The sequence below is a fragment of the Enterobacter sp. UPMP2061 genome (assembly GCF_053709615.1).
On record NZ_JBSKJP010000006.1, the window covers coordinates 57,672 to 114,355 of the forward strand.

Here is a 56,684-nt window from a genome sequence, read left to right on the forward strand (position 1 = left end):
ATATCGCAGGAGAGCTTCTCCTTGCCCACCGCCTTCTCCGGCATCTGCAACAGCTGGATGTCCTCGCCGTACTTATCGGCTAGTTGTTTCATAATCGGCCGCACATCCTCGACAGCCGCCTCGCGTTCGGCTTGCGTCACGGTGTGGCGGTTTTTGCCGTAGGCCGCACGCATCATGTCGGCGTCGGCCTGCATGCGCCGCGTCATCAGGTCTTTATCCAGCATGCGCATCGGGTTCACGCCGCCCTTCACCGTCGGGTAAAGGAAGCGGAAGCAGGCGTCGTCGCTCACCTTCTGGATGGCGGCGGTCTGCTCCATGTTGATGGTCATGTAGTTCACCACGTTGGCGTCCGGGGCGTTCTGCAGGCGCGACATCTGCAGATGCAGGATCTGCGGCTGGATGGTGTCGATAATCTGCTGCTCCGGCTCGCCCGCTTTTTGCAGGGCGGCCATCTGGTCGAGAATGCGCTGATGCAGCGCGGGCTCCTGCTCCTTAATCACCTGCCAGGCGGGCATCGCGTTAAGGGCGGAATCCATCTGCCGTTCCGGAGCGCGCTGCCTGTCGAAGAACACCCAGAACGCCACGGCGGCGGCCACCACAACAACCATCACGGTACGGGTCCACGTTTTTTTCATCTCGCATCCTTATCCTTGAGTTGTGCCGGTTTACACCGGCACGCCGCTATGGAAGCGAAACTCGTGGTCCGGTGTCGAGATAAGTGTGGCTTCAATTTCGCCAAAAAGCTTTATGCGCGGTGAGATATCGTCGTCGCTCACCTGCTGGGCCAGCATCAGGTAGTCCTGATAGTGGCGCGCTTCCGAGCGCAGCAGCGAGAGATAGAACTTCTGTAAGTCATCGTCGAGGAACGGGGCCAGCGCGGCGAAGCGTTCGCAGGAACGGGCTTCGATGTAGGCGCCGCAGATGAGCTTGTCGATCAGCGTCAGCGGTTCGTGGGTGCGCACTTCCTTCAGCATCCCTTTGGCGTAGCGGCTGGCGGTGATTTTGACATACGGAATATCACGGGCCAGCATCGCCTCGCGCACCTGCCAGAAATGGTGCAGCTCCTCTTTAATCAGCAGCACCATGCTGTCGATGAGCGCCTGGCCCCACGGGTCGTCGGTTTTGGGCATCACGCTTTTGCCAATCTGCTTGTGCAGGGCGATGAAGTCCGGCTCCGGGCCGTCGCGAAAGGTGAACTGTTCGTAAGGTTTGAGCCAGTCGAGCAGCGCGTCGGCACCACTTTCGTCGGCGACGTATTTACGCACCAGCAGCAGCGCGGTCTGGGCGGCCTTGAGCTCGCACACCATGTGGTCGGTGAGCAGCAGCGGCAGGTTCGCCGGGTCGCGGGCTTTATCAATCCATGCTTGCGGGGTCGGGCACTGGAGGAAGTTGAGTACGGGGGCGAGTATCTGCGGGTAATCCATGGTTCTGCCTTGAAAAAAGCGGTGGCGCGCGCCACCGCCTGAAACGCTTAGTGACGCACGCCATCGTCGTCTTCGTCGATGTAATCTTCGTCGTCGCCTTCTTCGCCGTCTTCTCCGTTCGGATCTTCGAAGTAGGTTCCCCAGCCGTCGTATTCCACTTCAAACTTCTCGGCCAGGTTCATCAGCTGTTCCACCTGCGCGTCGATCAGCTCCGCCTTCAGCGCGCCTTCGCTCAGGATGTCGCAGCAGATGACGGTGTCGCCCTCTTCCACTTCCAGCTCTTCCGGCTCGGTCACTTCGTAACCCAGCTTGAAGGCTTCCACGGCCATTTTTTCCAGCGCTTCAAAGTCGTCCGCAGAGAAATGGTGTTCGATGGTGTACAGCGCGTCCGGATCGCTACCGTCTTCCAGCAGTTCTTCAATAATCAGACGCGTCTCTTCGCGTTGCTCTTCCAGTAATTCCGGGTTTGCCATGGCTCAATCCTCTTTAAAGTGCGGCAGATACTTCTATTTTCACACACGGACGGGTTTGCCTCCACCTTTGTTGGAAAGATTTGTGAAACGGGGTTGCAAATGAATAATTACACATATAAAGTGAATTTTAATTCAATAAGTGGCGTTCGCCATGCGAGGATAAAATGTCTGATCTGCACAAGAAACACTTTCTGAAATTGCTCGACTTTACCCCTGCACAGTTCACTTCTCTGCTGACCCTTGCCGCACAGCTCAAAGCCGATAAAAAAAAGGGCAAGGAAGTACAAAAGCTTACTGGCAAAAACATCGCGCTCATCTTCGAAAAAGACTCGACCCGTACACGTTGCTCTTTCGAAGTTGCCGCATTTGACCAGGGCGCGCGCGTTACCTATTTAGGGCCGAGCGGCAGCCAGATTGGGCATAAAGAGTCAATTAAGGATACCGCACGGGTGCTCGGGCGGATGTACGACGGCATTCAGTATCGCGGCCACGGCCAGGAAGTGGTCGAGACGCTGGCGCAGTATGCTGGCGTGCCGGTGTGGAACGGGCTGACCAACGAGTTCCACCCGACGCAGCTGCTGGCGGATCTGCTGACCATGCAGGAGCACCTGCCGGGCAAGGCATTTAACGAGATGACGCTGGTCTACGCGGGCGACGCGCGCAACAACATGGGCAACTCGATGCTGGAAGCGGCGGCGCTGACGGGGCTGGATCTGCGCCTGGTGGCCCCGAAGGCCTGCTGGCCGGAAGAGAGCCTGGTGGCAGAGTGCAGCGCGCTGGCGGAAAAGCACGGCGGGAAAATCACCCTGACGGAAGACGTGGCGGCGGGCGTGAAGGGCGCGGACTTTATCTATACCGACGTGTGGGTGTCGATGGGCGAAGCCAAAGAGAAGTGGGCGGAGCGGATTGCGCTGCTGCGCGGGTATCAGGTGAACGCGCAGATGATGGCGCTCACCGGCAACCCGGACGTGAAGTTCCTGCACTGTCTGCCGGCGTTCCATGACGACCAGACCACGCTCGGCAAGCAGATGGCGAAAGAGTTCGATCTGCACGGCGGGATGGAAGTGACGGACGAGGTGTTTGAGTCGCCGGCGAGCATCGTGTTCGACCAGGCGGAAAACCGGATGCATACGATTAAGGCGGTGATGGTGGCGACACTTGGGGAGTGATTGGGTCCTCTGAGCGCTGGTGCCCTCACCCCGGCCCTCTCCCACAGGGAGAGGGAGAAAACCCAGCCCGTAGGCCCGTGCAAGCGCAGCGCCGCCGGGCAAATCAGGCGACGATGCGGCTGATGCCCTTTCTCCCACAACCCGCTCTACTCAATTGATTTTTCACCCCGAAAAAGGTACGTTTTCGCCTTAATTCCAGCGTGGACATACCAGCATTATGCCGATTATTCAGTCTGTTGAACGTGCGTTGCAGATCCTCGACCTGTTCAACGAGCAGGCCACCGAACTTAAGATCACCGACATCAGCAAACTGATGGGGCTGAGCAAGAGTACCCTCCACTCGCTGCTGAAAACCCTCCAGCTTCACGGCTATATCGATCAGAACCCGGAAAACGGTAAGTATCGCCTCGGCATGAAGCTGGTCGAGCGCGGTCATTTTGTCGTGGGCTCGATGGATATTCGGCAGAAGGCGAAAGGCTGGCTGACGGAGCTGTCCCGGCGAACCGGGCAGACTACCCATCTGGGGATCCTGGACGGGCGTGAAGGGGTCTATATCGAGAAGATTGAAGGCAAGCTCGCTGCCATCGCCTATTCGCGCATCGGCCGCCGCCTGCCGGTTCACGCCACCGCCATCGGCAAAGTGTTGATTGCCTGGCTGGGCGAGGCCGAGCTGAACGCCCTGCTGGAGGGCTATCAGTACACCACCTATACCCCTTCTACCCTTGCCTCTCGCGAAGCCTTAATGAGTGCCCTGGCGCAGACCCGCGAGCAGGGTTACGCCCTGGATAGCGAAGAGAACGAGCAGGGCGTGCGCTGCGTGGCGGTGCCGGTGTGGAACCACGAGTCCCGCGTCATTGCCGCCCTGAGCCTGTCGACGCTGACCTCCCGCGTGGACGACGCAGAGCTGGCTAATTTCCGCGAGCAGCTTCAGCAGGCCGGGCTCCAGCTCTCACGCGCGCTGGGCTACCCGGCCTGAGCCGTCAGACCGGCTCGTAGGTGAAGTAGTCGAAGTCAGCGTGGCAGCCGTCGCCGCTGATGTCCTCGCAGTGCAGTCCCACAAACGCGCCGGTGAAGAAGCCGCGCCCGCCGATATAGTCATCCGACAGCTTCCACGCCTCATACGTCACCGGCACGGCATGCCACGTCTCGCCGTCGAACGAGTAGCTGTAGCGGTAGACCAGCCTATCCACATCCACCCGGAGCCAGACGCTCTCAGCCTGTTCCGGCACCGGAATCGGCTGCTCGTGCAGCGGCCATGACGGCACGTTGTGGTCAAGCTGGATCACCTTAATCGTTCTGCCCTGCCCCCCCTCGTAGTCCACAAAGCAGTAGCTCCAGTTTTTGCTGTTGTAGTAGCAGGTCAGCCCCGCGCTCTGCTGGAAGTGCACCGGCGAGAACTGCATCCGCGTCTCGGCCCGGAAGGTGAAGTGCTGCCAGCGGCGCGCCACGGTCGACTGGGTAAAGGTCGAGTTGAGCGAGTCGTTGCCGTACAACCGTAAATAGCCGGGGCGCGCGGTGAGCGAGCCGAGGGTGTCGTCGAACGGAATGCGCAGAGTCTGCAATTCAGGGTCAAGCGTGCTGCCGTCGAAATCATCCCGCCAGCTACCCTGAGCGGCGCCAGGCTGCTCCGCCACCTGCGGGCCTTTCACGGTCAGCTGCGCGTGCTTGCCGCCTTCCACGTACGGCCAGCCATCGCGCCATTCAATGCGGGCAATGCCGGTCTCGCGCCCCAGCGGACAGTAGCCGCGTCCGCCGGAGGCCAGCAGCGGCACGCCGGGCAGGCGCAGCGGGCGGCTGGTAAGGTAGGCCATATACCACTCCCCGGTGTGGGTTTGCAGCAGCGAGCCGTGGCCGCTCTTTTGCAGCGGGTTCTCCGGCAGGTGCCAGCTGGTCATCATCGTCACGTCCGGGTGAAGCTCGTACGGCCCGTCGATGGTTTTTGCACGCAGCACCACGACGGCGTGCTCGTAGCTGGTGCCGCCTTCGGCAACCATCAGGTAGTACCATCCCGCGTGGCGATAAAGATGCGCCCCTTCGGTGTAGCAGAGCGGCGTGCCGGTAAACAGCGTTTTGCGCTCGGGCGAGAGGGTGCCGGTCTGCGGGTCAAACTCCTGCATCACGATGGTGTTGTGCGGGTTGCTGTGATGGCGCGGCCCCCACGGGCGGTAGAGGTAGTATTTGCGGCCATCGTCGTCGTGGAACAGGGACGGATCGAACCCGCCGTTGCCCATCGGGACCGGCTCGCTCCATGGCCCCTCAATGGACGGCGCGGTGACGAGGAAGTTGCGGCCATTTTTCCACGGCGAATCGACAATCTTCACGTCGGTGTAGAGCAGCCAGAATTTGCCGTCGGCGTAGCTCAGGCACGGTGCCCAGATACCGCCGGAGTCCGGGTTGCCCTTCATGTCCAGCATCGACACACGGTCCAGCGGGGTGCTGACCAGCGACCAGTTTTTCAGGTCGCGGGAGTGATAGATGCGCACGCCCGGGAACCACTCGAAGGTCGAGGTGGCGATGTAGTAGTCCTCGCCCTGGCGGCACAGGGACGGGTCCGGGTTGAAGCCGGTGAGTATCGGGTTAGTGATTTCCATGTTGCCTCCGGTTAATGGGATGCGGCTGTCGCGGCGTCGGGAATGGCCTCGCCCTGCGCCGCGCGGTGCTTGATCAGCTGCTGGCTGATGGCCTCCACGCGGGCGTCGGTGAGCTTATAAAACGACAGCATGATGAACATGCCCGCATAGAGCACCACGGGCACCACGCAGAACAGAATTTTGATGGTGGTCAGCACCTCGACCGGCTGCACGCTGCTGCTGGCGGAGTAGTTCACGTACGCCAGGATCCAGCCCACTACTGCCCCGCCAATTGCCAGGCCAATCTTCAGGCTGAACAGGTAGGTGGAGAACACCAGCCCGTCCAGGCGTCGCCCGCTGCGGCTTTCTTCGTAATCCACCACGTCAGAGGCCATCAGCCACTGTAGCGGCGTGGTGGTGTTAAAGACGAACAGGAACAGGATGTTGAGGGCGAAAATCAGGGCAATATGCTCCGCCGGCGTGAAGAAGATCAGCAGGCTAATCAGAGAGTAAGCGACGATGATCCACTTAAAGGCGGTGACGCGGTCGAAGCGGCCCAGCAGACGAGACGAGCAGAGCGAGCCGAACATGGTGGCGAGGCTGCCGTAGAGTAAAAACTGGGTCGCCATCTCCGGGTGATCCATCACGTATTTCACGAAGTAGAGCGTCGCCCCGCCGCGCACCACGTTGGAGCAGGTCGCCATCATCTTGAAGGCGCACATGATCCGCCACTGGCCGTTGCCCAGCAGCAGCTTAAGATCTTTCGCCACCGACGAGCCAGGCTGCACTTCAAAGGTGTAGCGCTCTTTGGTGGTGAAGAAGCAGACATAAAGCAGGACCACGCCGCTCAGACCCAGCACGCACATGGCGCCGAAATAGCCCACCTGCTCGTTCCCTTTGCCGATGATGCTGACCAGCGGCAGCGCGATGCCGCTGATGGCGAGCGACCCAGCGGCGGCGAGGAAGAAACGCCAGGACTGAAGGGCATGACGCTCTTTCGGGTCGGCGGTGATCACCCCCGGCATGGCACAGTACGGGACGTTAACGAAGGTGTAGACCAGAGTCAGCAGAATGTAGGTCACGCAGGCGTAGATGATTTTGCCCTGCGCGGAGAAGTCCGGCGTGTAGAAGGTCAGCATGCAGACGATGCCAAACGGGATGGCGCCCCACAGCAGGAACGGGCGGAACTGGCCGTAGCGGGTGCGGGTGCGGTCTACCAGCAGCCCCATCAGCGGATCGGTCACGGCGTCGAGCACGCGGGAAACTAAAAACAGCGTCCCCATTATGCCCGCGGAGAGACCGAACACGTCGGTGTAGAAATAGGCCAGCAGGAACATCGTGGCCTGCCAGACGAAGCCGCAGGCGGTATCACCCAGCCCGTAGCCAATTTTGTCTTTCATGGTTAATTGCGTCATCAGAATTACACCCTTATGTAGTGTGCTGAATTACAACATCGTGTTAATGGAGTGTAATGAGATGCTCAATTAACCAGCAATGGTCATATCTTATTTCTGAATTACGTTATTTCGCTTTTGTGACGCCAACGATATATCATAAGTCATTGTTTAAATTATAAAATTAAAGACAAGCAAAAACCGCCCGCGGAATATTTTCCGCAGACGACTTTCTCTCAGAAAATAATTAAATGCCGAGTGCTTTTTTACCGGCGTTAATTACCTCAATGATTTTATCGGTGTCATAAATACAGCCTTTCCAGGTGCCGCCACTCACGGACTGTAATGCCGCCCACAGCCGGGTATCGTCCGGCAAAAAGTCGTGAGCGTGCAGGTCCGGGTGCGTCTGCCGCCGCGCCAGCTCGCGCGCGCCCTCTTCCGGCGTCAGCGGGTTGTCCGCGGTACCGATGAAGTTCACGCTACCGGTCAGAGTCAGGCGGTCCACGGCAATCTCAATGATGTCGTTATCGCGCAGCTTACCAATCGGCCCTCCCGCCAGCGCCTCCGGCGATACGTGGCCGAAGCAGGCCCCCGTCGACACGCCCGAGAAGCGCGCATCGGTGATTAACGACACCGTCTTGCCCCACGAGATATGCTTCAGCGCGGAGGTAAGCTGGTAGGTCTCTTCCATGCCGGTGCCGGACGGGCCACCGCCGATCACCACCATGATATCGCCCTGCTTAATCTCTTCCCGCTTGATGGCCCTGATCGCCTGCGCCTCCGAGACAAACACCCGCACCCGGCCAGTGTGGCGGTAAACGCCATCTTCACCCACCACCGACGGGTCGATCGCCGTGGCCTTGATCACCGATCCTTCCGGCGCGATGTTGCCCGTCGGGAAGCAGACCGTCGAGGTCAGCCCTTTCGCTTTTGCCTTCTCCGGCGGCAGGATCACGTCATCCGGCTCCACGCCGTCCTGCTCGCGCAGGCACTGGCGGAAGCGCTTACGGCGCTCCGAGCTCTGCCACCAGTCGAGGTTCTCGCCCACTGTCTGGCCAGTGACGGTCATGGCGTCCAGATTCAACAGGCCGAGATCGCGCAGGTGGAGCATCACCTCCGGCACGCCGCCCGCGAGGAAGGCGCGCACGGTCGGGTGATAGTCCGGGCCGTTGGGCAGCACGCTTACCAGGCGAGGCACCCTGCGGTTGACGCGCGTCCAGTGCTCAACGTCCGGAATAGTGCAGCCCGCTGCGTGGGCGATGGCCGGAATATGCAGCAGTAAATTGGTGGAGCCGCCGAACGCCGCGTGGATCACCATCGCGTTTTCGATGGCTTTGTCGGTGAGGATATCGCGCGTGGTGATGCCACGGTTATCCAGTTCACTGACCGCGCGTGCCGACTGGCGGGCGATCTCCAGCCACACCGCCTGCCCGGACGGCGCCAGTGCAGAGTGCGGCAGCGCCAGACCCAGCGCCTCCGCCACTACCTGCGAGGTGCCCGCCGTACCGAGGAACTGACACCCGCCGCCCGGCGACGCGCAGGCGCGACAGCCCAGCTCGGCGGCCTCCTGCAAGGAGAGCTCATGGTTGGCGAAGCGCGCGCCGATGGTCTGCACTTTGCCCGCATCTTCCCCCACGGTGGGCGGCAGCGTCGCCCCGCCCGGCACCAGAATGGTCGGCAGATCGTGCATGGAAGCCAGCGCAATCATGGTGGCGGGCAGCCCTTTATCGCAGGTTGCCACGCCGATCACCGCCCGGCGCGTCGGCAGGGAGCGGATCAGGCGGCGAAACACGATCGCCGCGTCGTTGCGGTACGGCAGGGAGTCGAACATGCCGTGCGTGCCCTGCGAGCGACCGTCGCACGGATCGCTGACGAAGGCGGCGAACGGGATCCCGCCGTTGCGGGTGATCTCCTTCGCCGCCGCCTGCATCTGCATGCCGATCTCCCAGTGTCCGGTGTGGTAGCCCAGCGCGACCGGGCGTCCGTCTCCGGCGCGGATGCCGCCCTGGGTGCCGATGATCAGCACCTCTTTGCCGGTGAGCTTGTTGGCATCCCAGCCCATCCCGGCGTTCTGCGTCATACCGAACAGGTTGCCGCTGGGGGATTCCATCAGCATCTGCGGGGTCAGCGGCAGCGTGCCCTGCGGCCCCGCCGCGTGGGTGATCACCGCATAAAACGCATCGTCCTGTGGGGTGAAAATTTTCTCAATGGTCATCGTTATCGTCCGGCTCAGCAGAGTTTGAGCTGTTGTAACAGGGTTTTCAGCTGCGCCTTGCGCGGCTCGTCCAGCGGCGAGGCTGGCGGCAGGACGTGCGTAGAAATCGGACGACCGCAGAGCACGATCGCCTCTTTAATGACGTTCACAAACGGCGTATCCAGCTGATACATCTGCGGGATTTGCAGCAGGGTCTGATGATACTCAGCCGCTTTCGCCACGTCGTTATCCCGCCAGGCTTTCAGAAGATTTACCGACACCTGTGGGGCAAAGTTGCCGCTGGCCGAGATCGCCCCGTCGCCGCCTAGCAGCAGGGTATTAAACAGATGATCGTCGTAGCCGCACAGCACCGTGAAATGAGGATGGGCGCCTTTAACGGTGTGGATCATGCTGCGCAGGTGGGCGACGGAATCGATGGTGTCTTTGATGCCGACGATGTTACTGCGCGAGTCGGCCAGGGTTTTCACCAGCGCCGGGGTCAGATCCTGCCCGGTCAGCGCCGGGAAGTTATAGAGCATCACCGGCAGCGTGACGCTGTCGGCCACCTGCTCGAAATAGCGGATCAGGTTCGCTTCCGACACTTTCCAGTAGTAAGGGTTGATCACCACGATGCCGTCCGCGCCCGCCTGCTGCGCGTGCTGGCTCAGCTCAATGGTTTCCCGGGCGTTGGTGCCGCCGGTGCCGATCAGAACCGGCACGCGACGATCGACATGATCGATCGCAAACCGAGCAATGGTTTTACGCTCTTCGGCGCTGAGCTGGGAGAACTCGCCGCCGCTGCCCAGGAAGAACAGGCCGTCGACGCCCGCAGCAATCAGATCGTCGATCAGCGCGGCGGTACCCGGTTTATCGAGCTGGCCATCGGCGGTAAAAATGGTGGAGACAGGGGGAATGATACCCGTGAACAACGCGGACTGCGGCATGAGATCTCCTTGTTGAAACATTTTGTTCTACATTATAGAACGGCGTTCATTAATTTAACGATCATACTATGACGCAGAAAAAGCGCAGGTAAATGGGAAGGGATGAGGGAGTGCGGGAAGTTTAAGCTGGATCACATTATGCGTGGGTGCGGTCTGGTGCCCTCACCCTAACCCTCTCCCAAGGGGAGAGGGAACTTTTACACCCTCTCCCCTTGGGAGAGGGCCGGGGTGAGGGGTTACTCTACCAGCATCTTCACCACAACCTTACGCACCTGCGCCGGCGCTCCCGCCGCGCACAGCGGCTTATGCACTTCGCCCGGCCAGAACACTACAAAATCCCCTTCGCTCAGCACCACGGTTTTCTCCTGCTCGCCTTCCGGCAGGAACGCGATGTCTTTGTCCGCCAGCCAGTCGGTGTCCGGCGTACCGTGCGGCAGGGTACTGAAGGTCATCCCTTCCTGACCTCTTAGCACAATCTGAATATCCAGATAGCGTGCATGGTATTCAGCGCGACGCTCGGCGAACGGCTGGGTCATGTCCTCCGAAACCAGATAAAACAGGCTGTTGCCATTGATGTCGTGCTTACCGGTCGGCGTTGCGTCGGTGACGTGGGCCTTAACGTGCTCAATGGCCTGGCGCAGCTCTTCTGGCAACCAGGACTGGAGATGATGAATATTGCCAATAATCATGATACAACCCTCAGATTAAAACATTGTTTCATTTTTATGTTTTATACGAGAATTGCCTCTTCCATACCAGCCCTTTTTTGACAAGATTTGCGTCAGCGCATGTTTATCGGGAAATGTGTTAATCCACTGTTAATTGCACACAGGCATTTATGCAGTGGTTATGCATAACCTCATTTCATGCACTTTGCACATAGGATCTAACTCACTGAATTTAAAACATAACCCACAAAACCTGTTGGTGTATCACACTTTACCACTTTGGTTATTTCCTTTAAAAATCCATAATTATTTATTGATTTCTCTTAAGTGAAAAATAGTTAACTGTCATTATTGCATAGCTATTCCCGTGACAACATTTTATCCATTAAAATCAACAACATAACTAAATATTTCAAAGCGTGTGATTCTACAAAATAATAACAACTTCAAATATTGCCACCCGTTCCTGCTTAGCTATTCATCCCTTAATAATATGAAATTAATCATTATCTGATACGAATCATGCAATTGAAAATAAACTGCTCAATATCGGTTTTCGCGTGAGCAATGTCACAATAACCATTATTTAAGCGCCTACTATAAATCACGAAATCAATTGAGCTTAGCCGCCATGAAATTAAACACATCACATGGCGCATGCCCTTTTTATTCTGAAAAAAAGTTAAAGGAATAATTATGGAAAAGCATTACGTCGGTTCTGAAATTGGTCAATTGCGTAGCGTTATGCTGCACCGTCCTAATTTAAGTCTGAAACGGTTAACCCCCTCAAACTGTCAGGAGCTGCTATTTGATGACGTGCTCTCGGTTGAACGGGCGGGTGAAGAGCATGACATCTTCGCAAACACGCTGCGCAAGCAGGGTGTGGAAGTCCTGCTGTTGACCGACCTTCTTACGCAAACGCTTGATATTGCGGAAGCAAAAGACTGGCTTCTTGAAACACAAATCTCCGACTATCGCCTGGGGCCAACCTTTGCCGCCGACGTGCGCGGCTGGCTGGCGGATATGCCGCATCGCGAACTGGCGCGCAGATTGAGCGGTGGATTAACCTACGGTGAAATTCCTGCGGCTATTAAAAATATGGTGGTCGATACCCACACGGCGAATGATTTTATTATGAAGCCGCTGCCGAACCACTTATTTACCCGCGATACCTCCTGCTGGATATATAACGGCGTCTCCATTAATCCGATGGCGAAACCCGCCCGCCAGCGTGAAACCAATAACCTGCGGGCAATATATCGCTGGCACCCCGCATTTGCCGACGGCGAGTTTATTAAGTATTTCGGCGACGAGAATATTAATTACGACCACGCCACATTAGAAGGCGGCGACGTATTAGTGATTGGCCGCGGAGCGGTATTGATCGGCATGTCCGAGCGCACGACGCCGCAGGGCGTGGAGTTCCTCGCCAACAGCCTGTTTAAACACCGCCAGGCCGAGCGCGTGATTGCCGTTGAGCTGCCAAAACACCGCTCCTGCATGCACCTCGACACAGTCATGACCCACATCGACGTTGACACCTTCTCCGTTTACCCGGAAGTGGTGCGCAAGGACGCCCAGTGCTGGACGCTCACCCCGGACGGACGCGGCGGCCTGCTGCGCACCCAGGAAACCGACCTGCTGCACGCCATCGAGAAAGCCCTCGGCATTAACCACGTCCGCCTGATCACCACCGGCGGCGACGCCTTTGAAGCCGAACGCGAGCAGTGGAACGACGCTAACAACGTCCTGACCCTCCGCCCGGGCGTGGTGATCGGCTACGAGCGCAACGTCTGGACCAACGAGAAGTACGACAAAGCGGGCATCACCGTGCTGCCGATCCCGGGCGACGAGCTGGGACGCGGTCGCGGCGGCGCGCGCTGCATGAGCTGCCCACTGGAACGCGACGGAATTTAAAGGAGCCATCATGGAACGAAAACCCACTCTGGTTGTGGCCCTTGGCGGCAACGCGCTGCTCAAGCGCGGCGAGCCGCTTGAAGCGGACATCCAGCGCCAGAACATTGAGCAGGCCGCCCGCACCATCGCCGGCTTAACGGAACAGTGGCGCGTGGTGCTGGTGCACGGCAACGGCCCGCAGGTCGGACTGCTGGCGCTGCAAAACAGCGCCTACGACAAAGTCACTCCCTACCCGCTGGACGTTCTTGGCGCCGAAAGCCAGGGAATGATCGGCTACATGCTCCAGCAGGCGCTGAAAAACAATCTGCCCCAGCGCGAGGTCAGCGTCCTGCTCACGCAGGTGGAAGTGGACGCCGCCGACCCGGCGTTCAGCAACCCGACCAAGTACATCGGCCCGGTCTACAGCGAAGCCCAGGCTAAAGCGCTGGCCGCGGAAAAAGGCTGGGTGTTTAAGGCCGACGGCAGCTACTTCCGCCGCGTGGTGCCGTCGCCGCAGCCGAAGCGCATCGTCGAGAGCGACGCCATCACGGCGCTGATTCAGCGCGACCACCTGGTGATCTGCAACGGCGGCGGTGGCGTGCCGGTAGTGGAAAACGCCAACGGCTATCGCGGGATCGAGGCGGTGATCGACAAAGACCTCTCCGCCGCCCTGCTGGCGCGCCAGATCGAGGCCGATGCCCTGCTGATCCTCACCGATGCCGACGCGGTGTACCTCGACTGGGGCAAGCCAACCCAACGTCCGCTGGCGCAGGTGACGCCGGAGCTGCTCAGAGGCATGCAGTTCGACTCCGGATCGATGGGGCCGAAAGTGGCCGCCTGCCGCGAGTTTGTTGAGGCCTGCAACGGCATTGCCGGGATCGGCGCGCTGGCCGACGGCGCGGAGATCCTGGCGGGCGAGAAAGGCACATTGATTCGTAACTGAGTCGTTTTCCCCTCACCCTAACCCTCTCCCAAAGGGAGAGGGAATGCACGCCCCCTCTCCCTGCGGGAGAGGGCCGGGGTGAGGGCATCAGACAGCACAAATTTTAAAAAGGATTTCCCCATGACCATTAACCTGAAAAACCGCAACTTCCTGAAACTGCTGGACTACACCCCGGCGGAGATCCAGTACCTGATCGATCTCGCCATCGAGCTGAAGGCCGCCAAAAAAGCCGGACGCGAAAAACAAACCCTGGTCGGGAAAAACATCGCCCTGATCTTTGAAAAAACCTCCACCCGCACCCGCTGCGCCTTCGAAGTGGGTGCGTTCGACCAGGGCGCGCAGGTCACCTACCTCGGCCCAAGCGGTTCGCAGATTGGCCACAAAGAGTCGATGAAGGACACCGCGCGCGTGCTGGGCCGCATGTATGACGGCATCGAGTATCGCGGCTACGGCCAGGCCATCGTTGAAGAGCTGGGCGAGTACGCGGGCGTGCCGGTGTGGAACGGCCTGACCGACGAGTTCCACCCCACCCAAATTCTCGCCGACCTGATGACCATGCTGGAGCACTCTCCGGGCAAAACCCTGCCGGAGCTGAGCTTTGCTTACCTGGGCGATGCGCGGAACAACATGGGTAATTCGCTAATGGTCGGCGCGGCCAAAATGGGGATGGATATCCGCCTGGTTGCACCGAAATCCTTCTGGCCGGAGGCGGGCCTGGTTGAGCAGTGCCGCGCCATCGCCAAAGAGACCGGCGCGCGCATCACCCTCACCGACGACGTGGAGGAAGGCGTGCAGGGCACCGATTTCCTCTACACCGACGTGTGGGTTTCCATGGGTGAGCCGAAGGAGGCCTGGGCCGAGCGCGTCAGCCTGATGAAGCCATATCAGATTAACGCGGACGTGATGAAGGCCACCGGTAACCCGAACGTCAAGTTCATGCACTGCCTGCCGGCGTTCCACAACGAGCACACCAAAGTGGGCCGCGAAATCGAAATGGCGTACGGCCTGAAGGGGCTGGAAGTGACGGAAGAGGTCTTCGAATCACCGAACTCCATCGTCTTCGACGAAGCAGAGAACCGCATGCACACCATTAAAGCGGTCATGGTGGCGACACTCGGCGACTAATCACCGCCCGGCGCGCCGCGGGGTGCGCCGGGTTCAGGAGAACATCATGGGCAAGTTCAAGTTTCCCTCCGCTTACACCATTCTCTTTTTTCTGATTGCCGTGGTTGCCGTGCTGACGTGGATTGTTCCGGCCGGGCAGTACCATATGGCAATGAACGAGGCGCTCGGTAAAGAAGTGCCGGTTGCTGGCACCTACGCGCACGTGGCAGCGCACCCGCAGGGGCTGGTTTCGGTGCTGATGGCGCCGATTGCCGGGCTGTACGATCCGGAGTCCGGCCAGGCCGGGGCCATCGACGTGGCGCTGTTTATTCTGATCATCGGGGGATTCCTCGGGATCGTCACTAAAACCGGGGCGATAGACGCCGGGATCGAGCGCGTCACCACCCGGCTGCGCGGACGCGAAGAGTGGATGATCCCGATCCTGATGGCGCTGTTTGCCGCAGGCGGCACGATTTACGGCATGGCAGAAGAGTCGCTGCCCTTCTATACCTTACTGGTGCCGGTGATGCTGGCGGCGCGGTTCGATCCGGTGGTTGCTGCGTCCACCGTGCTGCTCGGCGCGGGGATCGGCACCCTCGGCTCCACCATCAACCCGTTCGCCACGGTGATCGCCGCCAACGCCGCCGGGATCCCCTTCACCAACGGCATCATGTTGCGCATCGCGCTGCTGGTGATCGGCTGGATCATCTGCGTGGCGTGGGTAATGCGCTATGCCCGCAAGGTGCGCAAGGATCCGTCGCTGTCGATCGTGGCGGATAAGCAGGAAGAGAACCGCGCCCACTTCCTCGGCAACAAGGGCGAGCAGTCGCTGGAGTTTACCCCGGTGCGCAAACTCATCCTGGTGATCTTCGCCCTCGCCTTCGCGGTGATGATCTACGGCGTGGCGGTGCTGGGCTGGTGGATGGCGGAGATCTCGGCGGTGTTCCTCGCCAGCGCGATTATCGTCGGGCTGATCGCCCGCATGAGCGAAGAGGAGCTGACCTCAACCTTTATCAACGGCGCGCGAGATTTGCTGGGCGTCGCGCTGATTATCGGCATCGCGCGCGGTATCGTAGTGATCATGGATAAGGGCATGATTACCCACACCATTTTGCACAGCGCCGAGGGAATGGTCACCGGATTGTCGACGGTGGCGTTCATCAACGTGATGTACTGGCTGGAAGTGGTGCTGTCGTTTCTTGTGCCTTCTTCGTCCGGCCTGGCCGTTCTGACGATGCCGATCATGGCGCCCCTTGCCGATTTCGCTAACGTCAACCGCGACCTGGTGGTTACGGCTTACCAGTCGGCGTCCGGCATCGTTAACCTGATCACTCCCACCTCTGCCGTCGTGATGGGCGGGCTGGCTATCGCCCGCGTGCCCTACGTGCGCTATCTGAAATGGGTCGCGCCGCTGCTGGGGATTTTAACGGTGGTGATTATGGTGGCGTTAAGCCTGGGCGCCCTGTTGTAATTTGCCGGATGGCGCTGCGCTTATCCGGCCTACGGATCGGTGCAGTGCCACCGGTTATTTCGGGAACTGATATGGGAACTATGATGGATTACGAAGAGTACTCTCCCAAAGAGCAACTACAGCTAACGGTCTGCCAGCGTCTGATCGCGGAAAAGAGCTATCTCTCCCAGGAGGAGATCCGCCGCGACTTACAGGAGCGGGGTTTTGAGACCATCAGCCAGTCCACCGTTTCACGTCTGCTCAAGTTGCTCGGTGTCATAAAAATTCGCAATGCCAAAGGGCTAAAGATTTATTCGCTGAATCCCCAGCTGCGCCCGGCCCCCGACGCGGCACGTACCGTCTCTGAAATGGTGGTGAGCGTGGAGCACAACAGCGAATTTATCCTTATCCATACCGTCGCCGGATATGGCCGCGCGGTGGCGCGTATTCTGGATTATCACCAGTTACCGGAAATTTTAGGCGTGGTGGCCGGAAGCAGTATCGTCTGGGTCGCCCCCCGCGTGGTGAAGCGCACCGCACTGGTGCATAAGCAAATTAATTATTTACTCAGAACGCATTAATATTCATAAAGAACCGTTTGCATTGAGTAAAGCGTGCATTAAATCGCTTGATCCCAAAAGCGAGCTGCGTATAATGCCCGACAATTTGCCGGGAGGAAGCATGGTCAAGCGTGTACGACATATCGTCTTACCGCGTCTGAAATCAGACGCTGGCCTGCCGTTTTTCTTCCCGTTGCTAAACCTATTCCCAGAGCCCCTCATTTGAGGGGCTTTTTTTTGCCCGGCGTCAGGAGATAAACATGAATCCGCTTTATCAAAAACACATCATTTCCATAAACGACCTCAGCCGCGAAGAGCTGGAACTGGTTCTGGAAACCGCGGCAAAACTGAAGGCCAATCCGCAACCGGAGCTGCTGAAGCACAAGGTGATTGCGAGCTGCTTCTTCGAAGCCTCGACCCGCACCCGCCTCTCCTTCGAAACCTCCATGCACCGCCTGGGGGCGAGCGTGGTGGGCTTCTCGGACAGCAGCAACACGTCGCTGGGTAAAAAAGGCGAGACCCTGGCGGATACCATTTCAGTCATCAGCACCTACGTGGACGCGATTGTGATGCGCCACCCGCAGGAGGGCGCGGCGCGTCTGGCGACCGAGTTTTCCGGCGGCATTCCGGTGCTGAACGCCGGTGACGGTGCCAACCAGCACCCGACGCAGACCCTGCTGGATCTGTTCACCATTCAGGAGACGCAGGGCACGCTTGAGAACCTGAACATCGCCATGGTCGGCGACCTGAAATATGGCCGCACCGTCCACTCCCTGACCCAGGCGCTGGCGAAATTTAACGGCAACCGCTTCTTCTTCATCGCGCCGGACGCGCTGGCGATGCCGCAGTACATTCTCGATATGCTGGACGAAAAAGGCATCGCGTGGAGCCTGCACGCCAGCATAGAAGAAGTGATGGGCAACGTGGATATTCTCTACATGACCCGCGTGCAGAAAGAGCGTCTTGACCCATCCGAGTACGCCAACGTGAAGGCGCAGTTCGTCCTGCGCGCCAGCGACCTCGAGGGCGCGCGCGACAACATGAAGGTGCTGCACCCGCTGCCGCGCATCGATGAGATCACCACAGACGTGGATAAAACGCCGCACGCCTGGTATTTCCAGCAGGCCGGAAACGGCATCTTCGCCCGCCAGGCATTACTGGCACTGGTTCTGAATCGCGAATTAGCTCTGTAAGGGGAGACGACCATGACACACGATAACAAACTCCAGGTTGAAGCCATCAAGCGTGGCACCGTGATTGACCACATCCCTGCGCAGGTGGGCTTTAAGCTGCTGACGCTGTTCAAACTGACTGAAACCGACCAGCGCATCACCATCGGCCTGAACCTGCCGTCGGGCGAAATGGGCCGTAAAGACCTGATCAAGATCGAGAATACCTTCCTGACCGACGAGCAGGTCAACCAGCTGTCTCTGTACGCGCCGGACGCCACGGTTAACCGCATCGACGATTACGACGTGGTGGGCAAATCCCGCCCAAGCCTGCCGGATCGCATCGAAAGCGTGCTGGTCTGCCCGAACAGCAACTGCATCAGTCATGCTGAGCCGGTTTCCTCCAGTTTCGCAGTGAAAAAGCGCGCCAATGACATCGCACTCAAATGCAAATACTGCGAAAAAGAGTTTTCTCATTATGTGGTGCTGGCCAACTAATTGAGGTTGGTAATGAAATCCCGGCTGTTATAATGGCCGGGAACATTCTTAATGCTGTAATTCTGGAGAAAAAATGAGCAAAGTACTCGCGACGGAAAATGCACCAGCGGCTATCGGCCCATACGTTCAGGGCGTTGATCTGGGCAGCATGATCATCACTTCTGGTCAGATCCCGGTGAACCCAAAAACCGGTGAAGTGCCAGCCGACGTAGCGGCGCAGACGCGTCAGTCGCTGGAAAACGTGCAGGCGATCGTCGAATCTGCCGGCCTGAAAGTGGGCGATCTCGTCAAAACCACCGTGTTCGTGAAAGATCTGAACGATTTCGCCACCGTTAACGCCACTTATGAAGCGTTCTTCACCGAACACAACGCCACCTTCCCGGCGCGCTCCTGTGTGGAAGTGGCGCGTCTGCCAAAAGACGTAAAAATTGAAATTGAAGCGATTGCCGTACGTCGCTAATTTATTTCAATAAAGAGAAGGCAGCTCAGGCTGCCTTTTTTATTGCGACCATTTTTACTCTCTCCAGGCAATGACGCATCCCCCACTCCATTAATAGACTGACGCTGCCTTGTTATATTCTAATTAATGGATGAAGAATGAAACTCTCTAAGATCGCGCTGGCCATTGCCACTTTAGCGGTTGCGTCTTCCGCACTTGCACACGGATATATAGAATCCCCCGCCAGCCGCGCTTATATGTGTAAGCTCGGCCAGAATATTGACTGTGGCTCTGTACAATATGAACCGCAGAGCGTAGAAAAGACCTCCGGCTTCCCGACGGGCGCAATGCCGCCTGACGGCCAGCTTGCCAGCGCCGGTATTGCCAGCTACTCCCAGCTTGATAAGCAGAGCCTGAACGCCTGGACCAAAAGCCCCATGACGGCAGGCCCGCATGAATTTGTCTGGCACCATACCGCGCCGCATAAAACCACCAACTGGCGTTATTACATTACCAAACAAAACTGGGACCCCAATAAACCGCTGACCCGTGACCAGTTCGAATTAACGCCGTTCTGTACTATTAACGGGAATGGTCAGGCACCGTCCATGACAAAATCCATGACCTGTAATGTCCCGGAACGTACGGGCTACCAGGTTATTTATGGCGTGTGGGAAATTGCGGATACCGCAAACAGTTTCTATCAGGCCATTGACGTTGATTTCGGTAACGGCGGCAACGTCACGCCGGACGATACCCCAGCGGTAATATCCCAGTGGAGTAAAACCCTGAGCGGACAGATTGCCGGGAATAACCTGAACGTGGGCGATAAAGTGATTGCACGCTTCTTCGACGCCAACGGGGAAGTTGCCGCCCTGCGTACTGAAATGACCATCGGCTCTTCAGAACAAGGCGACGCTAACCAGTGGTCCTACGATCTGGCGCAGAAGATCAACACCGCTCATAGCGATGTCCGCGTCGGTGTGAAAGATGAAGCCGGTGAAATCAGCCCGATTCACGGCGCCAACAGCGTATTCGTGAAAGACGGCAGCACGCTGAGATCCGTTGCCATCTCTTATGAAGAGCAAAAGGCGCAGGTGAGCGAGACCATCGCCGTTTCCGATCTGCAATACAGCAAAATCGAACATGGCAATGTGATTGTGACCTTCCATGTAAACACGCAGGGTGACGTTAATTTTGAAGCGCACGTGATGAACCACCACGGTGCCGAAAAAGGTTACCTGAAGCAGGATATGAATAACGTCAATCAAAACGTGACCATGACGCTGACTGACGTCACGGCGGGCCACCATATGCTGAAATACTACGCCACCAACAAAGACGGCACCCTGTTCGCACAGGACGTGCTAAACCTGATGCTGGAAAGCGACGCGGCGGACAGCAGCGGCCCGCATGACTTTATCTTCCCGGACAGCATTGCCTCCTACAAAGCGGGCACCGTGGTGTTACAGCCTAAAAACGGTAAGACCTACGAGTGTAAACCGTTCCCGTATAGCGGCTACTGCGTGCAGTGGAGCAAATACGCGACCCAGTTTGAGCCAGGCGTGGGCGCGCACTGGAAAGAGGCGTGGGTGCTGAAGAACTGAGTGGTCTGATTCCCTCACCCTAACCCTCTCCCACAGGGAGAGGGAACCGATCGAGCCCCTCGCCCCTATGGGGAGAGGGGTTGGGGTGAGGGGATATTTGTTACTGATTCCGCGTCGCCCTAAGCAGCGTCTCCAGCGGGTACACCGCCGCAATCACCACCTCGTCCTGGATCGTCGCCGCGTTATCCAGTTCGCTCTGGATCGACGCGATCTCGTTGTCGTCCAGCGTGCCCTGACGCGCCACCAGATCCGTCAGCCGCAGGCCAATCGAGGCCAGTTTATCCACCTCCTGGATCACCGGCTTAATGGCCTTCAGCTGATAGCTGTTTTCGCTCAAGGCCAGCGCATCGCTGGTGTTGTTCTGCCAGCGGTTAAAGACGTGGCGCAGCGCGTCGGCGCTTTCCGTGTCTTCCGCGTCGCTCACCAGGCGGTCCGCCCATTTATTCATCTGACGCACGGTCGCACTTTCCGCGTTTAGCGCATCTGCAAGGCGATTAAGCGGCTCAAACTGATGATAGTTTCCGGCCTGGAACTTAAGATGCTGGCGGGTGTAATACTGCGCCGGTTCAAGCGCCTGGGCGAGAATTTGCAGCGGCAGGGTATCCGCATTGTTGGCGAGGCGGGTGAACTGCACCTGCTGCTGGGTATGCTGCTGTAGTCCAGCCGACACCGTGGACCAGCTGTCCATCGCCTGGAGCCGGGTATACATGTTGTCGATGTCGTTGACGTCCTTCGCCGACCATAGCCGCTCCGCCACCGCAAAGGCGCGCGGCCACAGACGGATATCAAGCACCGGCGCGACCACGTTTTCCGCCCACAGCGCGGCTTCGCCGCCGAGCAGATTGGCCTCGTTCGCCGGGTCCGGCACCACCGGCGGTATGCCTTTTGGCACCGCGTCCAGACGCGTGCCGTCGATCGGGTAGCGGGCGTTACCCACCAGGAAATAGCCGCTGAGCTTATCGTTCTCAACGGAAACGACCGGACGCGTTTCACCCATCCAGGTATCAACGGTAAACGTTACCTGGTTGTCGTCCCGCCACTGAATGTTCTCCACCGCCCGACGCGATTTCCCGGCAAAATCAATAAATCCGCGCCACCCGGCATCGCCTTTCACCAGCGTAAAGCTGCCTTCCACCGGCTTGCCTTTCAGACGCGGCATGGAGAAAGCCCAGCTCTGGACGCTGTCGGTGTCCGCTATCACATCCACGCCGTTCAGCCCCTGCGGCACAATTTCATTGCGGTAGTGGTAGGCGGTGGATTGCGGCTGATCGAGGTAGAAACCGGTTGAGAGAATACCCTTATAGCCGTTCTGCGCCACCTGCCCCAGCGCGTCCTGTCCCTGCCAGGACTGGATCAGAATGCTTTTCGGCAGATCGGGATGGTAGATCTCATCCCAGCCAACCATCTGCCGGTGGTGCTTCTCAAGGATCGTCTCCAGCTTGCGGTTGAAATACGCCTGCAACGCGTGGCTGTCCGCCAGTTTGTTGTCGCGCATAAACGTCTGGATCGCAGCGTTCGCTTTCCACTGGCTATCGTCAACCTCATCGCCGCCAATATGCAGATACGGATCCGGGAAGATCGCCGCCAGTTCGCTGACCATCGCGTCGGCAAAGGTATAAGTTGCCTCTTTGGTTGGATCCAGCACCGGCTTCAGCACGCCCCAGTGGCGCTCCATGGCGTAAGGCCCCGGCGCGCTCATCAGCTCCGGGTAGGCGACGGCAATCGCCGAGGCGTGGCCCGGCATATCAATTTCCGGCACCACGCGTATGCCGCGCTCGGTAGCGTAACGCACAATCTCGCGCATCTGCTCCGGGGTGTAGAACAGCCCATCGCTGGCAAGCTGGGTTAATTTTGGATAACGCTTCGAGGTAAAGCGCCAGCCCTGGTCGTCCGTCAAATGCCAGTGCAGGACGTTGAGCTTTGCCGCGGCCATGCCGTCGATCTGGCGTTTAATATCCGGAATCGGGAGGAAGTGGCGCGCCGAATCGAGCAGCAGCCCGCGCCACGGGAAGCGCGGCGAATCTTCAATGGTCACCCACGGGATCGAGGTGTTTTCGGCGCCGTTCTGCATCAGCTGAAGCAAGGTTTCCATGGCGCGCAGCGCGCCAAAGCGGGTGTTGGCAGAGATGTTTACGCCGTTGGCGTCCACCGTGAGTTTATAGCTCTCATCGCTGTCAGGCAGCGGCTGCGGCTTAACCTTTTTGGCGATGGCGATGCGGATGGTCGGCTTGTCAGGTTTTTCGGCCTGCGGCTGTAGCGTCCAGCCGGTTTGCAGCGCAATGCGCTGGCGCAGGCGGTTGACCGCATCCCCCAGATCGTCGCCGCTGACGCTCACAGAGAGTTGATTGTTAAGCACCAGCGCGCCCTGAGTGGTCGGGCGTTCAACCTTCGCAGGCCAGGGCATTAAGGGAAGGTCACCTGCCGGGGCGGCAAAGGCGGAGGCGCCGAGCATGAGCCCGGCGGTTAAGAGGCTGTACCGTAACATGAATGTTCCTTATCTGACGGGCCAAATACAGGCAAAACATTCTGTTAACATGCGCTCAAATTGTCGTCAAGCGAATGCGCCGACGGAGATCACAGGTTGTTGAATTTGGGAGGAAAGCCAGCTGCCGGGTGGCGGCTTCGCCTTACCCGGCCTACGTTCGGATCGTAGGCCCGGTAAGCGCAGCGCCACCGGGCTTGCCGTTACTGCCATCCATACCGGCGCGCATAGAACCCTTTCACCATCTGCGTCAGCACCATGTAGCCCGCGAGGATCGCCACCAGCCACGGGAAGTAGCTCAGCGGCAGCGCCTGAAGTTGCAGGTAGCTTGCCAGCGGCGAGAACGGCAGCGCGATCCCGAGCGCCATCACAATCCCCGTCATCACAATCAGCGGCCACGCGGCACGGCTCTGGATGAACGGAATACGACGGGTGCGGATCATGTGCACAATCAGCGTCTGAGACAGCAGTCCCACCACGAACCAGCCGGACTGGAACAGCGTCTGGTGTTCTGGCGTATTCGCATGGAACACAAACCACATCAGGCAGAAGGTCAGAATGTCGAAGATAGAGCTGATCGGCCCAAAGAACAGCATAAAGCGCCCCAGATCGGTGGGGTTCCAGTGCTGCGGCTTCTGGATCTGCTCGTCGTCCACGTTATCAAACGGGATCGCCACCTGAGAGACATCGTACATCAGGTTCTGGATCAGCAGGTGCAGCGGCAGCATCGGCAGAAACGGCAGAAACGCGCTCGCCACCAGCACGCTGAAGACGTTGCCGAAGTTGGAGCTGGCGGTCATTTTGATGTATTTGAGCATATTGGCGAAGGTGCGACGCCCTTCGATGACGCCCTCCTCCAGCACCATCAGGCTCTTTTCCAGCAGAATGATATCCGCCGCTTCGCGGGCAATATCCACCGCGCCGTCCACGGAGATACCGATATCCGCCGCACGCAGGGCTGGCGCATCGTTGATGCCGTCGCCCATAAAGCCCACTACGTGCCCTTCGCGACGCAGCAGAGTGACGATGCGCTCTTTATGCATCGGCGTCAGGCGGGCAAACAGCGTGGTGTGTTGGGCAAGCTCGGCCAGCTCATCGTCGGACAGGTGCTCAATGTCGCTCCCCACGACGACGTCGCCCGCGTCCAGGCCGACTTCGTGGCACACTTTGGCCGCCACCAGCTCGCTGTCGCCGGTGAGGATTTTGACGGTGATACCGCTCGCTTTCAGCGCTTTTAGCGCCGGCGCGGTGGTCTCTTTCGGCGGATCGAGGAATGCGATGTAACCTTCGAGGATCAAATCGGATTCATCGATACGCTGGTAGTCACCTTCCCGCGCAGGCAGGAACTTGCTGGCTACTGCCACCACGCGCAGCCCCTGACGGTTCAGGTTATCGGTGACGCGTTTGATGCGGCGCAGCATGGTCTCATCCAACGGCACGATCTCGCCGTTATGGCGCACCTGCGTGGAAACATTCAGGATCTCCTGCAATGCCCCTTTGCAGATCAGCTGATGTACGTCCGCCTGCTCGCTGACCACCACCGACATGCGGCGGCGCTCGAAGTCGAACGGGATTTCATCCACCTTCTGCCAGCGACCGGAGAGCGTGCGGGCAGACTCCTCGTCCACCCCTTCCAGCACCGCCACATCGAGCAGATTTTTCAGCCCGGTCTGATAGTGGCTGTTCAGCCAGGCGCTGTGGAGCACGCGCTCGCTGGTTTTTCCGGCGATGTCGGTGTGGTTCTCCAGCACGATTTTGTCCTGCGTCAGGGTGCCGGTTTTATCGGTGCAAAGGATGTCCATCGCGCCAAAGTTCTGGATGGCGTCGAGGTGTTTAACGATCACCTTTTGTTTAGAGAGTTTGACCGCCCCGCGCGCCAGCGTGGACGTGACAATCATCGGCAGCATTTCCGGCGTTAAGCCAACGGCCACGGAGAGCGCGAACAGCGCCGCTTCCCACCAGTCGCCTTTGGTGTAGCCGTTGATCAGCAGGACAATCGGCGTCATGACCATCATAAAGCGGATCAGCAGCATGCTGACGCGGCCAATGCCTTTCTGGAACGCATTCGGCTCGCTCTCCTGCTCGCTGACGCGTCCGGCAAGCTGTCCAAACCAGGTATTGCCGCCGGTGGCGGTGACAATCGCCTGCGCGGTGCCGCTAACCACCGTGGTGCCCATAAAGCACAGGGTGTCGCACTCCAGCGGGTTCATCTGCTGCGGATCGCGGGTCCGCGCTACCTTCTCTACGGGCAGGGATTCACCGGTGAGTGACGCCTGCGCGACGAACAGATCCCGCGCCTGGATGACGCGTAAATCCGCCGGGATCATGTCCCCCGCCGCCAGCTTCACCAGATCGCCCGGCACCAGCTGGTCAATGGGAAGCTCAATCCAGGCGTTCTCGCCGAGGTCGTTAATCACGCGCGACACGGTGGCGGTGTTGCTGACCATCGCTTTCAGGGCGTCCGCCGCTTTGGTGGAGCGCGCTTCCTGAATAAAGTTCAGCAGCGTGGAGATCCCCACCATCAGGGCAATCACGCCTGCGGCAAACAGATCTTCAGTGGCGTAAGAGATAATCCCGAGCACCGTCAACAGCAGGTTGAACGGATTGCGGTAGCAGAGCCACAGGTGGACCCACCAGGGAGAGGGTTTCTGCGCCGGGATCTGGTTATCGCCATGTTCCGCGCGGATTTTTAACACTTCTTGCGCGTTCAGCCCTTCCGGGTGGCCGCCAAAGGCGCGCCAGACTTCGTTTTCATCCATCGCCGCCACGTTCAGGCAGCGCTCGGTCAGGGAAGCGGGGATTGCCGCTCCCGCCATGGTGTTGGCATTTGGCAGCGGATCGCGCGCAATCAGGCGATGTGGCAGGTGACGGCTCAGCAGCGCTTGCAGCTGCCGGGTGATATTCTTCAGCATAGTCATTCCCCCGCATCCGCAAAGGCGGACGCAGTTTTCCCGCAGGCGTGGCAAAGCCGTACCTGTCAGGCACTTAATTTATCAAGCAGGAACGTATGAACGTTGCTGCCTCACGCCGGTGAGACAGCAAAAGGCTGGCTTACCGGAAAGAAGGTTTTCTCCTGGTCAGGAGAGGTGTGGGATCGGGATCCATGTGGCCTCCGGTAAGTAAAAAGTTGGGTATCGGCACGCAGTATAGTGATTTATCCATACCGTTTGTGACTAATCGGGCGGTATTATAACGCCCTGCAAATAAACCAAACGTAAACCAGACTTTGCCCATAGCGAATTCGCAGGATAGCATTAGGCTCAATTGATTATTTTATCGATGTTACAGGGAATACAGCATGCAGAACCGCCTTACGATTAAAGATATCGCGCGTTTAAGCGGCGTGGGGAAATCGACTGTCTCACGCGTGCTGAACAACGAAAGCGGTGTCAGCGAGCGCACACGCGAGCGCGTCGAGGCGGTGATGAATCAGCATGGTTTTTCCCCTTCCCGCTCCGCGCGCGCCATGCGCGGGCAGAGCGATAAAGTGGTCGCCATTATTGTCTCGCGTCTGGATTCCCTCTCCGAAAACCTCGCCGTACAGACGATGCTGCCCGCGTTCTACGAGCAGGGCTACGATCCGATCATGATGGAGAGCAAGTTCTCCGCGCAAATGGTGGAGGAGCATCTCGGCATGCTTCAGCGCCGTAATATTGATGGGGTGGTGCTGTTCGGATTTACCGGCCTAAAAGAGGACGTGCTTAAACCCTGGCAGCCGTCACTGGTGCTGCTGGCGCGCGACGCCAGCGGGTTTGCCTCTGTCTGTTACGATGACGAAGGGGCGATCGTGATCCTGATGCAGCGCCTGTATGAACAGGGCCATCGGCATATTAGCTATCTCGGCGTGCCGCATGCCGACATCACCACCGGCAAGCGTCGCCACGAAGCGTACCTGGCGTTTTGTAAAAAACACAATCTCCCCGCCGTGGCCGCGCTGCCCGGTCTGGGTATGAAACAGGGATATGAACAGGTCGCCAGCGTGCTGACGTCACAAACCACCGCCCTGGTATGCGCCACCGATACCCTTGCATTGGGTGCGAGCAAATATTTGCAGGAGCAGCGCATCGGGGAACTGCAATTAGCGAGCGTGGGAAGCACGCCGCTGATGAAGTTCTTACACCCGGAGATTATCAGCGTTGATCCGGGTTACGCCGAGTCTGGCCGGCAGGCTGCCGCGCAGCTGATCGAGCAGATTACCGGGCGAACCGAGCCCCGTCAGATCGTTATCCCAGCCCATCTCTCATAATTCTTTTGAATAGATTATTGTGATCTTCGCCCGATTTCGGGAACGTTCCCATTTTCGCCGTCACGTTGAAGGAGTAGGCTTGCGCACAGGTCATAACCCCTATCACCATCTGTCATGAGGTTTCATGATGAGTAAAGTCAAACAAACAGATATCGATCAGTTGATCGTCCTGGTCGGCGGACGCGATAACATCGCCACCGTCAGCCATTGCATTACCCGCCTGCGCTTCGTGCTTAACGATCCGGCCAAAGCCAACCCGAAGGCCATTGAAGAGCTTTCTATGGTTAAAGGCTGCTTCACCAACGCCGGGCAGTTTCAGGTGGTGATTGGTACCGAAGTGGGCGATTACTATCAGGCTCTGCTGGCGACTACCGGGCACTCTTCCGCCGATAAAGAGCAGGCGAAGAAGGCCGCGCGCCAGAATATGAAATGGCATGAGCAGCTGATTTCCCATTTTGCGGAGATCTTCTTCCCGCTGCTGCCAGCGCTGATCAGCGGGGGCTTAATTCTGGGCTTCCGTAACGTCATCGGCGATGTGCCAATGAGCGACGGCAAAACCCTGGCGCAGATGTACCCGGCGCTGCAAAGCATCTATGACTTCCTGTGGCTGATTGGCGAAGCGATCTTCTTCTATCTGCCGGTCGGGATCTGCTGGTCCGCGGTGCGCAAAATGGGCGGAACGCCAATTCTCGGTATCGTGCTCGGCGTGACGCTGGTCTCTCCGCAGTTAATGAACGCTTACTTACTTGGTCAGCAAACGCCAGAGGTGTGGAACTTTGGCCTGTTTACCATCGCCAAAGTGGGCTATCAGGCGCAGGTGATCCCGGCATTGCTGGCGGGCCTGGCGCTGGGCTTTATTGAGACGCGCCTGAAGCGCATCGTGCCGGATTACCTCTATCTGGTTGTGGTCCCGGTCTGCTCGCTGATCCTGGCGGTGTTCCTGGCGCACGCCTTTATCGGTCCGTTTGGCCGCATGATTGGCGACGGCGTGGCCTTCGCGGTCCGTCACCTGATGACCGGCAGCTTCGCGCCAATCGGTGCCGCGCTGTTTGGCTTCCTCTACGCTCCGCTGGTGATCACCGGCGTGCACCAGACCACGCTGGCGATTGATATGCAGATGATCCAGAGCCTCGGCGGTACGCCTGTCTGGCCGATCATCGCCCTGTCTAACATTGCGCAGGCCTCGGCGGTAACCGGCATCATCATCGTCAGCCGTAAGCACAACGAGCGAGAGATCTCCGTTCCGGCTGCCATCTCCGCTTACCTCGGCGTCACTGAACCGGCGATGTACGGTATCAACCTGAAATACCGCTTCCCGATGCTCTGCGCGATGATCGGCTCCGGCCTGGCGGGCTTGCTGTGCGGCCTGAACAGCGTGATGGCGAACGGGATTGGCGTCGGCGGCCTGCCGGGTATCCTCTCCATTCAGCCCGCGTTCTGGCAGGTATTTGCGCTGGCGATGGCGGTGGCGATTATCATCCCAATGGCGCTGACTACTGTGGTTTACCAGCGTAAGTTCCGTCAGGGCACGTTGCAGATTGTTTAATTCTCTCTTTCGGGGCGCAGTTGCGCCCCTTCGCATTTGCAGGAACGTACTATGAATACCCTTCCTCACTGGTGGCAGAACGGCGTCATCTATCAGATTTACCCAAAGAGTTTCCAGGACACCACCGGCAGCGGCACGGGCGATCTGCGCGGCGTAACGCAGCGCCTGGACTACCTGAAAACCCTCGGCATTGACGCCATCTGGCTGACGCCGTTTTATATCTCCCCGCAGGTGGATAACGGTTACGACGTGGCGAACTACACTGCCATCGATCCGACCTACGGCACGCTGGACGACTTTGACGAGCTGGTTGCCCGGGCGCATGAACGCGGCATCCGCATCGTGCTGGATATGGTCTTTAACCACACGTCCACGCAGCACGCCTGGTTCCGTGAGTCGCTGGATAAAGCGAGTCCGTACCGCCAGTTCTATATCTGGCGCGACGGTACGCCGGATACGCTTCCCAACAACTGGCGCTCCAAATTTGGCGGCAACGCCTGGCGCTGGCACGCCGAAAGCGAGCAGTATTATCTGCACCTGTTCGCACCGGAGCAGGCGGATCTCAACTGGGAAAACCCGGCGGTGCGCGCCGAGCTGAAAAAAGTGTGCGAGTTCTGGGCCGATCGCGGCGTGGACGGCTTGCGTCTGGACGTGATTAACCTGATTTCAAAAGATCAGGATTTCCCGGACGATACCCTCGGCGACGGTCGCCGCTTCTACACTGACGGGCCGCGCATCCACGAATATCTCCAGGAGATGAGCCGCGACGTCTTTACGCCGCGTAATCTGATGACGGTGGGCGAGATGTCCTCCACCTCGCTGGAGAACTGCCAACAGTACGCGTCTCTTGACGGCCGCGAGCTGTCGATGACCTTTAACTTCCACCACCTCAAGGTAGACTACCCCGGCGGCGAAAAATGGACGAAGGCGAAGCCGGACTTCGTGGCGCTAAAAAACCTTTTCCGCCACTGGCAGCAGGGGATGCACAACAAAGCCTGGAACGCGCTGTTCTGGTGTAACCATGACCAGCCGCGCATCGTGTCGCGCTTTGGTGACGAAGGGGAACACCGCGTGGCGGCGGCGAAAATGCTCGGCATGGTGCTGCACGGGATGCAGGGCACGCCGTATATCTACCAGGGTGAAGAGCTGGGTATGACCAACCCGCATTTCAGCCGTATCACCGACTACCGCGACGTGGAAAGCCTGAACATGTTCGCCGAACAGCGGGCTAACGGTCGCGATACGGATGAACTACTGGCGATTATGGCGAGTAAGTCACGCGATAATGGCCGCACGCCGATGCAGTGGGACGCCTCGCATAATGCGGGCTTTACCGAGGCCGAGCCGTGGATTGGCGTCTGCGACAACTACGAAACCGTGAACGCCCGCGCGGCGCTGGACGACCCCGATTCGGTGTTTTACACCTATCAGTCGCTGATTCGCCTGCGCAAAACCCTGTCGGTACTGACGTGGGGGGATTATGAGGACCTCCTGCCTGACCACCCTTCCCTGTGGTGCTACCGCCGCCAGTGGCAGGGACAAACGCTGATGGTGGTGGCGAACCTGAGCCACGCGCGCCAGCAGTGGCAGCCCGTCCCCGTAGAGGGAGCATGGCGGGTGGCACTCAGCAACTATGAAGAGGTTCCCTTCCGACCCGATACGTTGCTATTGCGCCCGTTTGAAGCTATCTGGTGGGTGCAGGAATAAACCTCAGGAGATACAGCATGCTGTATCTCTTTTTTTATGTTTAGCGATACGCTAAATGTACGACGATAACTTTTACAATATGGCGCACTCAAAATAAAAATAGCCTGCCAATTAAATAACCTCGGCAGGATATTATGAAAAAGATAATTATTAAAGCAACGTGTATTAGCGCATTATTATTGAGCACACAGGGATGGTGCGGGAATACGTCCGTCGACCTTCGCTTTGGTCATAATACGCGCTCAGACGTAAATGATTCACGCATTAAGGTCATGCATCAGGCGAATAACGGTTTTTACTTCTCCGTTGAAGCCGCACAAAACCATAATGATACGTTTTTTGGTGATACCGACAGATATAATCCCGACGACAAGGGGTTAACGGAAGCGGCACAGGAAATCGAAACGCGCTGGCGTTTTGATCTGGGAAATGGTTTCGCCGTTGCGCCTGGCATGGTGACGGTTTTCACCGCCAGCAATACGCATTACCGCCCCTTCATTCAGGGCTGGAAAGCCTTCGATAACGGTCTGAATCTCTCCGCCCGTTACCGCTATAACACCGTCAATGACGCGCACAGCGATAAAGAACTCGACGGCAGCGGTTATACTCGCCGCCAGTCACACCAGTTCGACATTTGGTTCGCGTATAACATCGGCAAATTCGGTATGTCCTATAACCCGCGCTTCCGCTGGCAGGATAACGTCGATCAGGGAACCGGGGATGACACCTACTGGGAGCATACCGTCGCGTTCAACTACAAGCTCGACGATGGCTGGACGCCATACGTCGAACTGGTTTCACTGGATAAAACGTACATCAATAATGACGGCAACCATGAAAATGATTATGCCGTACGTCTGGGAATAGTGAAGCAGCTCTGACGGCCTGACTACACCGTATCGTGCTGTAGCAGCCTACAGCCGATACGGTCCACGGCGCTTAACAGTTCAAGCTGCCCTTCCCGCTGATACAGCGAAACCGCGTTAATGTCGATTGGTAACGGCCAGCATAGCGTTGAGATCGACGCCAGTGTCGACCCCTGACGGGTAATCGCAATAATCTTCAACCCTTTGCGCAGCGCGTTACGCGCCATTTCAATCAGCGACTGCGTCTCCCCGGATTTACTGATCAACACCAGCGTCCCCTTCGATACGCGTGTCAACTGGTGCATGTCATTCAAAATAAGGTGCGGCAGGCTCGCCAGCGACAAAAAGCGCGACAGGTAGTTGAGGCTGGTGAGCGAGGCTCCCCGTGCGTAAAGATAGATATGGCTGGAATGCGTAAGCAACCTGGACACGTCTGTCACAATATCATCCGGCTGCGGCCCCACGTCGGGTGTAGCAGGTGCAGGTGTAAAATGGTCGCGTAAAAAACGGTACCGAAGCTCGGTATAGCTTTTATAGCCCATTTTTTTACATACACGATTAACGGATGTTGTCGTGGTAAAGGTATCACGGGCAATCTCTTTTGCCGATATATTAGAAATATTACACGCATGATGCTGAATGTATTCAAATATCAAACGTTCACTTCCCTGGAATGAATTCATCTATTACGCCCCGTTTAATCCCGAGATGATATTAACACAACAGAGAAATAGTCTCTGGAAGGCGCTTCACACATTGCATTTACGCGTATCACGATACGTAATTAGTATTAGCAAACATTAAAAACTGTTTTAGGTTCTCTTTATACTTCCCCTGTTTTCACATCCAGGGAATTATGACAATGACGAAACAAAAAGTTGTCGCGGTAACGGCCTGCCCGACAGGCATCGCACACACCTTTATGGCGGCAAATAAAATTATTGCATGGGCTCACGAGCACAATATCGAGGTAAAGGTCGAAACGCAGGGCAGCGATGGCGTTAAAAACCGCTTAACAAAACAGGATATCGCCTCCGCCACGGCCATTATTCTGGCAACCGATGTTCCCATTCAGGATGCCGAGCGTTTTGACAACATTCCTCACCTTCAAACCCGCACACAAGAGCTGATCAAACATACCGATCGCTATCTGCGTCAGGCGCTGGCCATGGAAAAAAACGTCACCACTGTCGCACAAGAAGACGATCTCCAGCGTTCGACTTACCAGGTCTTTATTGGTCATATCATGGCGGCCATCAGCTATATGCTGCCGGTGGTCGTGATGGGCGGGCTGATGATGGCGACGGCCAAAATTACCGGGCAGTTTATTAACATCGAACATTCGCCGTTCAGCGTGCTGGATAAAGTGGGTTTTATGACCATTAAGTTCATGTATCCCGTTTTTGCGATGTATCTGGCGTTTTCCATTGCCGGTAAACCGGCGCTCATCCCCGGGCTCATTGGCGGCATCATGTCCGATGAAGTCTATAAACGCTTCTTTGATATCGAAGGCTTTATGCCATCCGGCTTTTTCGGCGCCATTGGTATCGGCTTTTTTGTGGGCTATCTGGTGCGCTGGCTCAATGATTCGATTCACGTCCGCCAGCAGCTCACCACCATTAAAACCATGCTGCTCGTCCCGCTGATCACCGGCATTACGCTGGTGATGGTCATGGAATACTTGATTAACCCGATTTTTGGCTCGCTTAACCAGCTGATGGTGGTCTTTTTTACCTCGGCAGGTGACACCGGGCGCGGGTTCTATTCCGCGATGATTGCCGCGGGCACCGCGTTCGACCTGGGCGGTCCGGTCAACAAGGCGGCAGGCTCGGTCGCGCTCGGCCTGAATGGCATGAGCGAGACGTTTGATTTAACCGCCCGCGAACTCTCCATCGTGATCCCCTCCATTGGCGTCGGCTTTGCCGCCTTCCTCAACGGCCGCTTTGGATTACCGGATGTCTTTAGCCAGGAAGAGAAAACCGTCGGTAGCACCTCGTTGTTGCTGGGCGTGATTGGGATCTCCGAAGGCGCGATCCCGTTCATCCTGAAAAACCCACGTCTGATCCCGGTGTTCATGACCGGTGCCGTCGCCGGCGCGCTGGTCGCCATTACCCTTGGCGTGAAGCAGACGCTGCCTCTGCCAGCCGTCTGGGGCTGGCCGCTGGCGACTAATGTAGCGGGCTACCTGGCGAGCGTCTTTATTGGCGCACTGATTTGCGCCCTGGGCGTGCTCTATGTCAGCCCAAAGAACGCCAGATAAGGGGAACGTTATGAATCAGATCCACGTCATTGCCCATACGCACTGGGATCAGGAGTGGTATTTCACCCGTCAGGACAGCATGGTGCTGGCGTCATATAATTTTGCGGACGTCATCAACACGCTGGAGCAGGACTCCGCTTACACCTGCTATCACCTTGACGGACAGATGGCGGTGGTGGAGGACTTTCTCGCCATCAATCCTGATTATCGCGCCAGGCTGGAAAAGCTGGTCAGAGAAAAAAGGATCTTCGTAGGGCCATGGTATACCCAGACGGACACCTACAACGTGCATGGCGAATCGATTATCCGCAATCTGAAGTACGGCATTTTTGCTGCCCGGGCGCTGGGGCATGCGATGCAGGTCGGGTATCTGCCGGATACCTTCGGCCACAATGCGCAAATGCCCACGATTTTGCAGGGCTGCAATATCGACAATATCGTCTTCTGGCGCGGTATCGATCACGACAGGCACGCCAAAAGCAGCCAGTTCCTCTGGCGCGCACCGTCAGGTGCGACCGTCATCGCCTGTGCGATGGCGCTCGGTTATGGCGCGGCTAAAAACATGCGTTCGGAAGCCTCCCATCTCCAGGGAAAAATCTACCCGATGACTACACTATTGCGTTCACGGGCCGGTCTAAACGACCTGCTCCTGCCCTGCGGCGGCGATCAGGTCAGCATCGACCCGGCGCTGCCGAAAATCCTGGAGGTCGCCAGCGCGCAGTCCCCGGATCAGGACCGTTACTTCATCAGTTCTCTGGAGCGTTATGTAGAAACCCTTCGCGCGCAGCGTGAACAGTTTGAGCTCCTGGAAGGGGAGCTGAAATCGCCGCGCTACACCCGCATCCATAAAACGATCGGCTCCGTGCGCTACGACATCAAAAAGAAAAACGATGAGGTTGAACAGTTCATCCTGCGACAGCTGGAGCCGACAATCGCAATGGCGCGTCACCAGGGGATTCCGGTCAACCTCGCGGTAGTCGACACCCTCTGGAAAAAGCTGTTGCGAAACCATGCCCACGATTCCATTGGCGGCTGTAATAGCGATGCCACCAACCGCGACATTCTGCATCGACTGGAACAAACCGAACAGCTGTGCCATAGCCTGTGGAATCTGGTGGTGAAAACCCTGGCCGCCGCCTGCGTTCAGGATGGCGACCTGCTGATCTTTAACCCGCTAGCTACCCCAACGCAGCGCGTGGTGATAACCACCCTATATAGCCGGGCGGATAATATCGCCCTGACGCATCAGGGGCAGCCCATCCCTTTCGACGTCCTGGAAAGAGACATTCTGCCCGGCGGAACGGCGATCTCCCTTACCGCCGAGGGCGAGTGCGAGACGCCCCTTCTCCCTTATTACCGCTGGCACGTTGCGGTAAAGACACCGGTTCTGCCGCCGATCGGCTATCTCACCGTTAACGTTGAAGAAGACCCTGCGCCTTTCCTGGCGTCTGAAAAGATAAAGGGCAGCGAGATTGAGAATGCGCATTATCGACTGTCGCTGGATGCCGGAACGCTTACCCTGCATGACAAACGCAGCGGCAGACGTATCCCCTCTTTCTTTACCTTTGAAGACTGCGCGGATGCGGGCGACAGCTACGATTTCTCACCGCTTGCGGGCGACGCGCCGACGCGCTGTTCGCATTTTACGCTCGTCGACGGCGTAAAAACGCCGCTTGTCGAAAAGCTGACCGTCGAGGCCACAATGCGTCTTCCGCAGGATCTCGCCAGCCGTCAGGATACGGCCCGAACGCCGTTATCCATTCGTCTGGTCTGCGAATTACGCCACGACGATCCGAATCTGTATGTCGAGGCTTCGCTGGAAAACAGCCACTGCGATCACCGGCTACGTTTACTGATCGGCAGCGATGTTCACACCCTTCACGCTATCGCCTCACAGCCCTTCGCAATCATCCAGCGCGAAACGGGATATGACGGTGAACACTGGCAAGAACGCTATCGCGAGAAGCCCGTGGATATCGAAACCAGCGAGGGCATTATCGCTGTCACGGAACCGGGTAAAGCGCTGGTTGTGACTAGCCGTGGCATGAAAGAATTTCAGATTATCGGCAGCGAACCCGCTGCTATTGCCCTGACGATGTTTAAATCGACGGGCGTGCTCGGACGCAGCGATCTCGAATGGCGACCGGGTCGGGCCTCCGGCATCAATAATACGGTGGTTGAGACTCCTGATGCCCAGTTGCTGAAACCGTTGCGCTTTTCATTCACCGTCGCACTGGCCGACAACGCCGACCACCTCACGCTGCGCCAGCTGGAAAATCAGGCGGTTGGACAGCCCTTCACCTACCAACGGCAAACGCTACACACGCTCGATCACCGTCTTGAGCGCTTTTCGTTGCGTCTGCCCGAACGCAGGCTTCCGGCACAATTCTCGTTAATGACCCTGCCGGAGCCGCTCATCCTTTCCGCTCTGCCCCATGCGCAGCAGTCGCAAGGTACGGTCGTCCGCGTGTTTAACGCTGGCACGGAGACCGTTCCCGTGCCGGAAAGCCTGGCGGGGCTTCGTCAGATTAACTATCTGGAAGAGTCCGTGCAGCCGGTAACGGCGATCCTCCCCTCCGCAACCTGCGATTTTTTGATTGAGGTTTAATATGAACTTGCTTGCATTGACGCATCCCGATCTGGTGTTTATCAACCCGCCCCAACGCACGCCGGAAGCAGTGATCCGCTGGCTCACCGAGCCGCTCGCCAGGCGGAATGTCATCAACGATCGAGAGGCATTTATCGAAAGCGTTTTACAACGTGAAAGTGAAGGCCCTACCGCGCTGGGTGAAGCGCTCGCTGTCCCGCACGGTAAAACCGAGGCGGTGCAACAGGCGGCATTTTGTCTGGCGCTCTTTGACGATCCGATATGCTGGCCGGGGCTGGAGGGTGATGAAGAGGTGAGGATGGTTTTCCTGCTCGCCATTCCGCCAGCGGAAGCAGGCAGTACGCATATGCACCTGCTGACGACGCTGACCAGCAGACTCACGGATGAGCGGGTGCGTGAGCAATTGCTGGCGGCGCGTACGCGGGAAGAGGCGATGTCTGCGCTGAGTAATGAAGGTTCTCAAAAACAGGACGATGCCCCCGAAAGCTCTCTTCTCATCCCGTTGGTACTGGGCTGCATCGTTACCGTAGCCTTTTTGCAGGCAGGGTTGAGCTGGGCCTGCGGGGTGAGTTAATCGAGCAGCGCTCAGCACAGGCTCTGCTGAGCGCTTGTTTTTGTTGAATAATTAATCAGATTTTTCCTTCGAGTCTTTACAATTGCCCCAGCGCCCGCCGTTTGTACTCTCGTCTTTTTACTTTGTTCTGCATCAAAAAAATCGCAAACTTGTTTGATGCAAATCACTATATGTAGCACTTAAAATGCACGCCGACCCAACATCTTGTATTTATCGTCTACTATTCCAACAACAAGACGGCGCGAACGCTGGCCGGAATTGTGGATAACACGAGCTGGGCACGCGGGAAGTCTTTGCCGCGGCGAGGAATACGTCCGGTGAATACTTCTCCACCTTTGTGGATAACCTGTTTTTAAAATGGAGTGATCATGACACCGCATGTGATGAAACGTGATGGCTGTAAAGTGCCGTTTAAATCAGAGCGCATCAAAGAAGCCATTCTGCGTGCAGCTAAAGCAGCGGGAGTCGATGACGCAGATTACTGCGCCACCGTCGCAGAAGTCGTTAGCAGCCAGATGCATGAACGCAGCCAGGTGGATATCAACGAGATCCAGACCGCGGTTGAAAACCAGCTGATGTCTGGTCCGTACAAGCAGCTGGCGCGCGCCTACATTGAGTATCGTCACGACCGTGACGTCCAGCGTGAGAAACGCGGTCGCCTGAACCAGGAGATCCGCGGCCTGGTAGAGCAAACCAACTCGTCGCTGCTCAATGAAAATGCCAACAAAGACAGCAAAGTGATCCCAACCCAGCGCGACCTGCTGGCCGGTATCGTCGCCAAGCACTATGCCCGCCAGCACCTGCTGCCGCGCGACGTGGTGTCTGCGCACGAGCGCGGTGAGATCCACTATCACGATCTCGACTACTCGCCGTTCTTCCCGATGTTTAACTGCATGCTGATCGACCTGAAAGGCATGCTGACCCACGGTTTTAAAATGGGTAACGCCGAGATTGAGCCGCCGAAATCCATCTCCACCGCGACGGCGGTCACGGCGCAGATCATCGCCCAGGTGGCGAGCCACATCTATGGCGGCACCACCATTAACCGCATCGATGAAGTACTGGCCCCGTTCGTGGCCGAGAGCTTCAACAAACACCGTAAAACGGCGGAAGAGTGGCAGATCCCGGATGCCGACGGTTACGCCCGTTCCCGCACCGAGAAAGAGTGCTACGACGCGTTCCAGTCGCTGGAATATGAGGTAAACACGCTGCACACCGCCAACGGCCAGACGCCGTTTGTGACCTTCGGGTTTGGCCTCGGCACCAGCTGGGAATCACGCCTGATCCAGCAGTCTATTCTGCGCAACCGCATCTCCGGCCTCGGTAAAAACCGTAAAACGGCGGTGTTCCCGAAACTGGTGTTCGCCATTCGTGACGGCCTGAACCACAAGTTTGGCGATCCGAACTATGACATCAAGCAGCTGGCGCTGGAGTGCGCGAGCAAGCGTATGTACCCGGACATCCTCAACTACGACCAGGTGGTGAAAGTCACCGGTTCGTTTAAAACGCCAATGGGCTGCCGCAGCTTCCTCGGCGTGTACGAAGATGAGAACGGCGAGCAGATCCACGACGGGCGCAACAACCTGGGCGTCATCAGCCTGAACCTGCCGCGCATCGCGCTGGAAGCTAAAGGGAATGAAGCGGCCTTCTGGACGCTGCTGGATGAACGTTTACAGCTGGCACGTAAGGCGCTTATGACCCGCATCGCCCGTCTTGAAGGGGTGAAAGCCCGCGTCGCGCCAATTCTCTATATGGAAGGAGCCTGCGGCGTGCGCCTGAAGGCGGACGATGATGTGTCGGAGATCTTCAAAAACGGTCGCGCATCGATCTCTCTTGGCTATATCGGCATTCACGAAACGATTAACGCGCTGTTTGGCGACAAGCACATCTATGACAACGACGCCCTGCGTGAGAAAGGTATCGCGATTGTGCAGCGCCTGCGCGATGCGGTAGACCAGTGGAAAGAGGAAACTGGCTACGGTTTCAGCCTGTACAGCACGCCGAGCGAAAACCTCTGCGATCGCTTCTGCCGTCTGGACACCGCCGAGTTCGGCATCGTGGAAGGCGTGACCGACAAAGGTTACTACACCAACAGCTTCCACCTCGACGTGGAGAAGAAGGTGAACCCGTACGACAAGATCGACTTTGAAGCGGCCTATCCGCCCATCGCGAACGGCGGTTTTATCTGCTACGGCGAGTACCCGAACATTCAGCATAACCTGAAGGCGCTGGAAGACGTGTGGGATTACAGCTATCAGCACGTGCCGTACTACGGAACCAACACGCCAATTGACGAGTGCTACGAGTGCGGCTTTACCGGTGAGTTCGAGTGCACCAGCAAAGGCTTCACCTGCCCGAAATGCGGTAACCACGACGCAGCCCGCGTCTCCGTGACCCGCCGCGTGTGCGGCTACCTTGGCAGCCCGGACGCCCGTCCGTTTAACGCCGGTAAGCAGGAAGAGGTGAAGCGCAGGGTGAAACATCTGGGGAATGGGCAGATCGGGTAATCCGCTGCCACGTTAATGCCCGGTGGCGCTGCGCTTACCGGGCCTACGGACCGCTCTCTTTTGTAGGCCGGGTAAGCGCAGCGCCACCCGGCGTGGTTATTCGCGATGAACTATCACCAGTACTACCCCGTCGACATCGTCAACGGCCCCGGCACCCGCTGTACCCTGTTTGTATCAGGCTGCGTTCACGAGTGCCCCGGCTGCTACAACAAAAGCACCTGGCGCCTGAACTCGGGTATGCCGTTTACCGCTGAGATGGAAGACCGCATCATCAACGACCTGAACGACACGCGCATCAAACGCCAGGGGATCTCGCTCTCCGGCGGCGACCCGCTCCATCCGCAAAACGTGCCGGCGATCCTGAAGCTGGTAAAACGCATCCGCCGCGAGTGCGCGGGAAAAGACGTCTGGGTCTGGACGGGCTATAAGCTGGATGAACTGAATGCGCAGCAGATGGAAGTGGTGGATCTGATTAACGTCCTGGTCGACGGCAAGTTCGTGCAGGATCTAAAAGATCCTATGCTTATCTGGCGCGGCAGCAGCAACCAGGTTGTGCATCATCTGCGTTGAATGAAGGCGGATATCCTCTGTCCGCCTGAACGTCAAAACCGACTCAAACTCTCCATCGCCTCAGCCTTAAACGCCGCAAAATTCTCGCACTGGCACAGGCGCGCCATCGCGCGTTCACGCAGGAAGGTGACAAAGATGTCGTAAATCGCCATTGCCTCTTCGTACTCGCTTTTGCTGATGGCGAGCAGGAAGATGACATGAGCGGTTTCATCTCCCCACTGAATGCCCTGCGGCGCCAGCACGGTGTAGACCACCGTTTTTTGCGCCAGCAGCCCGAGGGAGTGCGGCAGCGCGATGCCGTCGCCGAGCATGGTGCTGACAATGGCTTCACGCTCGATAACCGATTCCAGAAACTCCGCGCCGACAAAACCTTCCCCTTCAAGCTGCCCGCACAGTTCGCGGAACAGCGTTTGCTGGTCGACAGGCTTGTCGAGAATGCGGAAATGGGCCGCGTCGAAGTATTTTTCCAGCATCCACGGGCGGGTGCGATCCACCAGCACCAGCTTGCCGATCTGCTCTAACTGATAATCGGTCGGGAACGGGGCGATCATCACCACCGGTTTGGATTTTTCGCTCACGCGGGCGGTGGAGATCACGAAGTCTTCGCCAATGGCATCGGCAAGCTCGTACTCACGAAGGGTGAGCGTGCGCGTCACCTCAATCTGCGGATATTTACGCTGAAGTACCGCCTCGATCATGCGCACCATCGCGTTACCGGCGTCGCACACCAGCAGCACCCGCGGCTGGCGCTGGTAGCCGATATTGTAATGGCGCTCCAGCCCGACGCCGATATGCAGCACCAGAAAACCAATTTCGTTTTCGCTGATCACATACGGGGTGTATTTGCCCCAGCTCGACACCGCCGCGAGGGTCATATCCCACGCCATCGGGTAGTGCTGCTTGATGTTATCCAGCAGCGGATTGGGGATCATGATTTGATACCGCACGCGGGTAATCATGGTTTTGATGTGCGTGAGCAGATCTGCATGCAGTTGCTCATCGCTCAGCAGGTTGTAGTTATAGTGGGTGTTGATGTAGCGCAGAATGTAGTTGACCAGCGCTTCATCGTCGTCGGCATTAATCGCGCTCGGGGCGATCTCCTGGATCTGCCGCGCTGCAATGTGCACGCACAGCCAGCTCTCTTCTGACGGCGACAGCGCTTTGCCCGCCAGCTCCTGGATAGCCACCGCGATATCTTTCGCCGCCTCACGCACGTTCTCTTCCACGTCTTCCGCGTGGAATTCCGGCAGCGGATACCCCTCGCTGATGCGCCGCACCGACACCGCGCAGTACAGGCGCAGGAACAGCTCGCCTTCATCGGTCAGGCGAATGTGATGGCGCGTCAGCGCATCGTGCAGCACCGGCACCATCTTTTCCGCCACCCCCGCATTCAGCGCCACGTCGGTCACCAGCGGGTTCAGGCTGTCCTGCTGCGCCAGCTCCCACAGGAGGTCGGTCAGGCAGGCGCGGATCGCCATCTCGCTGCCAAACAGCTTCATCCCGTGGCGCGGGCGGGTTTCCAGCGTCAGGTTGTAACGGTGAAACCACTCACGCACTTCCACCATGTCGCTCTGCAACGTAGCCCGGCTGACGAACCACTCATCGGCCAGATCCTCCAGCTTGAGGGAAAAGGCTGACGTCAGAAAACGCACCACCAGATAGTGCACGCGCTCCGGTCCGGTTCGCGGAATACGCAGCGCGCGCGGGTGGGACGCCTGCAATTGTTGATAGCGCACCACATCATTAATTTTGAGCTGATAGCCGTTGCCCCGGCTCAAAATGAACTGCGCGCCGTGGCTGGCCAGCAGCGCGTTCAGGGCGGTGATATCCGCCCGGACGGTTCGCGTGGAGACCGACAGCCGCTGCGCCAGCTCGTCCTGCGGCAGCGTCTCGTTTTGCAACAGATCGAAAAGTTGCGCTAAACGTTGGTTCGGAAATCGCACGTCGTTGTCCTCTTACTGCTCAGGGTGAAATGACCATCTGGGATGGGCTGCCGACCGGGGTATAGTCTGGCTCGGCGCTCAGCTTGCCGTCCGGCGCCACGCGGAAACGGGTAATGTTGTCGCTGCGCTGGTTCATGACGTACAGCCAGCGACCCTGCTTATCGAGCGTCAGGGTGCGCGGATAGTCGCCGCGCGTCCAGACATCATCCTGATGCGTCAGCGTACCCTCTGCCGTTACGGTAAAGTGCCCGATGCTGTTATGCAAACGGTTAGCGACATACAGCTGTTTCCCGTCGGCGCTTAGCGCCAGCCCGGCAGCAAAACTGGTGCCTTTATAACCGTCCGGCAAGGCTGAAACCGTTTTACCCTCTTTCAGCCTGCCATTACTGTCCAGCGCATAATGGGTGAGCGTAGACGCCTCTTCGTTAATCAGCCACAGGGCATCGCCTTTCGGCGTAAAGACGAAGTGGCGCGGCCCGGCCCCTTTTGAGGAGGCGCTGATAAATGGCGGATCGTTCGGAGTCAGCTTCCCGGTTTGATCGTCAAAACGGTACTGATAGATGCGATCCAGCCCCAGATCGGTGGAAAAAACGTATTTCCCGTCCGGATCGGCGGCGATCATGTGCGCATGTGGGCCGTTATGATCGCTGATGGCGAAACTGCCTTCGACGGCAGCTTCCGGCTTCGCCGCGCCCGGTTCGCCTTTGTCCTGATGGGTGTCCGTAGCATCGCCCAGGCTGCCGTCTGCGTTAACGGGCAGCACCGCGACAGTTCCGCTGATGTAGTTTGCCACCAGCAGATGTTTGCCGTTCGGCGTCAGGGAAAGATACACCGGCCCCGCGCCGCCGGAGGACACCTGATTCAGCTCGTTCAGCGCGCCGTTATCACCGATGCGCAGCGCCTGCACCACGCCCTGCTCCACTTCGCTTGCCAGATACAGCGTTTTGCCGTCGTGTGAGACGGTTAACTGCGCGGCGTTCGGCAGTTTGCTCACCAGTGTTTTATCGTTCAGCGCACCGGTTTGCGGATCGACGGTAAAGCGGTACAGCCCTTCACCGTTCGGATTATAGGTGCCCACCCAGGCGTACTGGGTTTGAGCGATTGCAGAGGTAGCAAGTAAAGAGAGTGAAGCGACAAGCAGGGTACGGGTGTGCATGGTGGCTCCTTCGGGTGTGTGCGGTTTGTTTCCCCTCACCCTAACCCTCTCCCCAAAGGGGAGAGGGGACGATTACACCCTCTCCCCTTTGGGGAGAGGGCTGGGGTGAGGGGTAAGGTTTTATTTTACTTAACCAGCTTCTTCGTCATCGCCAGCAGCGTACGCACATCTTCCGGACGCGTATCACCGCTGGCTTTATCGATAATCGAGCTGTAGATATGCGGGATGATTTTGCTCACGCCCGCATCCAGGGCGATCTGCAAGATCGCCTCGAAGTTCTCCAGATCGATTCCCCCGGTCGGCTCCAGCCAGAAGTCGTGACGGGCGCAGGCTTCCGCCACCGCCTGGTATTCGTCACGGCATTTCAGGCCGCCCATCGGGAAGTACTTGATGGAGCTGCCGCCGAAATCTTTCAGCAGGGCGATAGCGGTTTCAACCGGCACTATGCCGTCCATAGCTGCGCTGCTCAGCGGGCCGGTGGAGATTTTCACCATGCCGACGGTGCCGGTCGGGGAGACCAGACCGTTGACCACGGACTCATTCTGCCCCAGCAGCGCGCGGCTGGTGGCCACGCCGGTAAAGACCTGGTTAACGTGCTGCGGCTGCACCTGGCGGGAGATTTCACTCACCATCGCCGACTGGTTCGGGTCGCCCGCGCCCAGCCCCACGGAGAGCGCATTATCAATCAGGGCTGCGTATTCGCGCATGTCCGCAACCGCGCTCGCCACGTCCGGGTAATTTTTGGAGAGCACGCCCACCAGCACGTGACCTTCCGCCGCCTCGTAAATGGCGCTGGCGTTGGCTTTCGATCCCGCCAGCACGTTCAGGCAGACGCGGTCACGGTAAAAGTTGGGGGTCAGTTTCATGCTTTTTTCTCCTGTCCTAATACTTCGCTAATGCGGCGGTACACGATGTTCAGCTGGTCAGCATTCACGCTGCGCACGTCCGCCTCGATAATCCCTTCGTTGGCCTTATAGCCACGGAAGTAAATGGCGTATTCGCCCTGTTTCAGCTTCGCCACCAGATCGCCCGTGCCGACGCCCGTAGCGGCTTCGTCGAACTTAATCTCGGTACGGGCGATATCGCGACCGGCGCTGTCCCAGACCACGCGCGCGGTCACGCCGTTCAGGGTGTTCAACGCGTCGATAAACGGCGTCATCTTCGCCACCATCTCGGCCCCGCTCTCTTTGGTCGCCGTCAGGTAGTGTTCGATGGCGCAGGTCAGGCCCAGGATACCCTCTTTGCCCACTTTCATCGCGCGACCAATGCCCGCCGTCTGGCGCTTCACCCACTCAACGTACTGGGTTTTGCCGATCACCAGCCCGCTGGTTGGCCCTTCGATCGCCTTCGCGCCGCTGTAGATCACCAGATCGGCACCGGAGCGGTAGTAGGCGTGCAGATCTTCTTCCGCCGCCGCATCGACGATCAGCGGGAGATCGTGCTTGCGCGCCACGACCGCCGCCTGCTCGACGCTGAGCATGCTTTTCTGCACGCAGTGGTGCGATTTGATGTAGAGGATCGCCGCCGTGCGCGGAGTGATCGCCGCCGCCAGCTGATCGGCAGAGCATTCGTTGGCGTAGCCCGCCTCCACCAGCTTGCCGCCGCCCAGCGCCACCATGGTGCCCACCGGCGCGCCAAAGTTCACGTTGTGGCCTTTCGGCAGGACGATTTCGTTGTTTTCAATCGGTGTGACGTGCAGGTTTTCCAGCAGCCAGTCGCTGTCTTTCACCAGCACCGCCGCCACGGACTGGGCAATGCCCGCCGACGCGCAGGAGACCACCGTCGCCCCTTCCACCTCCAGCAGCTTCGCGATGTATTCCCCGGTTTTATTGACCAGATCCTTCATCTCGAAATAGTGATTCATGCCGTCCATCGCCGCCTGCACCACTTCCGGGCGCGGCGTGGAGACACCCAGCGCCGTCATGCGGCCAGAGGTGTTGATAACCTGCTTTAAGTTGTACTTCTCATAAATCGAAGGCATGTTCCGTGCTCCCTTGTTCGGTCATGTAGCCCTTGCCCGCGCGGATCGCGGCAAGCGGCATCAGAATGTGTTCAGCCTGTAGGCTGTCGTTTTCGGCATCCGTCAGCACCGTCGGCTGGCGCTTGAGCGTAAACAGCGTCAGATCGGCGTCGAGGCCAGGCTGAATGCGGCCTTTGCGCGTCAGGCGCAGGCCGTCGGCGGCGTTGGCCGTGACACAGTCAATCACCTGCGGCAATGACATGCCGATGGCGAGGAATTTCGACATCACGCTCGCCAGCGAGCCGACCGGGCCGTTGATACGGTTGCGGCAGTAAATATCCGAGCTGATGGTATGCGGCAGAATGCCCATCGCAATGGCGCGCTTCGCCACTTCAAAGCTGAAGCTCGCCGTGCCGTGACCGACGTCCAGGCGCACGCCGCGCTTCAGCGCAGACGTAATGGAGGCGCGCAGCTCGCCGGAGGGCGTCAGAATGCGGTTAGGCTTGCCGTTGTAGCAGTGGGTGATGATGTCGCCGGAGCTCAGCAGTTCGGCAATCTCATCGAGGTTCGGCGGGTTGTTGCCGATGTGCACCATCAGCGGCAGGTCGCTGTTCTCTTTCTGAATCGCTTTCGCGCGCTCCAGCGGGGTGATGCCGTTTTCACCGACCACGCTGCTGCTCATGCGCGCCTTCAGGCCAACGATAAAATCCGGGTGGCGCGTCACCGCCTGCTTCACCGCATCGGCGTCAATGTTCGCCATGTTGGCCAGCTCGTTCTGGGCGATCAGCCCCACGCGGGAGATGTTCAGCAGGGCAAACACCTCGGTGGAAGCCTTGCGGGTGATAGCGTAAAAATCGTCCACGTCGTCGGCGCCGGTGCTGCCCGCGTCCACCACGGTGGTGACGCCGGTGGCAATGCCCACGCTGTCCGGCTCGTCATGGTAAATCGGGGAGTTCGGGTAGCAGTGGACGTGGGAGTCAATCCAGCCCGCGCTGACGAACACGTCGCCGTTCAGCTCAACCGTTTTGCGGGCGGGAGCGTCAATGTCGCCTGTCGCGGCAATCTTCCCGTCCTGGATGGCGATATCGGTCAGGGTATCGTCGGCGAGGCGCGCACGGCGCAGGAGTAAATCAAACATGAGGATCTCCTGATAAAGCGGGCGCCGGAGCGCCCGCGGGTATTAAAGGGCGACCGGGAACAGCCAGCCCAAAATCATTGCGCCGAGGATGGCGCCACCGGTAATCGGCTTCTGCCAGATGTAGAACAGCAGCGCGCCCACCAGCGAACCGACGCCGATTGGAATAGAGGCGGTCATAGCGCTGAGGATAATCAACGGCCCGAGGAAGCGGCCGGAGGCGTTACCCGCGCCCATCATCACGTCTGCGCCGTAGGTGGAGTTGCTCTGATTGATGGTGAACTTACGCGCCAGGATGATGACGTAGCCAATCGCCAGGCCAATCACCAGGCCGGTAATCAGCGCGGCAATGAAGTTGGTCACCGGGAACATGATCCCCGCGCCCAGCAGCAGCGCCGGAACGCCGAGGCCCACGCCGGTCTGGATCGCACCGCCGATATCGAGAATACCCACCAGCGAGCCTTCGATAATACGGGCGAACAGGAAGCTCGCACCGAACGCCGCCACCGCGCCGTAGACGCCGGTATCGATTCCCGCTTTCAGCATCGCCACGAAGGCCACTTCGTTAAACGCGCCGATGCCGTAGAGGTAGTACATGTGCGTCCCGGCGAAGACGCCGGAGGAGAGCAGGCCAACGAAGATCGGGAACGACCAGTCGGCATACCAAAAACCTTTATTCTGTTCCATTTAGAGGCTCCTGTTATTTACCGCTGAGCGAGTTGTGGATCATGTCGAGCCAGTTCGGCACGGTCAGATGGAAGGATTCGATCATCTTCATGTCGAAGCCGCGGAAGAAGCCGCTCAGCACGAAGAGCAGAACGATCGCCGCCATCATCACTTTGGTGACGTGGTTCCAGCCACTCTCTTCAACACCTTTACCAATCAGAATACCCAGTACCAGACCCGGTACGGCGTTACCCATGATCAGCTGTGCCGCGCCGCCAAAGATGGTGGCCCAGAAGCCCGATTTTTTACCCGCGTCGATGGCCGCCAGCCAGAAGATCACCGGCATCACGGTGTTGACCAGCAGGTTCGCCGCCGGTACCAGCACCTTCACGGCGGTGACCTGAAGCGCTGCCGGAACGGAGGAGGCGGTCAGGTTAAGGAAGGTCACGACAATCATGCCGATGATGCCGCAGGCAATCGCCATTTTGCGCGGGTCATGCAGCGTTTCACCGACGTTACGGTTTTTAATCATCAGTGCAGCAGCACCCCAGTTCGGGATGATGCGGTGGTCAACGTCCTGTGTGAAGGCACCTGCGGCCACGGAAGAGGCCCAGGCGTTAAAGAAGAAACCTAACCCAAAGGAGAAGTGGGACGCCGGATCCCCTTCGCAGGAGTTCAGTTCCCCCAACGTACGAAACGCGCCCATACCCTGAGTGGTAGGCGCATGAAACATGCGTGCAGCCCCGGCGCCAACACCGACGCCAACCAGGCCGCCAATGATGAGCGATTTTATTAATATAATTAAGAACATCAGTCTGCCCTTTTATGAATAATCAGCGTTGCGTGACGAAATCCACCTGGTCGAGATTGATGGCGGTCACGTTGACGGTCACATCCAGCTCCACGCTGTAGGTGCGTCTTTCCCGGCGCAAAAAGAAGAACAGAAACGCTTCTTTTCGCACCGCTTCTTGCGCCTGAACAACCTGCACATCCTGTGGCTCAATACGCAGTAAGATATGCGGTGAGGCTTTCATCACCGCAGCCTGAACGTGGTTGAGGGCGTCGGCAAAGGCGCGCGCTTTGGCGTCGCCCTTCCCCTTCACTCTCACCGTGGTTGTGAACTGTTCTTTCATGCTTACGCGCCGTATTTCTTCTGCCACGCCTGTACCAGACGCTCGCCCAGCTCTTCTTTATCCATAAAGCCAAAGCCCAGCACGTTGCAGCCTTCGTTGATGGCGGTCACCCCCTCATCCACGGAGCGCATGCCGTATTTGGCCTTGTAGCCATATTTGGTCTGAGCGGTGATGGCGCCCGCGCCGCCGCTGCCGCAGAAGGAGATCCCGAAGGTGGCGTTTTCTGCTTTCATCACGTCACCGAGCTTCATATCCGCTGCCATGCCCGGTACGACAACCGCGCGTCCGCCGGCTTTTTCCACACCCGCAGCCACTTTCTGACCTTTACCCAGGCGATCGCCAATCACGACTGTAATCTGTTCCATGTGTTGCTCCTTAAAGGTTGTCTTTCGCGACTTCGAAGTGAACGGAGAGCAGCCAGGCCTCTTCATCAGGAAGGTTGCCGAACTGCGCTACCACTTCACGGGCGAGTTGCATTGAATCTGGTGAAATTTCGTCAAACAGCTCTGCTTCAACCTCTGGCAGCGGCTCGCCGGTCACGGACCGGTGCGCCATTGCGCGAACGTGGGAGGTCAGCATCTGCTCCTGTACCGCGTTGGGAATGATGTTGTGCCGGGCCAGCAGGGCGTAGACCTGCTGAAGCATGGTGTTCGCGAGCTGTTCTGTTTGCACCGCCTGTTCCCCAACGTCGTTCATTACCGCTCCGTTAATCACTCGTCTTACCCCGTTAATGGCTCTGGAATAAAACTAACGTCGAGGGGGAATTGTTTGTAGCGAGTTGTTTTCCACTTCGAAGTGGAAAGGCGAGCAGCAGCAGTGATCTGTGCCACATAAATGCGGTGAATCTGTATAAATCGCTGGATTTACGTGATGAATATCACGCTATTACGCGGCATTAGACTGGTAAGCGGAGTGGAAAAGATTACGAGCAGGCTCGTAGAAATGTGACGTGGATAAGGTTTTCTTATGGGGATCCGCTAGAGTGGCGGCGGGTGCTTGAGACTGACCGTCTCAGGCATGGGACGGAAAGTGGAAAGCCCCGCCTGATAAAAAATCAGGGCGGGGGCTCGAAACGACACGTCACACCGTGGAGTTCGCTACCTCGCCCGCTTAAAAGCAAGGAGGCATCCATGAAACGCAGAAACCCAAGTATCGGGGTTTTGATGATTATTTCTTTGACAATAATCATCTTAACGCTGGTGACGAGGAAAACACTGTGCGAGATCCGTTTTCGTAACGGCTCGCTTGAAGTGACAGCGCGGATGGATTGTCGCTCCGGCAAGTAGGGAGCAACGATGCGGGGGCGCATCATGCGCCTCCGCATACGGGGAGAGGACGTACAGCTCAGGCACCCAATTAACGATACTTTTTGTGGTACGTGTTGCGGGTCGCGACAAACTGATCGGCTGCCGCCTGGGCTTCTTTCACTTTGCCTTCGTTCGCCAGCTTCAGCGCGCCGTCAATCTGGCCGACCAGCACGTCAAAACCGTGGCGGTAGTCTTTCATCTCGGCGCTGTCTGCCGCTTTGCTTTCCAGCTTCGGCGGCGTCGCTTTTTGCGCATCCAGCGCGGCTTCACGCATTTTAGTCAATGCGTCTTTCATGTCCGCCGCATTGTCCGTTTTCTGCACCACCTTCAGGTTTTCACTGAGGATGTCCATGTTGTCTTCGAGATCGGCAGCAAACGCAGACGAGCCAAGAACCAGCGTTGAAGCCGCGACGATCGCTAACAGGTGTTTACGCATTGCTCACTTCCTTTTTTTTATTATTAATCACGCTTTTACGGGGATTATTGCCCGGCGATTTTCATCTCCGGCAGTAATACAGAACCACACTGAATATTGCTGCGTGTTTCAATATCGTTACCGACCGTAACAATATTGCGCCACATGTCCTTCAGGTTGCCGGCGATGGTGATTTCGCTCACCGGATACTGAATTTCACCGTTTTCGACCCAGAAGCCCGCTGCACCGCGAGAGTAGTCGCCGGTGATACCGCTCACGCCCTGCCCCATCAGCTCGGTGACCACCAGGCCGGTGCCCATCTCTTTCAGCATCTGTTCAAAATTCAGGCCCTGTCCGGCAATGCGCCAGTTATGAATGCCGCCCGCGTGCCCGGTGCTTTTCAGCCCCAGCTTACGCGCGGAGTAGTTGGTCAGCAGCCACTGGGTCAGAATGCCGTCTTTCACGATATCCCGGCGTTCCGTGCGCACGCCTTCGCTGTCGAACGGCGTGGAGGCCAGCCCTTTCAGCAGGTGTGGGTGCTCTTCGATGGTCAGCCATTCCGGCAGGATCTGCTTGCCCAGCGAGTCGAGCAGGAAGGTCGATTTACGGTACACCGAACCGCCCGCAATCGCTCCCACCAGATGACCAAACAGGCCGGTTGCCACTTCGTTGGCAAAAATGACCGGCGCTTTCATGGTGGAGAGTTTACGCGGCGAAAGGCGTGACAGCGTGCGTTCGGCGCACGCTTTTCCCACCCACTCCGGAGACTGCAAATCTCCCAGCGCGCGGCCAATGGTATACGCGTAATCACGCTCCATATCGCCGTTTTCTTCGGCGATGACGCAGCTGGAAAGCGAGTGGCGGGTTGAGCAGTACCCCTGCAACATGCCATGGGAGTTACCAAACACTTTAATGCCGTAGTGGCTGTTAAAGCTGCCGCCTTCGGTATTGGTGATGCGTTTGTCAGCCTGCAAAGAGGCCTGCTCGGCTCGCGCGGCCAGCTCAATGGCTTCATCCGGCGTCACTTCCGCGGGATGGAACAGATCGAGATCCGGCGCGTCAAACGCCAGCAGCTCTTTATCGGCCACGCCAGCGTAAGGGTCCGGGGAGGTGTAACGCGCGATATCCAGCGCCGCCTGCACCGTACGGGCGATGGCATCCGGACTGAGATCGGTAGACGACGCGCTGCCTTTACGATTCTGGTGATACACCGTGATCCCCAGCGCGCCATCGCTGTTAAATTCTACATTCTCCACTTCGCCATAGCGGGTGCTCACGCTGATGCCGGTGGTTTTGCTGACCGCCACTTCGGCGCCATCTGATTTACCTGAAGCGAGCGTCAGCGCGGTGGAGACGGCTTCTTCCAGGATCTTACGCTGCGCTTCAACTTGTGAGGTTACTTTCATCGCAAATGCCATACTGTAAGAGAGAGTTAAGTGAAGTCTAACAGAGAACCGTTTTTCAGTGCGCGTCTTAACTGGTAACATTAGCCTCTTTTTTTAAGGAGCCTGACATGACTAAGCAGCCCGAAGACTGGCTCGACGACGTTCCCGGTGATGACATCGAAGACGAAGATGATGAGATCATCTGGGTCAGTAAAAGTGAAATTAAACGTGACGCCGAAGAGTTAAAACAGCTTGGCGCAGAAATGGTAGAACTGGGTAAAAACGCGCTGGATAAGATCCCGCTCGACCAGGATCTGCGTGATGCCATTGAACTGGCACAGAAAATCAAGAAAGAAGGGCGTCGCCGCCAGCTTCAGCTTATCGGTAAACTGCTGCGTCAGCGCGACGTGGAGCCGATCCGTCAGGCGCTGGACAAACTGAAAAACCGCCACAATCAGCAGGTTGCGCTGTTCCATAAGCTGGAGCAGATCCGCGATCGTTTGATCGACCAAGGTGATGACGCGGTACCTGAAGTGCTGAACCTGTGGCCGAATGCCGACCGCCAGCAGCTGCGATCGCTGATCCGCAACGCGAAGAAAGAGAAAGAAGGGAATAAGCCGCCGAAGTCTGCGCGCCTGATTTTCCAGTATCTGCGCGAGCTGTCTGAGAACGAAGAGTAATCTGTGCGGGTTTGCGCCGGATGGCGGCGTAAACGCCTTATCCGGCCTACAAGGTCGTGCGAAAAAATGTAGGCCCGGTAAGCGCTAGCGCCACCGGGCTTTTTTTACTCTGCGGCCGCGGCTTTCTTCGCCAGACCGTCCAGCAGCTTCTGATGGATCCCACCAAACCCGCCGTTGCTCATCACCAGAATGTGATCGCCAGGCTGTGCGGCTTTCACCACCATATCCGCTAAGACATCCACGTCCGCACTCCAGTGCGCCGGCTGAATGCAGGCGTCTGCCACTTCCGCCACCTGCCACGGAATATGCTGCGGTTGCAGCAGGAAGACCTCGTCGGCACGCCCTAAGGACGGTGCGAGATCGTCTTTGCAAATACCCATTTTCATGGTGTTCGAACGCGGTTCCAGCACGGCCAGAATGCGCGCGGTGCCGCCAACTTTGCCACGCAATGCGGCAAGCGTCGCCAGAATGGCCGTTGGGTGGTGCGCGAAATCGTCATACACGGTAACGCCGTGGGCTTCACCGCGCAGCTCCAGACGGCGACGGGCGTTGATAAACGAGCCCAGCGCATTGGCGGCATCCGCAGGCAGTACGCCCACGTGACGCGCCGCGGCGATCGCCATCAGGCCGTTGTGCATGTTGTGCTCGCCCACCAGGCCCCACTTCACCTCGCCCACTTTCTCACCGTCGAGCAGCACTTCCCATTCGGAGGCATCCGCGTTGAGCTTTTTCGCCTGCCAGTGCCCCTGCTCGCCAACCAGCTCCTGCTCGCTCCAGCACCCCATCGCCATAGTCTGCTTCAGGTTGATGTCGTTCTCCGGCAGGATAATGCGGCCCTGACCCGGAACAATGCGCACCAGATGGTGGAATTGTTTCTGAATCGCTTTCAGGTCGTCAAAGATATCCGCGTGATCGAACTCAAGGTTGTTGAGGATCAGCGTGCGTGGGCAGTAATGCACGAATTTAGAACGCTTGTCGAAGAACGCGCAGTCGTATTCATCCGCTTCAATCACAAAGAACGGGCTGTCGCCCAGACGCGCGGAGACGTCGAAATTCCCCGGTACGCCGCCGATCACAAAGCCCGGCTTGTAGCCGCAGGCTTCGAGGATCCAGGTCGCCATACCGGCGGTGGTGGTTTTGCCGTGCGTCCCGGCAACGGCGACAACCCAGCGGTCGCGCAGGACAAAATCATGCAGCCACTGCGGGCCAGACATGTACGGGATATTGCGTTCCAGCACCGCTTCAACGCATGGATTCCCACGGGTCATGGCGTTACCCACGATCACCAGATCCGGCTGCGGCTCCAGCTGGCTGGCGTCATATCCCTGAATCAGAGAAATTCCCTGCTTCTCGAGCAGCGTGCTCATCGGCGGATACACATTGGCGTCCGAACCTGTCACTTCATGGCCCAGCGAGCGCGCCAGCATTGCCAGTCCGCCCATGAAAGTGCCACAAATCCCCAATATATGAATGCGCATACGTCACTATCCTTCTTCAATGTGGCGCACATTTTACTCACATGTCAGCGGCTGTGAAACGCATTTCAGGTAAATCCGTATTTTGCTGGCGCGATTCACCTCTGCGCTAATATTTGAATGTTTGTTAAGATTGTTGGACATCAACCGCTTTACTCAACATAAGATGCAGGGAAAGTGTTATGAAAACGTTAGGTGAATTTATTGTCGAGAAGCAGCACGAGTTCTCTCATGCTACGGGTGAGCTCACTGCTTTGCTGTCGGCAATAAAGCTGGGCGCTAAGATCATCCACCGCGATATCAACAAGGCCGGTCTGGTCGATATCCTGGGTGCCAGCGGTGCCGAGAACGTTCAGGGTGAGGTTCAGCAGAAACTCGACCTGTTCGCCAATGAAAAACTGAAAGCTGCACTGCGCGCGCGCGACATCGTTGCGGGTATCGCCTCTGAAGAAGAAGATGAGATCGTCGTATTCGAAGGGTGTGAACACGCGAAATACGTTGTTCTGATGGATCCGCTGGACGGCTCTTCCAACATCGACGTTAACGTTTCTGTCGGTACCATTTTCTCCATCTACCGTCGCGTCACGCCGGTTGGCACACCGGTGACGGAAGAAGACTTCCTGCAACCGGGCAGTAAACAGGTTGCTGCCGGTTATGTGGTGTATGGCTCGTCCACCATGCTGGTGTACACCACCGGCTGCGGCGTACACGCCTTTACCTACGATCCGTCCCTGGGCGTGTTCTGCCTGTGCCAGGAGCGTATGCGCTTCCCGGAGAAGGGCAACACCTACTCCATCAACGAAGGCAACTACATCAAATTCCCGAACGGCGTGAAGAAGTACATCAAATTCTGCCAGGAAGAGGATAAAGCCACCCAGCGCCCATACACCTCGCGCTACATCGGCTCGCTGGTGGCGGATTTCCACCGTAACCTGCTGAAGGGCGGTATTTACCTCTACCCAAGCACCGCCAGCCACCCGGACGGAAAACTGCGTCTGCTGTACGAGTGCAACCCGATGGCGTTCCTGGCCGAACAGGCAGGCGGCAAGGCGAGCGACGGTAAAGAGCGTATTCTGGATATCGTGCCGGAAAGCCTGCACCAGCGCCGTTCATTCTTCGTCGGCAACCGCCATATGGTGGATGACGTTGAACGCATGATCCGCGAATTCCCGGACGCGTAACGCACGAAAAGGGGAGCCAGGCAGGCTCCCTTTTTTTCAGGCCGTTTGCATCGTCAGCTTGAAGGAAGCCATCGCTTCCATCAGCTCGCGCGACTGTTCCTCCAGGGAACGAGTTGCCGCAGATGATTGCTGGACCAGCGCCGCATTTTGCTGCGCCGTTTCATCCATCTGATTGACGGCGATATTCACCTGCTCAATACCGCGGCTCTGCTCCTGGGACGCCGTCGCAATTTCACGCATCAGTTTGGTCATACGCAGTACTTCGGTGGCGATCTCGTCCATCGTCTCACCGGCCTGCTGCGCCAGCTCGCTGCCCTCGTTCACGTGGGTTTGCGAATCGCTGATAAGCGAGCGGATCTCTTTCGCCGCATCAGCACTGCGGCTGGCGAGATTACGCACCTCACCCGCCACGACCGCAAAACCTCGCCCCTGCTCACCCGCACGCGCCGCTTCAACGGAGGCGTTCAGCGCCAGAATATTGGTCTGGAAGGCAATGCCGTCGATGACGCTCAGGATATCGGCGATGCGCGCCGAACTGCCGGAGATGTCGCGCATCTTCTCAATGACATAGCAGACCATTTCACTGCCGTGATCGGCGGTATCGGAGACCGACTTCGCCAGCTGGTGCGCCTGCTCGGCGTTATCGGCGTTAAGTTTCACCGTGGCGGTGATCTCTTCCATGCTGGCGGCCGTCTGCTCCAGCGAGGTGGCGGTGGATTCCGTGCGCTGGGCCAGGTTCATATTCCCGGCCGTCAGCTCGCGGCTGCCGGTATCAATCTGCGAGCTGGCGTCACGCACCCGCAGAACCGAGTCCATCAGCGACTGGCGCATCCCTTCGATCGCCGCGTTAAGGCGATTAAATTCCTGGCTCGCCGGCGCGTTCAGGGTATGGGTTAAATCCCCGGCCGCCACATGTTCCAGCTGGGCAATCGAGGCTGAAAGCGGCTTGAGCAGCATATGGCGCAGCACCAGCCAGGCCAGCACGATAATGCCAGCCGTCAGCAGCGCCGCGACGATAATCAGGATCAGCACGCGGGTTTTACTCGCCTGCACGGCGCTCACCTCCGCTTTACCGCGCGCCTCGCTCCATGCCTGGAACGCCTGCATATCGTTATCAAACTGCTTCGCCACCGGTACCAGCTTGTTTTCCAGCAGATCGTAATAGCTGTCCGCGCTTTGCTCGTTCAGGGCTTTCAGCATCGGGCTGATACCCTGCTGGTTGTACACCGCCAGACTCGCGGCAACGTTATCCAGCAGCTTTTGCCCCTGCTCATCCGCCACGCCGCTGCCGATCACGTCCTTCAGCGTTTTCTGTGCCAGCGCCACTTCCTGGTTAATGGTTTTGACCGCCCTGGCCGCATCGTCCAGCAGGCCGACCTCCATCATGCGGACGGCCTGCCCCGCTTCGTTACGCGCGCGCAGGATCAGCGTATAGCCGGCATTCAGCTGCACCATCTGTTCACCCTGAAGATGATTGATGCGCTGGAGAGAAGCGGAACTTTGTGTAAGGGCATAAATGCCGATGCCGCTGACAATCAGCAGCAGAAGGGTCATAACGGCCAGTAAAGAGAGCAAGCCGGTACGAATCGATAGCGTTTTAAGCATGATGTTATTTCCGGTAGCGAGATATTTCTGGGCATAAAAAAAGAATATCGGCCGCTACCGGAAAATGTTTAGAGTTTAAGCAATTTCAGCATGTTATCGCTCTGTTAAAGATGTATTCACCCGGGTAACAGGCGAGCTCTGGCGGTTCTCCCACAGCACCGTCAGGCCGCGCTGGAGCGCGATAAAAATAAACAGCAGAATGCCGATGGCGATTTTGGTCCACCAGGAGCTGAGCGTGCCGTCGAAGTTGATATAGGTCTGAATCAGCCCCTGGATCGCCACGCCAAACAGCGTGCCGAGGACTGTCCCCACCCCGCCGCTGAGCAGCGTACCGCCAATCACTACCGAGGCAATGGCGTCCAGCTCAACGCCCACCCCCGCCAGGGCATAGCCTGCCTGGGTATAAACCGAGAATACAATCCCCGCGAGGGTGGCCAGCCCGGTCGAAAGCATGTAGATGCGGATAGTCGTGCTGCGCGTGGAAATTCCCATCAGGTTCGCGGACGTGGCGCTGCCGCCAATGGCATAAACCTGGTTACCAAATCGGGTACGGTGGGCGAGGAAGATCCCGATCACCACCACGCCCAGCATCAGCAGCCCCATTGCGCTCAGGCGCCCACCGCCGGGGATTTTCCACGCCAGGCTGGAGAGCGTGTCGTAGATCGGATGGTTTATCGGAATTGACTCCTCCGACACCAGATAGCTCACGCCGCGCAGGAAGAACATCCCGGCGAGGGTGATGATAAAGGCCGGGATTTTCAGCGCATCGATCAAA

Annotated in this window: 51 protein-coding genes and 1 pseudogene (2 of these 52 cut by a window edge); 25 read left to right on the forward strand and 27 right to left on the reverse strand. The window is 58.0% G+C overall.

What is annotated here, in order from left to right; all coding sequences use genetic code 11:
- The 3 genes in view from ACWKXX_RS13745 to rraB are tightly spaced (at most 47 nt apart) and all read right to left on the reverse strand, a layout consistent with a single transcriptional unit that may run on beyond the window.
- Positions 1-635 carry the 5' portion of a topoisomerase II gene (locus ACWKXX_RS13745; protein WP_261665765.1) on the reverse strand. It extends 88 nt beyond the left edge of the window, so only the first 635 of its 723 coding nucleotides appear in the window; it begins with the start codon at positions 633-635; its stop codon lies beyond the left edge, outside the window.
- Between the two features lie 30 nt (positions 636-665).
- Positions 666-1,424 (reverse strand): tRNA isopentenyl-2-thiomethyl-A-37 hydroxylase MiaE, encoded by a 759-nt coding sequence (miaE, locus tag ACWKXX_RS13750; protein WP_261665766.1) that lies wholly within the window; start codon positions 1,422-1,424, stop codon positions 666-668.
- A 47-nt stretch (positions 1,425-1,471) separates the two neighbouring features.
- On the reverse strand, positions 1,472-1,897 hold the full coding sequence (gene rraB / locus ACWKXX_RS13755; RefSeq protein WP_023299202.1) for a ribonuclease E inhibitor RraB: 426 nt from the start codon (positions 1,895-1,897) through the stop codon (positions 1,472-1,474).
- A 99-nt stretch (positions 1,898-1,996) separates the two neighbouring features.
- On the opposite strand from rraB, the gene argL reads away from it, so the two are divergent.
- From argL to xynR, 3 genes are all read left to right on the forward strand, one after another.
- Positions 1,997-2,092 (forward strand): putative translational regulatory protein ArgL, encoded by a 96-nt coding sequence (gene argL, locus ACWKXX_RS13760; RefSeq protein ID WP_213083700.1) that lies wholly within the window; start codon positions 1,997-1,999, stop codon positions 2,090-2,092.
- The gene (argF, locus tag ACWKXX_RS13765) at positions 2,062-3,066 is read left to right on the forward strand and encodes an ornithine carbamoyltransferase (RefSeq protein ID WP_261665767.1); all 1,005 of its coding nucleotides are present in this window, start codon (positions 2,062-2,064) and stop codon (positions 3,064-3,066) included. Before argL ends, argF (ACWKXX_RS13765) begins: the two co-directional genes overlap by 31 nt.
- A gap of 217 nt (positions 3,067-3,283) precedes the next feature.
- On the forward strand, positions 3,284-4,042 hold the full coding sequence (xynR, locus tag ACWKXX_RS13770; RefSeq protein ID WP_032652348.1) for a DNA-binding transcriptional repressor XynR: 759 nt from the start codon (positions 3,284-3,286) through the stop codon (positions 4,040-4,042).
- Between the two features lie 4 nt (positions 4,043-4,046).
- Here the strand turns inward: xynR and ACWKXX_RS13775 are convergent, their stop codons facing one another.
- From ACWKXX_RS13775 to ACWKXX_RS13795, 5 genes are all read right to left on the reverse strand, one after another.
- Positions 4,047-5,657: a glycoside hydrolase family 43 protein gene (locus ACWKXX_RS13775; protein WP_023302993.1), complete on the reverse strand. Its 1,611-nt coding sequence runs from the start codon at positions 5,655-5,657 to the stop codon at positions 4,047-4,049.
- A gap of 11 nt (positions 5,658-5,668) precedes the next feature.
- Positions 5,669-7,051 (reverse strand): MFS transporter, encoded by a 1,383-nt coding sequence (locus ACWKXX_RS13780; RefSeq protein ID WP_017694629.1) that lies wholly within the window; start codon positions 7,049-7,051, stop codon positions 5,669-5,671.
- A 226-nt stretch (positions 7,052-7,277) separates the two neighbouring features.
- The gene (gene yagF, locus ACWKXX_RS13785) at positions 7,278-9,245 is read right to left on the reverse strand and encodes a xylonate dehydratase YagF (RefSeq protein ID WP_023302992.1); all 1,968 of its coding nucleotides are present in this window, start codon (positions 9,243-9,245) and stop codon (positions 7,278-7,280) included.
- A 14-nt stretch (positions 9,246-9,259) separates the two neighbouring features.
- Positions 9,260-10,168, reverse strand: a complete 909-nt coding sequence (yagE, locus tag ACWKXX_RS13790; RefSeq protein ID WP_023302991.1) for a 2-keto-3-deoxygluconate aldolase — start codon at positions 10,166-10,168, stop codon at positions 9,260-9,262.
- 236 nt (positions 10,169-10,404) lie between these two features.
- Positions 10,405-10,857 (reverse strand): YhcH/YjgK/YiaL family protein, encoded by a 453-nt coding sequence (locus tag ACWKXX_RS13795; RefSeq protein ID WP_023302990.1) that lies wholly within the window; start codon positions 10,855-10,857, stop codon positions 10,405-10,407.
- Between the two features lie 675 nt (positions 10,858-11,532).
- Between ACWKXX_RS13795 and arcA the strand changes: the two genes are divergently transcribed.
- The 5 genes from arcA (at position 11,533) to ACWKXX_RS13820 (ending at position 16,810) form a co-directional block, all read left to right on the forward strand.
- Positions 11,533-12,753: an arginine deiminase gene (arcA, locus tag ACWKXX_RS13800; protein ID WP_023302989.1), complete on the forward strand. Its 1,221-nt coding sequence runs from the start codon at positions 11,533-11,535 to the stop codon at positions 12,751-12,753.
- 10 nt (positions 12,754-12,763) lie between these two features.
- Entirely contained in the window at positions 12,764-13,675 is a 912-nt protein-coding gene (gene arcC / locus ACWKXX_RS13805; protein WP_023302988.1) for a carbamate kinase, read from the forward strand.
- A 120-nt stretch (positions 13,676-13,795) separates the two neighbouring features.
- The gene (gene argF / locus ACWKXX_RS13810) at positions 13,796-14,800 is read left to right on the forward strand and encodes an ornithine carbamoyltransferase (protein WP_003863360.1); all 1,005 of its coding nucleotides are present in this window, start codon (positions 13,796-13,798) and stop codon (positions 14,798-14,800) included.
- Between the two features lie 46 nt (positions 14,801-14,846).
- On the forward strand, positions 14,847-16,250 hold the full coding sequence (locus tag ACWKXX_RS13815; RefSeq protein WP_003863365.1) for a YfcC family protein: 1,404 nt from the start codon (positions 14,847-14,849) through the stop codon (positions 16,248-16,250).
- Between the two features lie 80 nt (positions 16,251-16,330).
- Complete coding sequence (locus ACWKXX_RS13820) at positions 16,331-16,810, forward strand: arginine repressor (RefSeq protein ID WP_003863366.1); 480 nt, start codon at positions 16,331-16,333, stop codon at positions 16,808-16,810.
- A 3-nt stretch (positions 16,811-16,813) separates the two neighbouring features.
- Here ACWKXX_RS13820 and ACWKXX_RS13825 read toward each other — a convergent pair.
- Positions 16,814-16,931, reverse strand: a pseudogene (locus tag ACWKXX_RS13825) (hypothetical protein).
- Between ACWKXX_RS13825 and ACWKXX_RS13830 the strand changes: the two are divergent.
- The 5 genes from ACWKXX_RS13830 (at position 16,911) to gbpA (ending at position 20,502) form a co-directional block, all read left to right on the forward strand.
- Entirely contained in the window at positions 16,911-17,015 is a 105-nt protein-coding gene (locus ACWKXX_RS13830; RefSeq protein ID WP_071524139.1) for a pyrBI operon leader peptide, read from the forward strand. The pseudogene ACWKXX_RS13825 and the gene ACWKXX_RS13830 overlap by 21 nt on opposite strands.
- Before the next feature lie 34 nt (positions 17,016-17,049).
- Positions 17,050-17,982, forward strand: a complete 933-nt coding sequence (pyrB, locus tag ACWKXX_RS13835; protein WP_003863368.1) for an aspartate carbamoyltransferase — start codon at positions 17,050-17,052, stop codon at positions 17,980-17,982.
- 12 nt (positions 17,983-17,994) lie between these two features.
- Complete coding sequence (gene pyrI / locus ACWKXX_RS13840) at positions 17,995-18,456, forward strand: aspartate carbamoyltransferase regulatory subunit (RefSeq protein ID WP_003863370.1); 462 nt, start codon at positions 17,995-17,997, stop codon at positions 18,454-18,456.
- A 73-nt stretch (positions 18,457-18,529) separates the two neighbouring features.
- The gene (gene ridA, locus ACWKXX_RS13845) at positions 18,530-18,916 is read left to right on the forward strand and encodes a 2-iminobutanoate/2-iminopropanoate deaminase (protein WP_261665768.1); all 387 of its coding nucleotides are present in this window, start codon (positions 18,530-18,532) and stop codon (positions 18,914-18,916) included.
- Positions 18,917-19,053: 137 nt separating this feature from the next.
- Positions 19,054-20,502, forward strand: a complete 1,449-nt coding sequence (gene gbpA / locus ACWKXX_RS13850; RefSeq protein ID WP_261665769.1) for an N-acetylglucosamine-binding protein GbpA — start codon at positions 19,054-19,056, stop codon at positions 20,500-20,502.
- Positions 20,503-20,602: 100 nt separating this feature from the next.
- Here the strand turns inward: gbpA and ACWKXX_RS13855 are convergent, their stop codons facing one another.
- Both ACWKXX_RS13855 and mgtA read right to left on the reverse strand, forming a co-directional pair.
- Positions 20,603-22,987 (reverse strand): beta-N-acetylhexosaminidase, encoded by a 2,385-nt coding sequence (locus ACWKXX_RS13855; protein ID WP_261665770.1) that lies wholly within the window; start codon positions 22,985-22,987, stop codon positions 20,603-20,605.
- 200 nt (positions 22,988-23,187) lie between these two features.
- Entirely contained in the window at positions 23,188-25,896 is a 2,709-nt protein-coding gene (gene mgtA, locus ACWKXX_RS13860) for a magnesium-translocating P-type ATPase (protein WP_261665771.1), read from the reverse strand.
- Positions 25,897-26,282: 386 nt separating this feature from the next.
- Between mgtA and treR the strand changes: the two genes are divergently transcribed.
- From treR to ACWKXX_RS13880, 4 genes are all read left to right on the forward strand, one after another.
- Positions 26,283-27,230: a trehalose operon repressor TreR gene (gene treR, locus ACWKXX_RS13865; RefSeq protein WP_017383908.1), complete on the forward strand. Its 948-nt coding sequence runs from the start codon at positions 26,283-26,285 to the stop codon at positions 27,228-27,230.
- Positions 27,231-27,357: 127 nt separating this feature from the next.
- Positions 27,358-28,776 (forward strand): PTS trehalose transporter subunit IIBC, encoded by a 1,419-nt coding sequence (gene treB / locus ACWKXX_RS13870; RefSeq protein WP_020480548.1) that lies wholly within the window; start codon positions 27,358-27,360, stop codon positions 28,774-28,776.
- A 51-nt stretch (positions 28,777-28,827) separates the two neighbouring features.
- A complete protein-coding gene (gene treC, locus ACWKXX_RS13875; RefSeq protein ID WP_284329770.1) occupies positions 28,828-30,483 on the forward strand; it encodes an alpha,alpha-phosphotrehalase in 1,656 nt (551 codons plus the stop codon).
- Between the two features lie 134 nt (positions 30,484-30,617).
- Entirely contained in the window at positions 30,618-31,364 is a 747-nt protein-coding gene (locus ACWKXX_RS13880; protein WP_017694639.1) for an oligogalacturonate-specific porin KdgM family protein, read from the forward strand.
- Between the two features lie 8 nt (positions 31,365-31,372).
- On the opposite strand, the gene ACWKXX_RS13885 is transcribed toward ACWKXX_RS13880, so the two are convergent.
- On the reverse strand, positions 31,373-32,032 hold the full coding sequence (locus ACWKXX_RS13885) for a MurR/RpiR family transcriptional regulator (RefSeq protein WP_015572516.1): 660 nt from the start codon (positions 32,030-32,032) through the stop codon (positions 31,373-31,375).
- 179 nt (positions 32,033-32,211) lie between these two features.
- Here ACWKXX_RS13885 and ACWKXX_RS13890 point away from each other — a divergent pair, with 179 nt between their 5' ends.
- From ACWKXX_RS13890 to nrdG, 5 genes are all read left to right on the forward strand, one after another.
- Complete coding sequence (locus ACWKXX_RS13890) at positions 32,212-33,609, forward strand: PTS fructose transporter subunit IIC (RefSeq protein WP_261665772.1); 1,398 nt, start codon at positions 32,212-32,214, stop codon at positions 33,607-33,609.
- Between the two features lie 10 nt (positions 33,610-33,619).
- A complete protein-coding gene (locus tag ACWKXX_RS13895) occupies positions 33,620-36,217 on the forward strand; it encodes a glycoside hydrolase family 38 N-terminal domain-containing protein (RefSeq protein ID WP_261665773.1) in 2,598 nt (865 codons plus the stop codon).
- A 1-nt stretch (position 36,218) separates the two neighbouring features.
- Entirely contained in the window at positions 36,219-36,791 is a 573-nt protein-coding gene (locus ACWKXX_RS13900; protein WP_045338909.1) for a PTS sugar transporter subunit IIA, read from the forward strand.
- A 368-nt stretch (positions 36,792-37,159) separates the two neighbouring features.
- Positions 37,160-39,298, forward strand: a complete 2,139-nt coding sequence (nrdD, locus tag ACWKXX_RS13905; RefSeq protein WP_015572514.1) for an anaerobic ribonucleoside-triphosphate reductase — start codon at positions 37,160-37,162, stop codon at positions 39,296-39,298.
- 105 nt (positions 39,299-39,403) lie between these two features.
- Positions 39,404-39,868, forward strand: a complete 465-nt coding sequence (gene nrdG / locus ACWKXX_RS13910) for an anaerobic ribonucleoside-triphosphate reductase-activating protein (RefSeq protein WP_015572513.1) — start codon at positions 39,404-39,406, stop codon at positions 39,866-39,868.
- Between the two features lie 32 nt (positions 39,869-39,900).
- Here the strand turns inward: nrdG and ACWKXX_RS13915 are convergent, their stop codons facing one another.
- The 10 genes from ACWKXX_RS13915 to ACWKXX_RS13960 all read right to left on the reverse strand — a co-directional run bounded on the left by ACWKXX_RS13915 (position 39,901) and on the right by ACWKXX_RS13960 (position 48,575).
- A complete protein-coding gene (locus ACWKXX_RS13915) occupies positions 39,901-41,811 on the reverse strand; it encodes a BglG family transcription antiterminator (protein ID WP_017383912.1) in 1,911 nt (636 codons plus the stop codon).
- Between the two features lie 19 nt (positions 41,812-41,830).
- Complete coding sequence (locus tag ACWKXX_RS13920; RefSeq protein WP_261665774.1) at positions 41,831-42,967, reverse strand: lactonase family protein; 1,137 nt, start codon at positions 42,965-42,967, stop codon at positions 41,831-41,833.
- A 125-nt stretch (positions 42,968-43,092) separates the two neighbouring features.
- The gene (dagF, locus tag ACWKXX_RS13925) at positions 43,093-43,833 is read right to left on the reverse strand and encodes a 2-dehydro-3-deoxy-phosphogluconate aldolase (protein WP_015572511.1); all 741 of its coding nucleotides are present in this window, start codon (positions 43,831-43,833) and stop codon (positions 43,093-43,095) included.
- Positions 43,830-44,948, reverse strand: coding sequence for a DgaE family pyridoxal phosphate-dependent ammonia lyase (locus ACWKXX_RS13930; protein WP_017383914.1), 1,119 nt, complete (start codon positions 44,946-44,948; stop codon positions 43,830-43,832). The genes dagF and ACWKXX_RS13930 overlap by 4 nt, the downstream gene beginning before the upstream one ends.
- Positions 44,932-46,065 carry an amidohydrolase/deacetylase family metallohydrolase gene (locus ACWKXX_RS13935; protein ID WP_039271920.1) on the reverse strand — a complete coding sequence of 378 codons (1,134 nt, stop codon included), beginning with the start codon at positions 46,063-46,065 and terminating at the stop codon, positions 44,932-44,934. Before ACWKXX_RS13935 ends, ACWKXX_RS13930 begins: the two co-directional genes overlap by 17 nt.
- Before the next feature lie 42 nt (positions 46,066-46,107).
- Complete coding sequence (locus tag ACWKXX_RS13940; RefSeq protein WP_015572508.1) at positions 46,108-46,749, reverse strand: DUF4310 family protein; 642 nt, start codon at positions 46,747-46,749, stop codon at positions 46,108-46,110.
- Between the two features lie 13 nt (positions 46,750-46,762).
- The gene (locus ACWKXX_RS13945) at positions 46,763-47,539 is read right to left on the reverse strand and encodes a DUF4311 domain-containing protein (RefSeq protein ID WP_006810337.1); all 777 of its coding nucleotides are present in this window, start codon (positions 47,537-47,539) and stop codon (positions 46,763-46,765) included.
- A gap of 22 nt (positions 47,540-47,561) precedes the next feature.
- Positions 47,562-47,861 (reverse strand): DUF4312 family protein, encoded by a 300-nt coding sequence (locus ACWKXX_RS13950; RefSeq protein WP_006810338.1) that lies wholly within the window; start codon positions 47,859-47,861, stop codon positions 47,562-47,564.
- A gap of 2 nt (positions 47,862-47,863) precedes the next feature.
- Positions 47,864-48,226: an SFCGS family glycine-rich protein gene (locus ACWKXX_RS13955; RefSeq protein WP_006810339.1), complete on the reverse strand. Its 363-nt coding sequence runs from the start codon at positions 48,224-48,226 to the stop codon at positions 47,864-47,866.
- 10 nt (positions 48,227-48,236) lie between these two features.
- Positions 48,237-48,575: a PRD domain-containing protein gene (locus ACWKXX_RS13960; RefSeq protein WP_026080657.1), complete on the reverse strand. Its 339-nt coding sequence runs from the start codon at positions 48,573-48,575 to the stop codon at positions 48,237-48,239.
- Between the two features lie 416 nt (positions 48,576-48,991).
- On the opposite strand from ACWKXX_RS13960, the gene ACWKXX_RS13965 reads away from it, so the two are divergent.
- Entirely contained in the window at positions 48,992-49,147 is a 156-nt protein-coding gene (locus ACWKXX_RS13965) for a Hok/Gef family protein (protein WP_017383916.1), read from the forward strand.
- Positions 49,148-49,217: 70 nt separating this feature from the next.
- Here the strand turns inward: ACWKXX_RS13965 and cybC are convergent, their stop codons facing one another.
- Together cybC and pmbA are read right to left on the reverse strand one after the other, a co-directional pair.
- The gene (gene cybC / locus ACWKXX_RS13970) at positions 49,218-49,604 is read right to left on the reverse strand and encodes a cytochrome b562 (protein ID WP_010427378.1); all 387 of its coding nucleotides are present in this window, start codon (positions 49,602-49,604) and stop codon (positions 49,218-49,220) included.
- Between the two features lie 44 nt (positions 49,605-49,648).
- Complete coding sequence (pmbA, locus tag ACWKXX_RS13975; protein WP_015572506.1) at positions 49,649-51,001, reverse strand: metalloprotease PmbA; 1,353 nt, start codon at positions 50,999-51,001, stop codon at positions 49,649-49,651.
- Between the two features lie 95 nt (positions 51,002-51,096).
- On the opposite strand from pmbA, the gene yjgA reads away from it, so the two are divergent.
- A complete protein-coding gene (yjgA, locus tag ACWKXX_RS13980) occupies positions 51,097-51,648 on the forward strand; it encodes a ribosome biogenesis factor YjgA (RefSeq protein WP_017383918.1) in 552 nt (183 codons plus the stop codon).
- 104 nt (positions 51,649-51,752) lie between these two features.
- Here yjgA and mpl read toward each other — a convergent pair whose 3' ends face one another.
- Entirely contained in the window at positions 51,753-53,126 is a 1,374-nt protein-coding gene (gene mpl / locus ACWKXX_RS13985) for a UDP-N-acetylmuramate:L-alanyl-gamma-D-glutamyl-meso-diaminopimelate ligase (protein WP_017694649.1), read from the reverse strand.
- Between the two features lie 179 nt (positions 53,127-53,305).
- Between mpl and fbp the strand changes: the two genes are divergently transcribed.
- On the forward strand, positions 53,306-54,304 hold the full coding sequence (gene fbp, locus ACWKXX_RS13990; RefSeq protein WP_003856070.1) for a class 1 fructose-bisphosphatase: 999 nt from the start codon (positions 53,306-53,308) through the stop codon (positions 54,302-54,304).
- A 36-nt stretch (positions 54,305-54,340) separates the two neighbouring features.
- Here the strand turns inward: fbp and ACWKXX_RS13995 are convergent, their stop codons facing one another.
- The gene (locus tag ACWKXX_RS13995; protein WP_015572503.1) at positions 54,341-55,909 is read right to left on the reverse strand and encodes a methyl-accepting chemotaxis protein; all 1,569 of its coding nucleotides are present in this window, start codon (positions 55,907-55,909) and stop codon (positions 54,341-54,343) included.
- A gap of 93 nt (positions 55,910-56,002) precedes the next feature.
- Positions 56,003-56,684, reverse strand: the 3' portion of a protein-coding gene (gene yjfF, locus ACWKXX_RS14000; RefSeq protein ID WP_017383921.1) for a galactofuranose ABC transporter, permease protein YjfF. 320 nt of this gene lie beyond the right edge of the window; the window shows 682 of its 1,002 coding nt (coding positions 321-1,002); its start codon lies off the right edge, out of view — the gene reads right to left on this strand; it ends in the stop codon at positions 56,003-56,005.

What these genes read in the sequence shown, in the direction of transcription:
- ACWKXX_RS13950 (WP_006810338.1), bottom strand. Translation starts at nt 47,861, where the DNA reads ATGAAAGAACAGTTCACAACCACGGTGAGAGTGAAGGGGAAGGGCGAC.
- yagE (WP_023302991.1), bottom strand. Translation starts at nt 10,168, where the DNA reads ATGCCGCAGTCCGCGTTGTTCACGGGTATCATTCCCCCTGTCTCCACC.
- dagF (WP_015572511.1), bottom strand. Translation starts at nt 43,833, where the DNA reads ATGAAACTGACCCCCAACTTTTACCGTGACCGCGTCTGCCTGAACGTG.
- ACWKXX_RS13955 (WP_006810339.1), bottom strand. Translation starts at nt 48,226, where the DNA reads ATGGAACAGATTACAGTCGTGATTGGCGATCGCCTGGGTAAAGGTCAG.
- xynR (WP_032652348.1), top strand. Translation starts at nt 3,284, where the DNA reads ATGCCGATTATTCAGTCTGTTGAACGTGCGTTGCAGATCCTCGACCTG.
- pmbA (WP_015572506.1), bottom strand. Translation starts at nt 51,001, where the DNA reads ATGGCATTTGCGATGAAAGTAACCTCACAAGTTGAAGCGCAGCGTAAG.
- ACWKXX_RS13795 (WP_023302990.1), bottom strand. Translation starts at nt 10,857, where the DNA reads ATGATTATTGGCAATATTCATCATCTCCAGTCCTGGTTGCCAGAAGAG.
- ACWKXX_RS13880 (WP_017694639.1), top strand. Translation starts at nt 30,618, where the DNA reads ATGAAAAAGATAATTATTAAAGCAACGTGTATTAGCGCATTATTATTG.
- treR (WP_017383908.1), top strand. Translation starts at nt 26,283, where the DNA reads ATGCAGAACCGCCTTACGATTAAAGATATCGCGCGTTTAAGCGGCGTG.
- ACWKXX_RS13920 (WP_261665774.1), bottom strand. Translation starts at nt 42,967, where the DNA reads ATGCACACCCGTACCCTGCTTGTCGCTTCACTCTCTTTACTTGCTACC.
- ACWKXX_RS13930 (WP_017383914.1), bottom strand. Translation starts at nt 44,948, where the DNA reads ATGCCTTCGATTTATGAGAAGTACAACTTAAAGCAGGTTATCAACACC.
- argF (WP_003863360.1), top strand. Translation starts at nt 13,796, where the DNA reads ATGACCATTAACCTGAAAAACCGCAACTTCCTGAAACTGCTGGACTAC.
- ACWKXX_RS13995 (WP_015572503.1), bottom strand. Translation starts at nt 55,909, where the DNA reads ATGCTTAAAACGCTATCGATTCGTACCGGCTTGCTCTCTTTACTGGCC.
- ACWKXX_RS13830 (WP_071524139.1), top strand. Translation starts at nt 16,911, where the DNA reads ATGGTCAAGCGTGTACGACATATCGTCTTACCGCGTCTGAAATCAGAC.
- mgtA (WP_261665771.1), bottom strand. Translation starts at nt 25,896, where the DNA reads ATGCTGAAGAATATCACCCGGCAGCTGCAAGCGCTGCTGAGCCGTCAC.
- yjgA (WP_017383918.1), top strand. Translation starts at nt 51,097, where the DNA reads ATGACTAAGCAGCCCGAAGACTGGCTCGACGACGTTCCCGGTGATGAC.
- ACWKXX_RS13965 (WP_017383916.1), top strand. Translation starts at nt 48,992, where the DNA reads ATGAAACGCAGAAACCCAAGTATCGGGGTTTTGATGATTATTTCTTTG.
- argF (WP_261665767.1), top strand. Translation starts at nt 2,062, where the DNA reads ATGTCTGATCTGCACAAGAAACACTTTCTGAAATTGCTCGACTTTACC.
- ACWKXX_RS13885 (WP_015572516.1), bottom strand. Translation starts at nt 32,032, where the DNA reads ATGAATTCATTCCAGGGAAGTGAACGTTTGATATTTGAATACATTCAG.
- mpl (WP_017694649.1), bottom strand. Translation starts at nt 53,126, where the DNA reads ATGCGCATTCATATATTGGGGATTTGTGGCACTTTCATGGGCGGACTG.
- ACWKXX_RS13940 (WP_015572508.1), bottom strand. Translation starts at nt 46,749, where the DNA reads ATGGAACAGAATAAAGGTTTTTGGTATGCCGACTGGTCGTTCCCGATC.
- nrdG (WP_015572513.1), top strand. Translation starts at nt 39,404, where the DNA reads ATGAACTATCACCAGTACTACCCCGTCGACATCGTCAACGGCCCCGGC.
- pyrI (WP_003863370.1), top strand. Translation starts at nt 17,995, where the DNA reads ATGACACACGATAACAAACTCCAGGTTGAAGCCATCAAGCGTGGCACC.
- ACWKXX_RS13780 (WP_017694629.1), bottom strand. Translation starts at nt 7,051, where the DNA reads ATGACGCAATTAACCATGAAAGACAAAATTGGCTACGGGCTGGGTGAT.
- treB (WP_020480548.1), top strand. Translation starts at nt 27,358, where the DNA reads ATGAGTAAAGTCAAACAAACAGATATCGATCAGTTGATCGTCCTGGTC.
- argL (WP_213083700.1), top strand. Translation starts at nt 1,997, where the DNA reads ATGAATAATTACACATATAAAGTGAATTTTAATTCAATAAGTGGCGTT.
- ACWKXX_RS13895 (WP_261665773.1), top strand. Translation starts at nt 33,620, where the DNA reads ATGAATCAGATCCACGTCATTGCCCATACGCACTGGGATCAGGAGTGG.
- miaE (WP_261665766.1), bottom strand. Translation starts at nt 1,424, where the DNA reads ATGGATTACCCGCAGATACTCGCCCCCGTACTCAACTTCCTCCAGTGC.
- ACWKXX_RS13900 (WP_045338909.1), top strand. Translation starts at nt 36,219, where the DNA reads ATGAACTTGCTTGCATTGACGCATCCCGATCTGGTGTTTATCAACCCG.
- ACWKXX_RS13945 (WP_006810337.1), bottom strand. Translation starts at nt 47,539, where the DNA reads ATGTTCTTAATTATATTAATAAAATCGCTCATCATTGGCGGCCTGGTT.
- arcC (WP_023302988.1), top strand. Translation starts at nt 12,764, where the DNA reads ATGGAACGAAAACCCACTCTGGTTGTGGCCCTTGGCGGCAACGCGCTG.
- yagF (WP_023302992.1), bottom strand. Translation starts at nt 9,245, where the DNA reads ATGACCATTGAGAAAATTTTCACCCCACAGGACGATGCGTTTTATGCG.
- ridA (WP_261665768.1), top strand. Translation starts at nt 18,530, where the DNA reads ATGAGCAAAGTACTCGCGACGGAAAATGCACCAGCGGCTATCGGCCCA.
- cybC (WP_010427378.1), bottom strand. Translation starts at nt 49,604, where the DNA reads ATGCGTAAACACCTGTTAGCGATCGTCGCGGCTTCAACGCTGGTTCTT.
- nrdD (WP_015572514.1), top strand. Translation starts at nt 37,160, where the DNA reads ATGACACCGCATGTGATGAAACGTGATGGCTGTAAAGTGCCGTTTAAA.
- ACWKXX_RS13820 (WP_003863366.1), top strand. Translation starts at nt 16,331, where the DNA reads ATGATGGATTACGAAGAGTACTCTCCCAAAGAGCAACTACAGCTAACG.
- ACWKXX_RS13775 (WP_023302993.1), bottom strand. Translation starts at nt 5,657, where the DNA reads ATGGAAATCACTAACCCGATACTCACCGGCTTCAACCCGGACCCGTCC.
- ACWKXX_RS13815 (WP_003863365.1), top strand. Translation starts at nt 14,847, where the DNA reads ATGGGCAAGTTCAAGTTTCCCTCCGCTTACACCATTCTCTTTTTTCTG.
- rraB (WP_023299202.1), bottom strand. Translation starts at nt 1,897, where the DNA reads ATGGCAAACCCGGAATTACTGGAAGAGCAACGCGAAGAGACGCGTCTG.
- arcA (WP_023302989.1), top strand. Translation starts at nt 11,533, where the DNA reads ATGGAAAAGCATTACGTCGGTTCTGAAATTGGTCAATTGCGTAGCGTT.
- fbp (WP_003856070.1), top strand. Translation starts at nt 53,306, where the DNA reads ATGAAAACGTTAGGTGAATTTATTGTCGAGAAGCAGCACGAGTTCTCT.
- gbpA (WP_261665769.1), top strand. Translation starts at nt 19,054, where the DNA reads ATGAAACTCTCTAAGATCGCGCTGGCCATTGCCACTTTAGCGGTTGCG.
- ACWKXX_RS13890 (WP_261665772.1), top strand. Translation starts at nt 32,212, where the DNA reads ATGACGAAACAAAAAGTTGTCGCGGTAACGGCCTGCCCGACAGGCATC.
- ACWKXX_RS13935 (WP_039271920.1), bottom strand. Translation starts at nt 46,065, where the DNA reads ATGTTTGATTTACTCCTGCGCCGTGCGCGCCTCGCCGACGATACCCTG.
- pyrB (WP_003863368.1), top strand. Translation starts at nt 17,050, where the DNA reads ATGAATCCGCTTTATCAAAAACACATCATTTCCATAAACGACCTCAGC.
- treC (WP_284329770.1), top strand. Translation starts at nt 28,828, where the DNA reads ATGAATACCCTTCCTCACTGGTGGCAGAACGGCGTCATCTATCAGATT.
- ACWKXX_RS13855 (WP_261665770.1), bottom strand. Translation starts at nt 22,987, where the DNA reads ATGTTACGGTACAGCCTCTTAACCGCCGGGCTCATGCTCGGCGCCTCC.